We start from the raw sequence: 57,671 nt of genomic DNA on the forward strand, positions 1-57,671 counted from the left end.
GCCCCTCCCTGACAGGGAGGGGGATGAGATGGAGCTGAGAGGAAGGTTGTTCGCTTCATTTCCCGCCACCGCAACCCACCCATCCATCCTGCCGACCACCGCCGCCAGCCAATTGCAGAGGAGTTCCGACCGCAATGATCACCAATAACAGCACCTCCGCCGAGCAATCCGTTCCCGTTGTCGTCATCGGGGGTGGTCCCGGCGGCTCGACCGTTTCCACCTTGATTGCCCAGCAGGGATTTGCCGTGCAGCTTTTCGAGCGCGAGCACTTTCCTCGCTTTCACATCGGCGAATCGTTGATTCCCGAGACCTATTGGGTGCTCGAGCGGCTGAACATGCTCGAAAAGATGAAGGCCAGCCCGTTCGTCAACAAGTACAGCGTGCAATTCGTCAACGCCAATGGCAAATTGTCCGAGCCGTTTTACTTCGTTGATCACAAGCCGCACGATTGTTCGCGCACGTGGCAGGTGGTCCGCAGTGAGTTCGACAAGATGATGCTCGACAACGCCCGCGAACATGGCGTGCAGGTGCACGAGGGGACGCGCGTCTTGGAGGTGCTGTTCGAGGGCGAACGCGCCGTCGGCGTGCGCTTCGTGGACGACGCTGGGCAGGAGCGCATCGTACGTGCCCAGGTCGTTGTCGACGCCAGTGGCCAGAGCGCGATGCTGGCCAGCCGGCTCAAACTCCGCGAGATTGACCCGATCTTGAAAAAAGGGGCTCTGTGGACGTATTTCGAAGGCGCCTATCGCGACACCGGCCGCGACGAGGGGGCCACGATGGTCCTGCAGACCAAGGAAAAGAAGGGCTGGTTCTGGTATATCCCGCTGCACAACAACATCGTCAGCGTGGGCGTCGTCTCGGCGTTCGAAGAATTGTTTCGTGATCGCCGCGATTACGAAACGGTCTACAACGAGCAGCTCGATCTTTGCCCGGCCGCCAAGGAGCGCGTGTCGATCGGCCGCCGCGCGACCGGTTTTTTTGCCACTAAGGATTACTCGTACCGCTCGCGCGTCGCCGCCGGCGACGGCTGGGTCTTGGTGGGCGACGCGTACGGCTTTTTGGATCCGCTCTACTCGTCGGGCGTCTTATTGGCGTTGCGCTCGGGCATGGTCGCCGCGGACGCGATCGTCGAAGGGCTCACGAAAGGCGACACGTCCGCGGCACAACTCGGCAAGTGGGCGCCGGCCTTCAACCAGGGCATGGATCGCATGCGCCGCCTGGTGTGCGAATTCTACGACGGCTTCAGCTTTGGCCGCTTCGTCAAGAAATACCCGCACTTTAAAGGGCATTTGACCGACCTGTTGATCGGCGACCTGTTCAAGGATTCGGTCGACGAAGTGATCGAGCCGATGAACGTGATCCGCGCCGAGATGAAGCAGGCCGCCGAGACCGAGACGATTTTGCACCGGCCGCAATGACGGTGCGCCGATGTCGCGCGCTGCTTAGACGGCTGGTGCTGGGCCGTGTGCGAGAGCGCGCCGTGCGGTCCGCATGCCCGACCAGCATGCCGGTGGGAAGCACATGAGCATCACGAGCTTGAACCACATCGGGTAGGGGAGCATAGCCACGTTGGCGGCCAATGCCGCGTACAGGAATGCACCGACCGCGAGCCCTGCACGCCCATCGCCGATGCGCGCGGCGATCCAGGCGGCAACGAAGCCTATCGTGGTCCACGCGATGACGACCGCCGCCAGCACCCATTGCGGGTAGCGAGCCACGTGCTCGCACATCTCCTCTTTCGTGCCCGTGAAGTCTGGTGGCGTGGGATGAACGACGGCGCTCGCTGCTTCGACCGCCAGGATCAAGGTAAATGCCGACGCCAGTCCGGCCAGCACTCCTAGAATCACGCGAATTGCAGCCGACATTAATCCCTGGCTCCTGCCTTCAGAAATTGGCGCACTGGCTACGGCCGCACGGCCACCACGCGAAAGCCGATATGGTCGTAGCGCCGCTCGGGTTCGAAGCGCAGGCGACACGCGCTGCGGCACGGCCAACCATCGTCGGTCCAAGCACCGCCGCGGCGCGCGCGTGAGCGATCGCCGTTTCGGCTTCTGGTGGCGGTATCCTTGGCATCGTGCAGATCGGGGTCCTCTCCGCCCGGCAAGCGCTGGTGGTACCAATCGCGGCACCATTCGAATGTGTTACCGTGCATGTCGTGCAACCCCCAAGCGTTGGCCGGATAATTGCCGACCTTGGCCGCGTGCCCTAGTGACGGTCCTGGTTCACCGCCGTTATAGGGTTGCCCTTTGAAATTCGCTTGCTTGCTGCTGAGGCTATTGCCGAATGACGTTGCCGTGGTCGTTCCCGCGCGGCAGGCGTATTCCCACTGTGCTTCGGTCGGCAGGCGAAAGACCCACTCGCGCGATAGCTCGCCCGCGCGGTGGCCGATTTCGGTCAACTTGTCGCAAAAAGCTTCGGCCTCGGCAAAGTTGACGTTGCCGACTGGCAGTTCGTCTCCGGCGGGCAGCTCTTCGGTCACGGGGCCCGGCAGTGCGCCCATCACGCGCCGCCAGTCGGCTTGGGTCGTCTCGTACTTTGACGTCCAGAAGCCCTTGGTCAGCGTGACTTGCACCTGGTTCTCGCCGGGGCGGCGTTCGAGCTCGCTCGGCGGACTTCCCATCAAGAATCTTCCGGCGGGGCACCAGCAGAGTTTTATGCCAGCGACCGTGCGCTCCTCGCCGGCTTTCGCGCCAACAAACGAGCCGGCGTCGGCATTCCTGCCGGGCTCGGCAGAAAGAGCCGGCACATTGGCGGACACCGCGAACAACAAAAACAGCATCATGCACAGGCGCGTCGGACGAAACATGCGAATCCTGCCCGGCTCCGTGTGATGAGCGAGTCACAAGCGGCCATGTCACGCGCGGCGGGGGGCAGCTTCTTGCAGATCGTAACGCTGAATCTTGCGATCGAGGGTCGAGCGTTCGATCCCCAGCATGCTGGCGGTCTGGCTTTTGTTCCAATTCGTCGCCCGCAACGTGGCCAGGATATGCCGCCGCTCGACGTCGGCCAGCGAGCAGGGGACGAATTCGGCCGGCACGCTGGGCACGTCCGTCGTATCGCCGGTGGTGGGCAATTTCGACAGCATGAGATCCTGCTGGTCGATGTATTCGCCTTCGGCCAGCACGATAGCGCGCTCGATGACGTTTTTCATTTCGCGCACGTTGCCCGGCCAGCGATAGCGCTGCATCTGGTCCATGGCCCGCTGCGTGTAACCGCGCAGCTTGCGCCCGGTCTCGCCGATAAAGCGCTGAAAGAAGTAATCGGCCAGAAGCGGAATATCCTCGGGCCGCTTGCGCAGCGCCGGCACCACGATCTCGAGCACGTGCAGGCGGAAATAGAGATCGCGGCGGAAGCGTCCCTCGGTGACGTCCTTCTCCAGGTCGCGGTTCGTGGCGGCGATCACGCGCACGTCGACCTTCAACGACTCGCTGCCGCCGACGCGCTCGAACGGGTGCCCTTCCAGCACGCGCAGCAGCTTGGCCTGGATCGTGGGGCTCATCTCGCCGATTTCGTCGAGCATCAGCGTCCCTTTGTGCGACGCTTCGAACTTGCCGATCTTCTTCTCGACCGCGCCGGTAAAGGCGCCGCGCTCGTGGCCGAACAACTCGCTTTCCAAAATGCTCTCGGCCAAAGCCGCGCAGTTGACGCACACGAACGGGCCCTTGCGCCGCGGGCTGGAGAAGTGTACGGCCCGCGCCACCAGTTCCTTGCCCACGCCGCTTTCGCCGCGGATCAGCACCGTGGCGTTCGACGGGGCGGCGCGGGCGATCTCTTCGATAATGCGCGTGATCGCGGGGCTGGTGCCCACGATTTCGCTCTGGGCGCCCAGCCGCTCGCGCAGTTGCGTGTTCTCGTCGCGCGCCTGGTTCAGGTTTTCGGCTAGCTCCTGCCGGCGATGCAGATTTTGCAAGGCCACGGCCACGGTGTCGGCCACGGCCAGCGTGAACTCCAGATCGTCGGGATCGGGATTGCGCGACGGATTGGTCGAGTACAGATGAATCAGCCCGAAGATCGTCCGGCCGCGGCGGATCGGCGCGCAGATGACGCTGGTGGCGTGAATCTCGCCCTTGCTGTCGCGACTGCTCACGGAGCTGTCGCCCATGATGTTGCGCGCGAGCACCGCTTCGCCCTCGCGCAGTACAGTCGCGGCCAAGAACGACGACACGCGGTAGTAGGGCAACTCGGTGTCGGTGCGCGAGGCGATCACCTCGAGCGATTCGGCCGTCGGGCCGGCGCCGCGCTTCAAGAGCAAGAGTGCCCCGGCGTCGACTTGCGTTCCTTCGAACAGTCCGGCGATCGCCAGCTTGGCCATGGCTACGGCGTCGGGACTTTTTGCCAGTTCAAAGGCCAGTCGGCAGAGCTTGGCGGCCGCGCGGCCGACTTTCGAGACGCTGTTATCGTCTTCGTCGCGCGGCTCGAGGAATTTCGTCTGGCCGCGGCGATGGGTGATCGTAGTCGGCTCGTGCCCGTCGATGACGTTCACGTCTTGATGAGTTTCCAGCGCCGCATCCTCGGGCGCTATAGGCGTAGGTCGGGAGGCGCTGCCGCTATCGGGAAACGCCTTGGACAGGTCATCGACAAAGGCCAATTGCGAGCGGCCAATGTGGATGATGTCGCCCGGCGTCAGCGGATGGTCGCCGCGCACCAGCCCGTCGCCGACGATCGTGCCGTTGCGGCTGTCCAGGTCGCGGAGGGTCCAGCGTCCTTCAGACTGGAACAACTCGGCGTGGCAGCGGCTGCAGCGCTCGTCCTTGATGACGATCTGGTTCGTGGGGGCTCGTCCCACGGTCACTGTCTGCCCTGGGACGAGTCGAAAGACGTCCGTCCACTTCGAGCCTTCCCGAATCACCAGATATGCCAGCATTAACGCCTCGACGTGTCACACGAATGGTTGGCGTGGCGGCGGCCGGGTGCGACCGCGGTTTTTTGGGGGCAGATGATGTGTTTCCCCCGATGCCGGCTTGCCGGGCGTTTTTGGCCCTGGCGCGCCGGCGAAAATTGCGCCAAACATCTACCTACTACTACCTTATCGACCTGCGACGCTCCCCTGCAAGCGGTTTCCGGTGGTCCTCTGCCGGGCGGCGCGGTCGAGAATCATACGGTGTCCGTCGCCGGTCGGCAAAGAAAGTGACGAGGTGCGAGGAAAGTTGTGTATCCCCGCTGGCCCGCCGGTCTTGCCATGCGGGTGGCGTTAAGAATCGGCCAAGACTTCCAGAATTAATTGTCGCCCGAGGTGACAATCATTTGGATGTCGTCGAACGAGACCTCGCCCGTGCCACCGAGAAGGCCGAGGTTGACGATCGCTTCGCGGGCGGCCGGGGGGACCTTGAGCTTGCCAGTGACTTTCTGCCAACCGAAGCTGCCACTCCACGGCCCCAGCGTGACGGTTCCGGAGGGGGCGCGGTTTTCGTTGAGAAACATGATCGACAGCTGCGCGAGTTGATCGGGGGCAATGCCGACCGTCACGTCGCTGGCCTTCACCATGCACGAAACCTGCAACTGACGGATCTTGCGGCCATCGATGGCAAAGCCTTGCAGGGCTCGCGCGGGACGCCCCGGCTCCTTGTTGCTGAACGTGGCGATGTTCTTTCCTTCGGGAGCGTCGGACGCGGGCACGACCTCCATCTGCTTCAAGTAATACCAGCCGGTCGGCTCGCCGCTATCGGGAAGCATCTCCTCGAAGCTGGGGTTGGTCAGCGTCGGGTGCAGCGGATCGGCTTTGACCTCGCGCGTCGAAGCGGCTTTGCCGGTCATGGGCACGAACAGCGTCGGCCGCAGGGCCTCGCTCGTGATCTCGCCATTCTCTTTCTTGAGCAAGTGAAACACTTGCTGATACGGCTCGCCGGTGGGCACGATGATCCGGCCCCCTTCTTTCAACTGATCGATGATCGGCTGCGGCACCTTTTCGGGCGAGCAAGTGAAGATGATCTTGTCGAACGGCGCCTTTTCGGGCCAACCTTGAAAACCGTCGCCGATTTTCGTGAAGATGTTGTCGTACTTCAGCTTCTTCAGTGTTTTTTCCGCGCGCTTGCCGAGTTTGTCGACGATCTCGATCGTATAAACCTCTTTGACCAAGGGGCTGAGGACCGCGGCCTGGTAGCCGCTGCCGGTGCCAATTTCGAGCACGATGTCCTTGGGCTGCGGATCGAGTTGTTCCGTCATGTAGGCCACCAACAAGGGCGGCGTCAGCGTCTGATGCTCGCCCAGCGGCAGCGACATATCGAGATAGGCCTTGTCGAAGAGCTTCGCGGGGGCAAATTCGTGCCGCGGCGTATTGCGCATCGCCTGGAGGACGCGCGTGTTCGTGATGCCGCCGCCGATCAGGTCCTCGGTGACCATGCGCTGACGCGATAGCTCGATCCCTTCCGGCGAACGATCCACGGCGGTCGCGGGCGCCAAACCGCACACTGTCGTTACGGCGAGAGCAGCCAACAAGCAAAGGCAGGAAATCCGGACGTTCATGGATTTGATCCTGATTGCAGCAAAGGGTCGTTACGCTTTAGTAGCCGGGGCGCGCGATAAATTTCCTCTTGCGACCTCGTTCGGCTGCCAACTTCCAGGATAATTTGGGACGATCCTGGGGCGCGCGATAAATCGAGCCGGTGGCGTGAAAGTGAACGAAAGTTGACTTCGCAAGCCGTTAAAATCGGTACCGGGCCGCCATTCCAGGCAGGTCCGGGGTATCACCTTATTGGTCGACGCGTCGATAGGCGCCCCAGTTTTGCCGGGCGAGTGTCGCCAGGAACTGCTCGAAACCCCCGCCTTGTGGGCCGATGCCGATCGTGTAAATCGACATTCGTTTCAGACGGTTGCCGCGGGTGATCAGCGCCACGATGTCGGCCGGATTATTGATGTTGCCTCCTTGAGGCACACCGTCAGTCAAGAAAAAAATCGCCTCGGCGTCGAATTGCAGGCCGGCCTCCAGCGCATCGTACGAGGCCGTGTTGGTGCCCGTCTCGAGCGTGGCGACCCAGTGCGCGGCGGTTTCCTTGACGGCGGCATTGGCCGGCATCAACTGCTTCCGCCAGGCATAGACCTCGCCGTTAAAGGCCAGCACGCTGAACTGCGCGTCTTCGGTGAGTCCATCGATGGCTTGCAAAAGCTCTCGCTTGGCGGCGTTCAGACGTCCGCCCTGCACCATGCTCCCCGAGGTGTCGATGATGAAGACCATTTTTTGGGCATGGATCGACAGTCCGTAGAACTTCGACTCGCGCCCCAGTCGGCTCATCGAGACGCTGGTTCCGTCCTTGCGCGGGGCGCCGGCCATCTGGAATTCTTTCTTGTTGGCCTTCCACCACTCGCGCCACGCCGCGACCTCCAGGCCAAAATCCTCGCCCGTCACCGCGATCAGGTGCTTGACGATTTCGGCGCGAATTTCTCCCTGCACTCTTTCCATGAGGGTCACGAGCTCGCCGACCGCTTCGGGCGCGCCGATTTTCATGAGTGCCTCGGCGATCGCCCGACGCAGGCCGAATTCGGCGGCGAAAACCCGCAATTTCGTGAGCTTGGCGAGCGGGCTGACATCTTCGACCTGGCCATGTTCGCCGAGTTCGTCGGCGAACGTCTGCACGAAAAGCAGGCCCTCGTGCGAGCTGGTCTGCTTCTCCAGATAGGTGCCGACCTCGCGCTCGACGTCCGGTGACTTCGAAGCCAACAAGACGGCCAACAACTGAAACGTCGTCGGGTTCACGTCGGCGCGCCGCCCGTCCTTCTTCACCACCTGAAGCAGGTAGCGGGCAATATCGAGATCGTCGTTGAAGTCGAGAAGCTGATGATAGGCGGCATCGCGGACCGAGGGCTCGTCGTCCTGGAGTCCGACGGTGACCAGCAGCCTGGCCGCCTCGACGCCGCGATAAACGTTCAACTGGCGCACCGCCGCGATCCGCTCAGGAACTTGCTTGCTGCGCAGTCGGCCCTGGATTTCGCGCTTGGCGGCGCGGAATTCATCCTTCGCCGCGTCCTCGGCCGTTTTCGTAACCGCCTTGGCGACGGCGACCTTCTTGCCCGTTCGGGCCTGGTCGTCCGCGCGGACGAAGCCTGTCGTGTCGGCTGCCAGGGTCAGCAGCGTGAGTGCCACGAGAGCGGCTGGTATCCGCACAGACATCAAAGCCTTTCGCCGCGTCGAGATGCGCCACACTTTCGCGTTCGTCTCCCGCTAACCGCGAAGAGCCGAAATCTGCCGTCCATTCTCAGCACGGCTGGGTACGGGGTCAACGCTGCTGTTGGGGGTACGGGCGAAGGCATTCTCGCCGGCTGGCTAGCGGCGAATTACCACCTGGGGGAACGTTGCCAATGGCCTGTGGAGCGTAAAAAACCCCTTGCAGCCATCTGTAGTTTGTTACCCGAGATATGGCATTCCTCGGGGGTTGTAAGTACGCTCGGTATTAGGGATTTCGTGCCCGCCCCGGGAACATGCACGGCATGGCCGGCCGCGGTCTGTACCCGCCCCGGAATCCAGGCAGCGCAAAGGCCGCAGCGAACGTTCAGAGAAGACCCCAAGTTACGAGAGGAAAGTAATCATGCGCCGGACGTCAATGCCAGCTCTCGGAAATGTCGCGCGGGCTTGCGTGCCGATCGTCGTTTGTGCCGTTCTGTTCTGGGCCAGTGCGAGCCGCGCTCAGCAAGGTCTGGTCACCGGCTTCGGCGGTTTCGTCGGCGCGGTCGGCGGTGTATCGATCGATACCAATGGCGTCTTGGCCAATGCCCAGCGCGACAACCTTAACAAGCTGCGCGATCTGCGGGCCAAAGCCTTGGGCGAGGTGCCGGGCGACCTGGCCGTGCCAACCGAGATGCGAAAGATATCTCTGCGCGGCCTGATGGGCGTGATCGAAGAGTGCCGCGTGAATAATCGTCCGCTGCCGGATGAAGTGAACTTCCTGGCCGGTCTGCAGCGGCTGCATTACGTGTTTGTGTACCCCGAGCAGAATGACATTGTGCTGGTCGGCTTCGGCGAAGGGTGGAAGATCAGCGATTCGGGCGAAGTCGTTGGCGCGAACACAGGTCGCGCCGTGCTCCTGCTTGATGATCTTCTGGTGGCCCTGCGCTCGGCCATGCAGGCCGCGCAAGGAGGAATTAGCTGCTCGATCGATCCCACGGCCGAAGGGCTGCGCCGCTATCAAGAGGCGATGAAGTATCAGCAGACGATTGGCCCGGATCCGCAAGCCACGATCCGCGGCATCGAGCAAGAGCTGGGCCCACAGACGATCACGCTGACCGGGGTGCCGCCGACGAGCCATTTTGCCCGCGTGCTGGTGGCGGCCGATTACCGGATGAAGCGGCTGGCGATGAATTTCGATCCGCCGCCGATCTCGGGCTTGCCCAGCTATTTGCAGATGGTGCGGCCGGGCCAGAAGGGCTCGGCCATGCCGCGCTGGTGGCTGGCCACGAATTACGAGCCGCTGTTGACCGACGCCGACGGTCTGGCCTGGGAATTGCGCGGGCCGGGCGTGAAGGCCATGACCGAAGAAGACTTTTTGCTGGAAAACGGCAACATCGTACACTCCGGCAAGGCCAGCCCCACGGCACAGAAGTGGGCCAACAACATGACGGCCAAGTACGACGAGCTGTCGAAGCGCGATGCGATCTTCGGTCAGTTGCGCAACTGCATGGACATGGCGATCGTCGCGGCCCTGTTGTTCAAGGAGAACTTGCCCGGCAAGGCGAATTTGGACCTGGCGCCGCTTACCGGTGAAAACGGCCTCCCGGTCGCCGCGTTTGCCGCGCCGAAGCAAGTCGACACGCAAGCCAGCTTCATCAAGAAGGGGGATAACTGGATCATCAGCGCCTCGGGCGGCGTATTGATCCACTCCTGGGGCGAGGCCGATCGCAAGGAACAAAGCGCGAAACTCGACCCGATCCGCGCGAAGGCCGCGCGTGCTTCGTCGGGCAATGCGGCCGCCGGCGACAAGGCGACCACGGGCCAGCACGGCAGCTGGTGGTGGAACTAAAGAGAATGCAAAAGTAAGAATGCAAAATGATGAATGGGAGGAATTCGGGGCTCTGCCCACTCATCATTCATCATTTCATTCGGCATTTCTCTCTGCCGCGTGGTGCAATTTCTTCAAACCGTCATGGCGGCAGTGTCCGTCGGGCAAGCTGCTCGGCCGTTTTGGCCAGCCATGATTCACTCGGGGGCGCGTAAGGGCGGAATTTTTCCAGCCGGCCTTCGTCTTCGCGGTGCAACAGCGCCCGGTGCTTACCCAACAGGCTGGCGGCCGGCGTGTCCATGAGCAGGCTGGAATCGGTGGGGCTCATTTGCAAGAGCACCCGCGTATCGAATTCCTTCAGCCCTTGCCGATCGAGCATCCGCTGGAAGTTCGTCAGCGAGTCGCACCAGACGATCACGTGGACGCCCACGGCCGCCCCGTCGCGCAGAATGTCGGCGAACTGCTGATCCGGCCGGCGCGGCGTTTCTTCACTGCTCCGCGAGAAGCTGAATTCCTCCTCCTGCCGGCGCAGCTCGCGAAGCCGCGGCAGGTCGAAGACGAAGAGAAATCTCGGGCTCTCGTCGCCCGCCGAGGTGTGGCGGCGCTCGATCTCGGCTGCCAATTCCGCCATTACGCTGGCGGTATCGTTCGGCGAGGCCAGTCGCACCCGGCCCGGCAGCAATCGCGATAACTGGACCAGGCGCGGCATATAGTCGCGGTCCGCCAACCCGCCGTTGAGAATCGTGACCGTCGGCCCCGACTCACCATTGCCATTGGCAGGCAACTGGGCGGCAGTCACCTGGGCGGCAGGCACCTGGGCGGCCAGGCTGAGCACGGAGCTGATCAACATGCCGGCTGCTGCTTCGTCGTTCTGACCCAGCAAGAGTAGGTTCGAGCCACCACGGCGCGTGAACGTCGTGCTCGTCGCTTCTTGAATCGCCAAGGGCTCGCCGAGCCAGACACGCGGCGCGGATGTCGCACTGATGGGCAAGCCGTCGGGGACGCCCGCGGAAGCACTGGTGGGCAAGCCACCAGTGGCACCAGACACCTTCGGAGGGTGGGCGGCAGCAAAGAGCGCGGCCAGCGTGTCGCTTTGCTCGACGTCGGCCGGGCGGGTTCCCTCGAAAACGATCTGATGCCGCCGCGCGCTCGCGGGGCGCTGCGCGTTGAGCCGCGTGATCTCGTCGAGGAACACGTCGCGGCGCTCGTCCGGCAGCCAGACGACCTGAAACGGGTGATTTCCTTCCACCAGCCCGTTGGCGTCGTTGTAGATCGCTTCGCCGGGGCGCGAAAGGAGCCGGGCGGCCGAGTTTTCTTCGCTGAGGATCAAATGTGCGTCGGCTTCGCTGCACTGCAACGCAATCCGCACGGCCATTTGACCGAGCGTCGTACGGGCCAGCGAATAAGCCCCGCCCAGCGTTTGCGACCCCAGGTGTACGTGAATGCCAAAAGCACGGCCCTGCCGCACCAGGCGGTCCAAGAGCAGCGACGCCTCTTGCGCCACCTTGTCGTCTTCGACGAAGAACTCCTGGAATTCGTCGACGATGAACAGGATGCGCGGCAGGCTTTCGCCGGCGTCGCGGAAGCCTGCGATATCCTGCACGCCGGCCTGTCGAAACCGCTCGCCGCGTTGTTTCATTTCGGCGTCGAGCCTTTGCATCACGCTGAGGCCGAACTCCCGCTCGCTCTCGATAGCGATCACGCGGGCGTGCGGCAGCGCGTGCGTGACGTAGGTTTTGAACTCGACCCCTTTCTTGAAATCGATCAGATACAGCTCAATTTCGTCAGGGCTGTAACGCAGCGCGGCGTTCGTGATCAGGGCGTGCAACAGCGTCGACTTGCCCGAACCGGTTTTGCCGGCGATGAGCACGTGCTGCGAAGTCCCTTGCCCGAGCCGCAGATGTTGCAGGCGCGTGGCGCCGGCCCGGCCCAAGGGAACGTCGATGCCGCGGCGGCTGTCCGATTTCCAGTACGCATCGTCCGCCGGCGCGATGGCTTCGAACGGCACTTCCACGCGCTTGGCCGTGTGCGCGGCGGCGCCGACGGTGTTCAGCACGCGCTTGCATTCTTCGGTGGGCGGGTTTTCGACGGTCAGGGGTAAGTCCTTGAAAGCCGGCTCCTGCCACGACAGCTCGCCGCCCGAGATGTTGAACACGGTGGCGTGCTTTTGCAGGTCGGCCAGGCTGATGCCCGGCAGCGGCGGCTGCTTGGAATCGACACTGATCAAGACCTGCACGCCGCAGCGCGGGCCGCTGGAGGCGATGCTCAACAGGCGGCGGGCCGCGGCCTCGGTGAAGCCGGCCGGAAAGTTGGCCACGACCAGCACGCGAAACGCCTCGGCCACTTCGCCCGCGGCTTCGTTGTAGGCCTCGATCGTGGGAAATTCGTTGCGCAGATATTTCTGGATGACCGTCTCGATATGCTCGGTCAAGTCGGCCAGCCGCTGCTCGATCTGCACCGGCTCGGTCCAGATGCGATGGCTGACAAGCGCCTCGTCGTGATCGGCCAGGTGCATGAAGGAAGCAAAATTCTGGCCCAGCCCGACCGGGTCGACGATCGTCAATCGCACTTTGCCTGGCGGCACCGCGGTGAGCAATCGCAACAACACCAGTTGAAACAGCCCGATCGCGAGTTGGCGCCCCTCGCCGTGCGTCTTGATGAAAATCGACGAACCGCCGGGAAAATCCAATAGCGCCGGCAGCCGAAACCGCAAGTCGCGTCCGTCCGCATCCGGCGATTGCGCGCGCGAACGCAGATCCAGGTCGAGCTCGCCAAAACGGATCGCCTTCGGAACGTTATGCGGCGGATGCCACGCGCCGGAGGTGACGAAGCTCCAATCGGGACAGGTTTCGTCGATTTCCTGGTTGATCGCGGCCAACTCAGCCTGTACGGCCGCGTAGCCAGTCTGCCAGGCAAGCGCGGCGGCGGTGCGGGCCCGTTCGTACTCGGCCTGGTTCGCAGCTAGCTGCCGCTCCTTGGTGGCTTGTGCCGCGGTGAGCGCCTGTTCGTAGCGCTGACGGGCGTCGGCCTTGAGCTGCGCTTCGATCTCTTGCGATTTGGCAAGCGCTTCGTCGAGCTTGCGTTGCAGGACCACCAACTGTTGATCCGCGTCGGCCGTGAGCTTGGGCAGATCGCTTTCGCGCCGCTTGCGGCAGGCCACGAGCATCGGCGTGTGCTCTTCGGCGGCGCGGGCGTATTCCGCGTCGCGCTGGCGGCGAATCTCACTGCGTTTACGCTTGTAGGCCTTGGCCGACTTGTCGAGGTACCGCCGGGCTGACGTCTCGGCCTGCCGCACCGCCGCCAACAGTGGGCGGAAGCGCGCCGCGGCTTGCCGGCGAGCCAGCCCGCGCAGCCAGATCGTCAGTCCGACGCCCAAACCCGCCGCGAACAGCGCGGTGGCCGCCACGGTCGCTGTCAGATTTCCGCCCGTCAACCAGGCGACGAGTGGCGCCACGAGCGCGGCCGTCGCCAAAAAGACCCAGGCCGCATTCGCGCCGCGCACGGCGTCCGGCAGACGCAGCGCACGCAACGCCTGCAACTCGGTCTTGGCGATCTCGAGGGCCTGATTCAATCGCTCGCCATGATCACCGTTCTCGTCGTCGTCCGGCGGCGCAACTACGGTCTGATCGACGATCGCGCGATGGCCCCAGCGTTCCAATTCCGCGATGCAATCACTCTCGATCGCCCGAGCGGTGCGCAGCCGGCTGCGCAGCTGCTGCTGCAATTCGGCCATGTGCTCGGACATGCGCTTGCGCGCCGCCTCGAACACGGTGCGCGCCAGCCAGCGCGCTTCGTCGACCGCCTTGTGGGCCGTGCGCTCGGCGCGGTTGATCTCATTGACCAGGCGCTGCACGGCATCCTGGGTGGCGTCCTCGATCTGCCGCGATTGAGCCTTCCATTGGGCGACATGGCCTTCGCGTTTGGCGCGTTCGCCTCTTTCCGCCGAGCCGGCTTCGCTGTGGAATTGCGCCGTGATATCAGCCGCTGCCCGCTGAAAGTCGGAGCTGACGCGCGATTCTCCCTGGCGGAAAGCCTCGTCGGCGGCGCGCTGCGCTTCGAGGCGCTGGTCCACCAGCGCCACCAGCTGCTCCAGAACGTGCTTTTCACGCTCGACAACGCGCATCAGGCTGCAACGGGTGAAAGGAAACGTGTGGTGGTTGAGGAATTTTGGAAGGACACGCTCGAAATCGCCGCGACCTTGCCGCGGCCGGCTCGGCATCGCTCCTGGACGTCGCTTATTTGCACTCGTGGTCGACACGCGTCAGCAACTCGGCCAAACGCTCGATCGCGCGGACCGCGCTAACCAACTTAGGCTCAAAGGGCTCCAGATGCCGGCGCTCGAAGTCGCGCATCACCTGGTCGTTCCACTGCGTCTGCGTCTGTTCCCAACGCAGCCGCAGCGTGCGCGACGCGTGCAATAGCCGGGCTTTGTTGTCATCGAATATCAAGGGTGCTCTTCCCTCTCAATATTGCCTGATGCGTCGATGGATTCCGCCGCCGGAGCGGCGCGATTTTCGTTCGATTCTTCCGCAGGCGGTGACACGGACGATGTCGACGGCCCCGGTGAGCGCGATTCTGCCGGCGGACTCATTGGCTCCGGTGGCGCTTCGAGCACGCTGCCCGAAGGGGGCGCGATGCTCAGATACTCCTCGAGCCGTCGCACCGACGCGTCGAGAAAGCCCATCGCCACCGGAGTATCGCCCGACAGGGCACTGTCGAGCGGCTGGACTTTCATGCGGTATTCCACCACGGCCTGGCGGACGACGGGAATCCAGCGCCGCACGACGGCCAGCTTGTCCTCGGCCTCGCGCAAGCGCTTCTTGGCGGCATCGAGAACTTTCTTTTCTTGATAACAACTGGGGGTGCGGTGCGGGTCGATCGTGGCCGACAGGCAGCGGTGCAGGTCGGCCTTGGCATCGGCCACGTGTTGTTCGCGATTGCGAATCTCGGCCCGCCAGAACTTCATCATGTCGATCTCGAGCCATTCGACAAAATCCTGGATCTCGGCTTGAATCGACGCCAGCGCCTGTTCGGCCTCATTCTGAAACAGAGAAAGCGCCGCGCGAAACGCCGCCAGCGCCTCGATCGATTTGACGTGTGCGCCCGGGCGCATAAGCGACTCAACGTTGCCGCAGGTATTCTTCCGCGCGATCCGCCTTGCGCAACAAGAACGGCACGTGGGCGTCGGCCGCCTCGATGAACTTCGACAGGGCCAGCATGGTCTGCTCGAACTCCTCGTTGAACTTCTGCTGTTCCTTGTCGCGCCAGGTCTGGCCGAGATTCTTCAACTGCCCGTGCAGTGTCATCAACTGGTTCTGCAGGTCGCTGTTGAACCGTTTCAGATTGTGGGCAAAACGACGCAACTGCTCGGGATCGACGATGGCTTGCGACATGGCGCACGCTATGGTTAAGTGAGCACTGGCAAAACGGGCGGCACGCCGGGCTCGCCGCGGCCTCGGTGAGACCGGGGCGCTGGGAAACCGCGTCTGGCCGCTTGCCGAACTTGGAAGAGAAAGGAAATGCCCAACAGGCGCAAACGGGTAGCCACGAAAAGGCCCCCGGGTGGTGACCCTGTTCCCTGCCGACCACCTAACCTGAAGTTTAGGCCGTAGGCCTCGGCATGTAAATCGGAAGTGTACTTGCAGTCTCTTTATAAATCGGACAATTCTGCCGAGGGAGCGTAAGATGCGCATCGGAATCGCGTCGGATCATGGCGGCTTCGAGCTGAAACAATTGCTTGCCGACTCGCTGCGCAAAAGCGGATTTGACCTTGTTGATTTTGGCGCCGAGGTCTTGAACACCGCCGATGATTATCCCGATTACGTGATCCCGCTGGCCAAAGCGGTCGCTGCCGGCGACATCGAGCGCGGTATCGCCGTATGCGGTAGCGGTGTGGGCGCTTCGATCGCCGCCAACAAAGTACACGGCGCCCGCGCGGCTTTGGTTCACGACGGGTTCTCAGCCCACCAAGGGGTCGAAGACGACAACATGAACATCCTCTGCCTGGGCGGCCGGGTCATCGGGCCGCTTCTGGCGGAGGAATTCGTGCGCACGTTCCTGGCGGCGAAGTTTTCCGGCGCCGAAAGGCACCAGCGGCGCTTGGGTAAAGTGGCGGCGCTCGAGCGTGTCGACTGAGTTCTCGTTCGTCGCGCACGGCGTGCATGATTCGCGCCGCCTTGCGCCAGCGTTCTTCCGAAGCACCCGCCGAACGGATGGCGGATTACGAGCGGAGCCGAGATATGAGGCTTTCGACTTCTCGACTGCTATGGGCCAGCTTGCTCATCGTCGGCAGATTGACTTCCGTTCAAGGAGCCGATGACGGGATCGACCTGCGTAGCAACGTCATCTACAGCCAGAACAGACATTGCTCTTTCGACCTGGCCGTACCGCAATCGCCGAACGGTTTGCGCCCCGGCGTGGTCGTGATCCATGGTGGGGGCTGGGTCGAGGGAGACAAAGCCAGCTTCGCCACGGCCGAGCACGGCACACCGGGCAATATCGTCGAGTTCGCGGAACTGGGATTTGTCGCTGCCGCGATCAATTACCGGCTCTCGGGCGATGCCCCTTTTCCTGCCGCCTTGGACGATTGTCGCGATGCGATCCGTTTTTTACGCGCGCATGCGAGGGAATACCGCCTCGATCCGACACGAATTGGCGTGTACGGCAATTCGGCAGGCGGGCATTTGGCGCTCCTTTTGGCGCTCATGGATGACCCTGCCGAGGCCAAATCGAATGACAATCGAAAGCCGTCGAGCCGAGTGCAGGCCGCTGCCAGCGACAGTGGCCCCGTCGACCTCGTGCGTCAGTTCGAAGAGAACCGGCTGCGCGAGGTGGTCACTAAATTCATGGGCGGCTCGCCCGAAGGAGAACGGCTATCGTCGTACCGGCGCGCCTCTCCGATCAGCTACGTGGCGCACCGGAAGGAGCCGGCTCCGCCGCTACTGCTCATTTACGGCGAGACGGACGAGCAAGTCGACGTGCGAACGGCCGACCTCCTGGTAGGAGCGCTGGCCAAGGCGGGGCAAAAGGACATCACGTATATCCGACTGGCAAACGTCGGGCATTGCCCGCATTCGATGCTGCACGTTCCGTACACCAAAACGATCGTCAACGAGTTTTTCACGCGCACCCTGCGGCAACAGTAAGCGGCGCTTGGTAGCGATGGTTCAAGGAGGAAAGATCGTGAGAGTAAACAGGCTGGCGCTGGGTCATCCCTGGAAACTCGCCGGCCACATGCTCGTGCACGCGTCGCTCTTGATCCCGCTAGGATTGGCGACGTTGGGCGCGGGAATGGCCATCTATCACTGGGTCGAAGGCCTTGCCTGGTCCGACGCGTTTCTCAATGCGGCCATGCTCCTGGGCGGCATGGGGCCCGTCGACCCCTTACACACCCAGGCGGGCAAGTGGCTGGCCGGCCTGTACGCGATTTTTGCGGGCGTGGTGTTTCTCGTGTTGGCTGGTGTGATGCTCGCGCCCGTCTTGCATCACGTGCTGGCGCGCTTTCATCTTGACGAGACCGACGATTCTCCGAAGTGACCGGGGAGTTCGACGATCATTTCCGTGCCACCCCCTGCGGCTTCGGCAACGCGAATCGTGCCGCCGTGGCCGGTGACAATGCCATAAGCGAGGCTCAGCCCGAGGCCAGTACCGCCCTGCTCATGGCGCGTGGTGTAGAAGGGATCGAAGATGCGGCCGCGCTGTTCGAGCGGTATGCCGCGACCGTTGTCTTTTACAGTAACGCGCACGCCGGCACCGACGTGTTCGCTGCGAATGCGCACGTGGGGCGAATCTTCGGCGGCCTCCACACCGTTGCAGATCAAGTTCACGAACACCTGTTCCAGTTCGACGGGATTAAGCTTCACTTTCGGCAAGGACGGCGCCAACTCGACCTCGACGACGCCGCCACGACGGGCCACGTAGGTCTGCGTCAGCTCGATCGCGTGCTGCACGACCGAATTGATATCGTCGGGCCACCGCGCGGCCGCGTCCTGGCGGGCGAATCGCAGGATGTTCTTGACGATGCGGCCGCAGCGCTTCGTATTGTCGACAATATCTCGCAGCAAAGACCTCAGGGCGTCATTCCGGCTGTCCGGATCGGCCATCCGCAGCGCTTGTTCGGCCGATAACAGTATCATGCCGATGGGGTTGTTGATCTCGTGCGCGATGCCGGCCGCCAAGGTGCCCACCGAGGACAGTCGTTCGGCATGGCGCAGCTGTTCGCGCGAAGCATCGAGCTGACGCGTTCGGTCTTCGACAAGTCGTTCGAGATGGTCGCGGTGTTGCTCCAATTCGGCGGCAGCCGCCAGCCAGCGCGTTTGCAGTCGCTGCCGCGTAACCTGCACTGCGGCGCCGAGTGCCGTCGCCCACACGAGCGAGAAGCCGAAGTGCAACCATTCGTCGCCGGCGGGGTTCGTAAAAGCAATCGCCAACCACCCGGCCCAAGCGACGGCGACGATGACGGCGGACCAGGCAAGCGAGAGCGATATAAGGCCCGTCCCGGCGATCAGAATGGCCACGTTCATCGTGTCGCGCGGATTCTGCGCCACGTACAACTGCCCGAAACAGCGCACAAGCGCCAATGCGGCAATCACGAGCAGCATCGGATAAACCAGATGATCTGGCACACGATACCGGCCCACCAGCCAGCGCAGACCGAAGGCGATCGCGGCCGAAGCGGTTTCTAGCGCCAACAGCCAAGGCGCCCAGACGCCGAAGCCCAATGAAACCGAACACACAGCAAGAATGACGAAAACGATGCCCATGGCCGTCGTCAGCGGCCGCAAGCTGTCGCGGACCGACGCCGTCATCGCCGCCTGCAATTGCTCACGGCTCATCGAGGACGGTGGACGGAGAGCCATGAAGGCGCTTTCGGCGGAACGATTCTTGACACGAGGCGACGAGGCGCTCGCCATCGCCGGGGGCAAAAACTCGGCAACGTGCTTGGCAGGAAGGGGGCCTACGGTTGCCGACGGTTTTTTGACCCTGCGAGTGGATGATACGCAGAGCCGCCTGAAAACATACCGAACAGGTGGATTTTCCACCAGCATGTTACATCAGCACTTACGACGGGCCGGTGGTACGGTCATCGCGAGCTCCGACGCGCGGCGCCTTCGGCCGCGGCCAACATCGCCGCCAGAGGCTCGGGATCGGCCAGGCGATGATCCCGGCCAATTTCCACGAGCGCTTCAGCCGGCAGGTTGCTGCGGGCGATCAGCTCTTCGCTGTCGGCGAAAGGGATCACTTCGTCGGCGCGGCTGTGCAGAATCACCGTGCCAGGCTTTACGCTTCGTGCATCGCCCCAGCGCTTCCAGGCCGGGCACAATAGCACGAGCGGCACCGTGGCCGCACGCACGTTCATGGCCACGGCACCGCCGCGGCTCGACCCGACGATCACTTGCGGACGTTCTCGGTCGCACGCATCTTGCGCGATGCGCACCGCCTCGGCGAAATCCTCATCGGGTAGCACCGGGTTGATGATTTCGTGCCCGTGCTCCGCCAGGTACGAGGGCTTTAGCCCACCCGGCCTCGACTGCCAGCCATGAAGGAACAGGATTTTCATCGAAGCCGAGGTTTTTATCGCGTGAATGTCAGGCCCGGATCGTTCGGAGCCCCGCCGGCGAGCTTGAATTTTAGCTTGTCGCCTGGCGCCATGGCGACCTGGCCCACCAACGTGTTCTGGTCGCTGGCGGCGAGGATGAGGAAGTTGTTGGCCAGGGTGTAAGTGCCCTGCAGGGTCTGATCCTTGCCGTCCTGGTTGAACTTCCAGGTGAATTTGCTGTCCTTGGTCAGGTGCAGCTCAAAAGCCGAGCCATCATCGCGCGACGACTTCCAATCGCCGATGACCTGGCTCGCATCAACCGGCGCGGCCGGCGGCGCGCTGGTCGCCGGCGTGGCCAACGACGGACCGGGCGTGTCGTCTCCCGGAGTCTTTTTCAAACCCTTCAGCAATTGGGCGGCGAGTTGATCCTTGGGTTGCAATTCGATCACGGCTTCCAACTCGGTCGCGGCCTCGGCGTCGTGCCCTTCGAGCAGATAATGGTACGCCAGCAGGAAGCGGGCATGCGGCGCTTGCGGGTTGTCATTGCAATAGCCCTCCAGCGCGCGCAGCTGTTGTGTGTAGGCGTCGGCGTTGGGATAAAGCCCACTGACGGTGGTCCAATCCCAGCCTGGGCCGATCGACAGCACCGCGTAGACGGCGGCCGCGGCTTGTTGATAGTCCTTCGTGGCAAAGAGGCACAGAGCGCGGAACTCGTGCATCAGCGTGTCGTTGGGCACAAGCGCCACGGCGCGATTCGTTTCGGCGAGCGCCAACTGATAGTCGCCACGCGCGAACAGCGTGCGCGCCTTGTCGAACGAGGCCATGGCTTGTGTCTGCGCACTGGTCAAGGCGGGCACGGGCGCCGCGCTCGCCGGCGCTGTGCTGCCGGGCGGCCGCGCAGCGGGGGGCGCCGAGACGCCATCCGGCAAGGCCGGCGTCGGTGGATTGTCAGGATCGCCTTGAGCCGGATACGCGGCACCCGGCGCACCGTATGGCGCCCCTTGCACGGGATACGCACTGGCCGGAGGAGCGACGACGAGCGGCTGACCGTAGTTGATGTACGTGACGCTGTTGACCGGCGGGACCCAGTACGGATTGTAGTAGGGGTAATAACCCCAACCCCATGGCGAGCCGAAGCTCAGGCCGAGGGCCAGCCCACCGCCCAGTCCCAAGCCGAAACCCAGTCCCCAACCCCAACCCCATCCGCCACCCCAATACCAACCGGCGGGACGAAAACCCCACGGGTGCGCCCAATGACCGCCCCAGTCGCCGTGGTACCAACCGCCGTGATAGGCCGGGCGATGCCCGTACGCAAAGTTATGCGGCGCGCCATGCGGTCCGCCGTGTCCGGCGCTCACGGCGTGATAGCCGGGCGCGCTCGGGCCTCGACCGCCTCCGCTCGAAAATCCGCCGTTGCCACCGCTGCGGCCGCCGCCACCTCCACTGCCCGAAAAACCACCGCCTCCGGGTGCGCCGCCTCGTCCGCCCGAGAATCCACCGCCGCTCATGCCGCGGCCACCACCACCCCATCCTCCGCCGCCGCGACCACCGCCGCCACCGTGACCATGTTGGGCAAGTGCCGCGTGCGGGGCGAAAAGAATCGTCGCGATCACGACATGAGCGATAACGGTTTTCATAAGAGGCCTTCCTTGGCGGCACGGAGGGAAATCGTAGGTGGCTCGATCGAACATGTTGAATAGAGCGACTGAAGCATGCTTATCCGCCTGCGGCGGAAAAACATGGCACACCTCTATTCATTTCAGCGTTGCTAGTTCGATCGTGGCTATCGCGGTGCAGAAAAATCGGCAGGCAGCGGGGCGGATTGTAGCCGAGCTTGCGCGGGCGGGTCTACGCGACTCTCGCGCCAGCACTGCTGGCACGCAGCGCTCGGTTAAGCAGAGCCTTGGAGCATGCTCATCCGCCGCCGGCGGAAAAGCATGGCACACACGTTCCTTGTTTCAGACGAACGTCCCGCTCTCTTTCGCTTAGAAACTGAGGCCCGTTTTCAGGCCCACGGTCAAGAGTACCGACGACGGTTGCACCAGGTCGCGCTCTTCGCCCGATTGACGCCATGTGAAGACTTCGGCGTAGCCGGCCAGAAACAGCCAATCGCCGCGCAGGCCCAACTCAAGCTGCGCCGTCACGCCGGGCCCGGGAAACAGCGTCGCCTCGTGCAGTGTCAGATGCTCGTAGGTGACGGCAACCAGACCCACGCGACCGCGGCCGTAGAACTCGACATCGGCCGATTCATTATGTCGCGACTCGATGCCTAGATAGGGGTAAGTGGTCCACCACGTTTCCTGGTACCCCTGGATAAAGTTGCCGAAGTCGTCGGTGAAGTCGGGCAGATTGCGCACCCACGCCCGCGTGCCAATGCCGATGAAAAAGTTGATCGGCGGTGGCCAGTCAGGCTGAAACAGATAATCGTATTCGGCGCGCACGCCCAGGATGTCGGTTTGCGAGGCGATCGGCTCGGTCGTGCCGTCGTTGAACTGCAGCGACGAAGTGTAATGGACCTGGCTGCCGAATAACTCGGCCCGAAAGCGCTCGGCCCCCACGCGTCGCTGGTAGCCCAAGGTGAAGAGCGGGCCGTTCTCGGTGACGAAATTGGCGCCGCCGATCGTCTCGCTCCAGTGATACCAATCGACGCGCGTGTACCAGGTCGATTCCACCGTGCGCGGCGCAAGAACGAAGCTGGGTGCGATCACATTCGCCGTCGGCGGCGGTAGCGCAGGTGTCGCGGGCGGCGGCTGCCAACTGTTGGCCGTGTAGACGGCCTCGGCCGGCGTGACTGGTTGCCGCGGCAGTTTGGCAGCCGAAGGCTGCGGCGGCCATGCGGCGATATCCGCCGAGGGGGGTGGTGGCGAGAGGACTGGCCCGGCCAGCACAGAATCGCGCAATGACGATGTTGGTGCCGGTACTTGTGCAGGCGGTGGGGGGGGCGACGATGCCGTCGTACCATCGTCGGCGCGCACAATCGCACGTGCATAAAAGAAAGCCACAATCGCGATGGCGAGGCGGAGGCGATGCATGGCGAAATCGGCTGAGAGGTCCGCCTCCGCGCGAACAAGGCGGCGGCGTCGTTTCTGGCGCGAAAAACTACCGGCATAGCGCAACGGCCGCAACGTCAATCACCGCAGCGTGGAAGTTCGCGCAACTTAGGCAGCACGCCACGCTCGGGACGCGACAAGATGCTGGCGTCCGAATGACGATTCTGCAAGGTGCCGGGCCACCGCAATCAGCGAATCAACAGTGCCGCCGAGGCGGCCACGCAGCAAACGAATCGGCGCTCCACGCCCGCCGGTTAGTTACTTACCGTTCGAGGCGGGGGCGGCCAACAGCTTGTCGAAGAGAAAATCGTTGGCACTGGCGTACTTCTCCGACTTCGAAACGCCGTCGATCAGCAAATGGCACTCTTGCCCGGCGGCGTCGGCCTTTTCCTTCATCTTTATGCCATAGACCGGGTGATGGATGCCGTGGCCGGCGTCTTGCGAGGGAAGCGTCATGTTGTTGCCGTATGTCATCAACAGCGGCGGGTCGCGGCCGTCTAAGTGATTGATCGGCGAAAACTCGTGGTACGTCTCTTTATGTTTTTCGTAGTTCGCTAGCGCCGCGGCCATGTCGGGCTCGCCGACGGCCATCCAGATCATGCGGTGCTTGAGGACGTTCGGCCCGAGCCAGGCTTCGATGACGGGGGGATCGATCGACGTCTGGCCGGCGTTGACGGCCGCGGCCGCGACGCGCGTCGATTCGCGTTCGACCGGATCGGCCGATTGCGGTTTGGCCAGGTCGTCGTGCAGCAAGATCCACATCGACGTGCAGGCACCGGCGCTCGTGCCATTCAAAGCGATGCGCGGCTTGTCGATATTCCACTCCTTCGCTTGCGAGCGCAGGAATTGAATGGCCCGGGCCGCGTCGTGTACGGGGGCGGGCAGGGCATCGGTATCCGTCCGCCGATAGTTGATCGATGCGTAGGAAATTCCGCGGTCGAGAAACGTGCGCACCGCCGCCGCGGAAACTTTCTTGTCACCGGCAACCCAGCCGCCGCCGTGAATATGCACAAGCAACGGGCGCGTGCCCGTCCCCTCGGCAGCCCAGAAGTCGAGGACATTCCGCGCGTGGGGGCCATACGAGACATTGGCGTGCGTGGGCTGTAGCGGCTGCGCCTCGTCGTCGGCGCGCGCCGGGCAGGCGAGCATCAGCACGGCAGCGACCGAGAGCAGTTTTCGCATGGAAGTTACCTGAGAGGCGTGAAGCAGACGGGCCTGCGCGGGATGGCGGTCGGATTCTAGCAGCGCTCGTTTCCAGCGGCAAACTTGCCAGCCCTTGAATCATGGAACGGTATAATCCCGGGTCCGTATGTCTGGCGCCGGCACGCAAACCAATCATCGTGTTCGCAATGAGAAGATCCAGCAGGTTCCTGGCATCGCTACTTGTCGAGGTGGGTGTTCTGTGCGGCTTCGCGCACGAGTCGCGGGCACAAGCCCCGGCCGACGCACCTCAACAGGCTCAGCGCAGACTGGCCGCGCCCAATGTCGCGGACGACGCATCGATTCCGCAAACCGTGAACGCGGTCATCCGTCCATGGATGGCCAAGTACGAAGCGCCGGGGGTGATGGTCATCGTGCGTCGCGAGGGGAAGACGCGATTCTTTCCACTGGGCTTTGCCGATCTCGCACGGCGCAAGCCGGTGACGCCCGAGACGATTTTCGAACTGGCCTCGATCACGAAGGTCTTCGCCACGACGTCATTGGCGATGGAAGTCGAGGCGGGCCGCATGCGGCTTACCGATTCGGTGGCCGATTACATTCCTTATTTGCGCGAGCACGGTGCGGATATTCGCAACGTCACGCTCCAGCAGTTGGCGACCCATACGTCGAGCCTGCCGCGCACGCCCGGCGTCAAGGCACCACCGCAGGGTTGGAACCGACAGCACGTCGTCCAATGGCTGGCGACGTGGCGCGCCCCCTATCCGCCGGGAACGAAGAGTTTGTATTCGAACGTGGCTGTCGGCGTATTGGGGTTTGCCATTGCTGATCGCGAAGAGCGGCCGCTCTTTCAGGTTTGGCGCGAGCAATTCCTGGAACCGCTGGGAATGCACAACACGTTCTTCGAAATCCCGCCGCAAGCACGACCACTGGTTGCGCAGGGATATAGCCCGCAGGGGAAGCCCGTGCCGCACGATCCGCCAGGTGGCTGGCCGGCGGGCGGGCGATTGAGCTCGTCGGGGCACGACATGGCCCAGTTCCTCGTCGCCAACATGAACGAAATGCCGAACCGTCCCGCGATCACGCGCGCCATGCAGTTCGCGCAGCAACCCTTTTTCGAAGTTTCGCCGAAGATGACGCAAGGGCTTGCCTGGCAGCGCGCGCGTGTACAAGACGAACTAGTGATCGACAAGAATGGCGGTCTCGACGGCACCTCGACCTACATCGGCATGCTACCGGAGCATCATACGGGCGTCGTGGTGATGGCGAATCGTGGCAAATGCCAGGCCACGGCCGTAGGGCGAAAACTCCTCATGGCCTTCATCGCTCGCGAGCATGACGAGGATACTCCCGACGAGGAATAATCCTCGCCGTCTTCAATTTGCCGAGCGATCGTGCGTTTGCTGTCACGGTCCATATGCCGCTTGGCATATTCGTGGGGCGTCGATCGGACAGGTAAACTCTTGGTGAGGGGAAAGCCGGATCCACGGCGATCATCGGGGGCGCCTGGGCGAGCGACACGGCTCGGGTGTTGCGCGAGCGTTTGGAACCGCCGCGCTTTCGCCGGTTGGCAGGGAACGCTTTTTTTGGGGGGAGGCAGGGCAATGATGGTTCGCGGGCGGTTTGTCGTTTTATTGTTAGCGTCGCTCGTGGGAGTTGTGCTGTATCGGCACACGCTCTGGGAGATCACGAGCGGTTGCGGACTGGTGTTTGGCGGCGTCTCGAGTGCCCGAGCCACGACCGATTCGATGGTCGCCGATCAATTGCGCCAATTGGAAGACAGCGCCATGCTGGCTCGCGCGCTGGTCTATCTCGACGCCCATCCGGTGAAGCCGGACATGGTCGACCCGCAGCGCGCGGACGAGCACCGCCAGTGGCTCGCCGATCTGGAGCGCCAATTAGCGCAGTGGCGTTCCGCGCACGCGCGGTAAAGTTTCGGGATTCCCTTGCCCAAGCGGAACGCGACGGCGACGTGCGTTACCATTGACCGCCGAGTGCGCGCGCGTTTGACATCGCGTGCGCGCAAAAAGGTGACGCACGCGCAAAAAGAGGGCCGCCGAGTGCGTGGTTCTCGGCGGCCGAAGGGCGTCGGGCCGATCGCGGGGCGGCGACCAAGGCGCGACGCTCGACACAGTTTGATTAGAAATGGTTGATTAGAAACGGCCTGATTCAGAACCTGTCAGATCCTGGAAGCCGCCCGCACGTTGGCATTCGACCGGCGAACAACCTGTCGGCGGCAATGCAAGCGGCTACGTGCAACTCTATCGAGAATCGACCGTGCGCGGCAATATGCCAATCGGCGGTCCGCTTCTTGCACTTTCGCAAGTGACGAGCACTACGCCGTGCGGCAGTGCGAACGTGCGCAGTTTGTGTCGCGCGACAATTTGTCGCACGCGACGAATCGGCACGAACTCCGAGACGGCGCGAAAAGCCGAATCGATTACGGCTCGTCGACGGTGGGGACGCTGGTGAAGCGACCGCCGCTGATGTACCAGCCTTCGCCGCACGACTGGCACCAGAAAATGCGCGTCTGTACTTGCAGGCCGTAGCCGCGCGCCGACGAGATGTGGATATCCACCAGGCCCGGCGGCAACTCGACGTTGTGCAACAGCCCGATGCCGCTGGCCGAGATGTCGCGGCTGAAGGCGTCGTAGTGTTCGCCGTTGGGTCCGGTGATCGAGACGGCGCGGAAGAACGGATAACGAATGCCCCAGCGGTCGTCGCGCTGATCATTGGCGCGGGCTTCGACCAACAGCGGATGCAAGGCATTACCGAAGGAACGCAGTTCGTGAAGTTCGAAGGGCATACGCGGCTTCCGGATCGATGGCCGAACGATTGGTCGCGGTCGTTGCAGAAAATCTAGCTCACTAAGAGAAGCGTCGCGCTCCGGGCGATGTCATCCCCGAGGAGAGATTCCGGCGGGCTCAAAAGGGCGGGAAAAACCGTTCCGGACATAGGGTGTGTGCCGGCAAAAGCCGGTCGAAACGTCAAGTTCGCGACTGGGGGTTTGGCCACGATCGACCGCAGTACGAGCAGCGGCGCGACGAACAGGCGACGATCGTCTACAATCCGGGAGCGCCCCGGCGTGGCGGGCACCGGACGAGCGCTACGGTGTAGGGTCGCGATTTCGAGAGAGAGCTTGATGATGTCGTACCTCCGCGGCGTGCTGACGGCCGTGTTATTCGTGCTTCTGTCGGCGATCGCCATTGCCGCTGCCGTGCGAACGGCGCGGACAGCGTTACCTGCGGATATGGCCTCGACGGCGACGGCGCTGTTGCAGGCGCTTGTGTCGCAGGACGTGTCGCGCACCTCCGAATCGGACCGGGTGAAACTCGGCGATCGGGTGCAGCGCGAGTTCTCGGAAGACGTCGACTGGCGCAGCGAGATCGGGGCCCTCACGCCCGAGCAGCGTGACCGGCTGGTGCAGAACGTGACCGAGTTGGCGATCGCCTCGTTCGATTCGAAAGTCGATCGATTCTTTCGCCAGCCGGAAAAACGCCGTTCACAATTCATCGATCGGCAGATCGACGAAATCATTCATTGGGCCATCGTGCTCGATCGCGTCACCCGCACCGAAGGAGAGGCCCTGGTCGGCCCCGCCGCGCTGGCGGGGCTGATGGGACGCATCGGTCAATGGTACAGCGGCGCCAGTCCCGAGAAACTGGCGCGGCTGCAAACCTTTCAAAAGGCGGTTGCTGAGCAGATGCCCAAACGCCTCATGCGCCGGCTACGGCCGAACGAGAACTAATCGGCCGTTGCCCTGGCATGTGGGCGAGACGTCGCGGACGCGGCGCCGTTCTGTCCGTGGCGAACGATGGCGGCCAGCTCGCGCACCCGGTCGAACGACAATCGTCCGGCACGATCAGCATCGCACGCGGCACCGCGCACGGCGAGATAATCGGGCGCGATGGGCAACAAGCGCCGCAGCCCGTCGACCGTCAGCGAGCCGCCGATCACGGCCATGAGCCGTGCTTCATGTACCTGGGCTACGAAACTCGCGCACCGCTCGACCGTCCATAAGTCCAACAGGCCGCCGGCGCCTTTTTGCCATGTGTCGACGAGCACCGCTCGACAGCCGAGGCGCCGGGCGACATCGAGAACCTGGTCCGGCGCGGGCGCATCGGCGCGGCCGCCATCCGCATAAGCCACGGCGACGGCCTGCACTCCTTCCGGCAAGCGCCCGATGGCGTCGGCAAGTCTGTCGGGCCAATTGGTCTGCGCGGAGCAACCGGCCAGGCCCAGCTTGGCCAGTTGAATGCCCGGCGGCACGTCGGCCAGCGGCGGATTGTCGAGCAATTCCCCCAGTGCCGCGCTGACGGGTGCGCGGCCGGCAACCGCGGCAACGACTTCGCGCATGACGTGCGGTTCGACGGCGCCCAGCGAGCCACGGCGCGGCTCTTTAAGGTCGATCAGATCGGTGCCGGCGGCCAACGCGTCGACCGCTTCGCTCGCATCGCGGACGCTGACGAGCAATTTGGTTTTCATGGCGCGGCTGCTTGCTTCTTGAGCGCCGCCTGGGCTTCGGCCAACCGGGCGTTCAGGCGGTTGACCAGCGCCAAGGACAAGGGCTCGCACCAGGTGCCACGGATCGTGACGTAGTGATTGCACCACGAGCCGAGTGCGGGCTTCACGTCGCGCTGGGCAAATTCGGTGGCGCGATCGGCCAGACGAATGACCACCGTCGAGACTTGCGACGCGCCCGGCTCACCGGGACGCAGAAAGCTGGCCCCCTGGCCCATCAAGAAGCCTTCGACATATTCCAGGGGGACGCGGAAGGGCGAACCAGAGCGCAGGTAGAACAACATCTCGCCGCCGCGGCTGGCGATGCGCGGCTGGCGCAATTGCAGGGCCAGCGCCGCAGCAAAAAATGCCGAGATCACGGCGATCGCCAGCCCCAGCCAGCCTACCCACGCCGCCAGCGAGCGCGACAGGGCGCAGATGACGATGCCGATCGCGAGGCCCACGATGGGAAACGCCAGCGCAAAAGCGATGGCGCGGCGGTTGGAATGGAGCCAGACGTCGGGCATTGCAGATCGAGGGAACGGGGTTCGAGGTCGGGAGCCGGCAGGCCGGAGTCGCTGATCGTAGCAAATCAGCCACTGCTTCGCCCAGCGGTCGTCCTGGTATGATGGGGCGATGGTGCGATTAGGTTTCGTTACCCGCGGAGCGGTCATTGGCGGAGCGATCGCGCAACCCGCGGTCCATTCGGGGCCTGAAGAACCAAGCTTGGTTCCCGCCATTCTCGGCACAATCATTGGTGCGTATCTTGGGATTGCGATATATAGCGCCTTCCGCGGCGGCTCGATCGCGTAGATTTCTCCATACGTAGTCGCTGCTGCGTGGCTCCCGGCTCACTGCGGCTGGTCTTTTTTGCGGCACGGAGTATCGTGATGAGCCAACCTGAACGACGCTGGCACCGGCACGGTCCTTGAATGGGCATAACCGACGACTCCTCGACCAGCCCGAGTTCCTCGCGCGGCGTCGTAATCACAACCACGGTGATCCTGGTCGGTTATCTCGTGGCCGCAGCGCTCGGGCTGCCGCAGCGCGGCACCGAACTGACGCTAGGAGAACCCGACTACCCGGTGGGCGACCCTAGCGTCGTTACATTGGATACGGTCAATGCTCCAGAACAGCCGGGCATCGCCAACGACTCACCGCCCGCCGACCTGGCACAAAGGCCGCACGTTCCGGCCGAGCCGCCGAGTTTCTTGATGGTGCTACCCTTTGCCCTGTTGCTCGCGGCGATCGCCGTGTTGCCGCTCAGCCACTGGACCGAGCATTGGTGGGACAATAACCTGCACCGCTTTTACGTAGCGGCGGGTCTGGGCCTCTTTACGCTCGGCTATTACGCGCTTGTACACGCCCACCCGGTGGATCGGCACTTTCTGGGGCATGCGGTGATCGCGCCCTCGAGCGGTGGCGTGTCGCTGGGTGTGCCCTGGGCCGTCTTTCAGAACGCCATCTTCAACGAGTTCGTGCCGTTCGTCATCCTGCTGTTTGCCCTGTACACGATCAGCGGCGGCATTCGCATCGAGGGGGACCTGCCGGCCCATCCGCTCACGAATTCGCTGTTCATCGGCGTGGGCGCGGTGCTGGCGAACCTGATCGGCACGACCGGCGCGGCCATGCTGCTGGTGCGACCGCTTTTGGAGACCAATAGCGAACGTCGGCACGTCAAGCACACGGTCGTCTTTTTCATCTTCGCCGTGTGCAATTGCGGCGGTTGCCTGCTGCCGATCGGCGACCCGCCGTTGTTCCTGGGTTATTTGCAGGGGGTCGATTTCCTGTGGACGCTCGCCCTTTGGCCGCCTTGGCTGTTGGTCAACGGCGCGCTGGTGGTGATCTATTACGCGTGGGATTATTTCTGGTGCTATCCGCACGAAGCCAAAGCGGACCTGGTCAAGGACGAAGCGCGCGTGCGCCGCTTGCAGTTCAGCGGCGTGTGGCCCAACGCTCTTTTGCTTCTCGCCGTGGTCGTGGCGGTGGCGATTCTGGATCCGAGCAAGCCCTTTCCTGGCAGCGACTGGCATCCCTGGTTGTTCCTGCGCGAGGCGGTGCTTCTGGCGCTTGTCGGGTTGTCGCTGGTGCTCGGTCGCGCCGACGTGCGCCGCGCCAATCAGTTCAATTACGGCGCCATCATCGAAGTGGCAGCCTTGTTCTTCGGCATCTTTTTGTGCATGCAACCGGCGCTGCAGATTCTGGAAGTGAAGGGAAACGAGCTGGGCATCGACGTCCCCTGGAAATTCTTCTGGAGCACCGGCGCGCTCTCGAGCGTGCTCGACAACGCACCCACCTACCTGGTGTTTTTCAAGGCCGCGCAGTCGCTGCACAGCACGGGCGAAACGATGGCGGGCGTCAACGTCGACATTCTCGCGGCCATCAGCCTGGGCGCCGTCTTCATGGGCGCCATGACCTATATCGGCAATGGGCCGAACTTCATGGTCAAGTCGATCGCGGAAAAGGCGGGCGTGAAGATGCCCAGCTTCTTCGGCTACATGCTGTACAGCCTGGGCGTGCTGTTCCCGCTGTTCGTGATCGTGACGCTCGTGTTCTTCCGCTGAGGAAGCCGTCTTGCCGCTCCGGGGTGCGCCCGCGGCGCGGCGCTTGGCCGAACGCGCAAGGGACATTAAGATAACCCCGCCATTTCCCCGCGGACGCCGGCGGCAGGGATGACCGTCGTCAACGAGCACCGGGCGGCTCCAACGCAGGTTCGGCGCAGGCGAGCGCCCGACGAACGCTCCCCCTTTTTGCAGGATGCACGTGAAGCACGAGCTGATCACGACCGATCGAGAGCTGGAAGAGTTGTGCCGCGCGCTCGCCGGCGCAGAGCGCATCGCCTTCGATACGGAATTCGTCTCCGAGGACACCTATCGACCGCAACTCTGCCTGGTGCAGGTCGCCGCGGCGGGCCGGCTGGCCGTGATCGACCCGCTCAAGGTGCAAAACCTCCAGCCGTTTTGGGCGGTGCTGGCCGAGGGAGGGCACGAGACGATCGTACACGCGGGCCGGCAGGAAATCGAATTCAGCCTGGCCGCCATCGGGCGGCTGCCCAATCGACTGTTCGACGTGCAGATCGCGGCCGGCATGGTGGGGCTTGAGTATCCGGCCAGCTACGGTTCGCTTGTCTCGAAGCTGTTGGGCCTCACGCCACAAAAGGGAGAAACCCGCACCGACTGGCGGCGGCGCCCTCTTTCCGAAAGACAGATCGAATATGCGCTGGCCGACGTCGACCACCTGGGCGAGATGCGCGACAAGCTGGGGCAGCGTTTGGCCCGCCTCAAGCGCACCGCCTGGTTCGAAAGCGAGATGGCCGATTGGCTCACGAGCGTTCAAGAAGCGCAAAATCGCGAGCGCTGGCGCAAGGTGGCCGGCAGCTCGGGCCTGCCGCCGCGCGGTCTGGCGCTGGTGCGCGAAATCTGGACGTGGCGCGAGTCCGAGGCTTCGCGGCGCAATTGTCCGGTCAAACGCGTGCTGCGCGACGATTTGATTGTCGAGCTGGCCCGGCGCCGCTCGACCGATCCGAAGCAGATCCGCGCCATCCGCGGCATGGAACGGGGGGACCTGGCGCGGTCGATTCCGGAACTTTCGGCGGCGATCGATCGCGCTCTGAAGATTTCCGATGCCGATTGCCCACGCGTGGTGCGCACCGACAACAATTCCCAATTGAATTTGCTGGGACAGTTCCTTTCGTCGGCGCTCGGGAGCATCTGCCGCGCGGCCGAGGTGGCGCCCAGCATCGTGGGCACGGCTTCGGACGTGCGCGAGCTGGTCGCCTTTACACTGGCCGGCAAGCGCGGCGAGCCACCGCTGTTGGCCCATGGCTGGCGGGCGGACGTCGTGGGGCAGGTCTTCGAAGACCTGCTCGAAGGCAAGCTGTCGATCCGCATTCGCGATCCCAAATCGGACCAGCCGCTGGAATTCGAGCGGGCGGAGGTGGAATGAGGAACGCCTCATCTGCGTCTGTCTGGCGAGGCGTCGGCATTCGGCAGCTCGGGGCAAGGTACAATACGGTGTCGCTAGCTTCCCTTGCTTGCCAGTGGTGTGTTGATGAAGAATCGCATGCGGAAATCGGCCGATTGGACGTGCGGTCTGCGTGTGTGGCTCGAAAACGACGGGCACGTGGTGCTGGGACGCGGACGCGTGGCGCTGCTGGCCGCGATCGAAGAGCAGCGCAGCATCCGCCAGGCCGCCATGAGCCTGGAAATGTCGTACCGCCGCGCTTGGCTCTTGGTGCGCAGCATGAACGAAGCGGCCGGTCGGCCACTGGTCGAGGCGAGCAAAGGAGGGAACGCGCGCGGCGGCGCCATCGTCACTCCTTTCGGCAAGGAGGCGATCCGCCGCTTCAACAAGCTCGATCGCGCGCTGCAAGCCACCGCGGCGCGCGTCGTGCGTCATTTCTGAGAAGCACCGCTCGCCGCGGCCGTGCCCGCCGGCAACAGGCGGTACACGCCTTGGCCCTCGGGTGAGTAGGTGGTGAAGTACAGCTCACCTTGCTCGTCTTCGCCGAACGACATCACAGGGATGCTCTTGGGCAGCGGAATCTCGCGATTGGCGGTCACCTTCTTCGCGTCGGCGTCGTACCACAACGCCCACAACTTGCCCGAGACGTAATCGGCATACAAATAGGCGCCATCAAGCTCGGGCAGTTTCTTGCCGCGATAGACGGCGCCGCCAGTGATCGACTTGCCGATGTCGTGGTGATACTCCCAGATGGGATCGACCAGGTCGGCGCGTTTTTCATCTTTTTCGGGCGGCTTGGCCCCTTTCTTGACGAAGGGGTGGAGCCCCTCGCGAATGTTCCAGCCGTAATTGCCCCCTTTTTCGATCAGATCGATCTCTTCCCACGTGTCCTGGCCGACGTCGCCGGCCCACAGAACTTTGGTCTTGGGGTCGAAGGCCAGCCGCCACACGTTGCGCAGGCCATAGGCCCAAATCTCGCCGCGGGCATCCGCTTTGCCGACAAACGGGTTGTCTTTGGGAATCGCATAGGGCAGATCGCCGTCGGTGTGATCAACGTCGATGCGCAAGATCTTGCCCAGCAGCGTGGAAAGCTTTTGTCCATTGCCAAACGGATCGGCCGCCAGCCCACCGTCGCCGATGGCGATATAGAGATAGCCGTCGGGGCCGAAGGCCAGCGTGCCGCCGTCGTGATTCCAGAAGGGCTTGTCCAACACGAGCAGAATCTTTTCCGATGCCGGATCGGCCTTCTTCGGATCGTCCTTGCTCACGCGGTAACGGGCGACGATGTTTTGGCGCTTCTTCTCCTTGTTCGTGTAATAGACGAAAAACTCGCCGTTCTCGCGAAACTTGGGATGAAAGGCGAGGCCGAGAAAACCTTCTTCGTTCGTCTTATCGTCGTACTGCACCTTCGCCAAGATATCGAGGAACACTTCGGCGCTGGTCGCCTGTTGATCGTTCGGCAGCACGTAGATCACGCCCTGCTGCGTAGGGATAAAGACGCGATTCGAACCGTCGCCGGCGCTGGTCACCAAGATGGGGCGTAGCGCGTTAAGGACGCCCGTTTCTTCCGAGCTGGCCCAACCAGGCCACTTGACGTTGGGAAAGGCGATTTGCACTTCCAAGGGCAGCGGTCGAGTGTCGATTTCCGCGGCCGAAAGCCCCACGGTGAAAAGTGCAAGTGCGCAGAAAGCGATTGCACGACGAAAGACCAGGTCGTAGCGCGCCCAATGAATCATGGTTGATGTCCCTGAAGTGCTCTGGCTGACGTTGTTGTTAAAAGCCCTGCAAGGCGCGGATGAAACCGTGAGCTGCAGCCAACGGTATGATCGCGCGGCCCCTGCAGGGCCAAGGGTGTCTCGATCGTTAGCTTGGTCAGTTGTCTGGCGTCACGGCGGTCAGCGTGCCTGCCTTCATGTCCGGCACCAGGAGCTTGCCGGTCTTGGCATCGAAGGCGACGTCGGCGGCGGCCTGAAATCCGTCGACAAAAAGTTGCGCCTGATTGTCGCCCGCGGCGAGCACGAAGACGCGTCCTCCCTTCCAATCGCTGACATAGACGCGCCCTTGGCCGTCGCGGGCCAGGCCATCGGCGCCGCCGAAGCCGGAGGCCAGGGCGGTCAGCTTTCCATCGGTTAGATCGGCGCGATAGAGCTTGCCGGCCGTAAAGTCCGCAACCAGCAGGTTGTCTTTACCATCGATCAACAGGCCGTTGGGGGCCTTGAGCTCGGGCGCGGTCTTCTGGCTGACGACGACCGTGATCTCCTTCGTTGGCTTGATGCGGAACACCGCACCGTCCGAAACGAACGTGCCGCAATCTGAAACAAAGATGTCGCCATCAACGTCTGCTTCGATGTCGTTGAGGAACTTGGGCTTAACCGGGAAGTCTTCGGCCGCGGCGTAGACGGTCGCATTGCCGGTGTTGTCGATCTTCCAGACGCGGGTCTTGTCGGCCACGAACAGATTCTCGCCGTGCGCGACCAGCCCCTTCGGGTCGTCCAGGCCGCGGGCGAATGTCTTGGCCTTGCCATCCTCGAGCACGGCGACCGTGCCATCGCCGTCGGTGCCCGACTTGCCGATCACCGTGACGTACAGCCGGCCATCGTGGCCGCGCGCCACCGATTCGGGATTCTCAAGACCCGAGGCCAGCATCTCTTTGTCGGCGCCACGGACCGCGTCGGTGGTGCATGCGGCGAGCGCAGCGATGACAAGTGAAGCGGCCCGGTAGCGGCACAACCGCAGCGATCGCTGGAAACGCATGACCTGATTTCTCAATGCAGGGGAGTCGTGATATAAGCGACAAATATTCCGCGCGAGGGCTGCGCGCCCCCTTGACGAGTCCCCGTTATATCCGCTCAGATACAATGGTGCCAGCAAGTGCCATGATGGTGTCAGTCTTCGGCGGCCGCCACAATGCGTCGGCCTGTACCTGCCCCGTTTTAGTGCCTTATTCCCGGGAGACCGATCATGACGACCGCCACCGCCCGCAGTGCCAAGAAGTCTCCGGCTATCGAGCAAACCAAGCTGTTGATCGATAACAAATGGGTCGATCCGGTCGAGCGGGGCACGTTCGAAACGCTCAACCCGGCCACTGGCGAAGTGATCGCCGAAGTGGCCGCGGGCACGGCCGCCGATATCGACCGCGCCGTGCAGGCCGCACGCCGCGCCTTGGAAGAAGGCCCCTGGCATACGATGGATGCCGCTGACCGCGGACGGCTGCTGTCGAAGTTGGCCGACCTGGTTGACGCCAACGCTCAGGACCTGGCAGCGCTCGAATCGCTGAATTCCGGCAAGACCATCAACGACTCGGCCGGCGACATGGTGGGGGTGGCCAACACGCTGCGTTATTACGCCGGCTGGGCCGATAAGATCGAAGGTCGCACCGTGCCGGTACGCGGCAGCTTCCTGTCGTATACGTTGCGGCAGCCGGTGGGCGTGGTTGGTCAGATCATCCCCTGGAACTTTCCGTTGCTGATGCTGGCCTGGAAGTGGGGCCCGGCGTTGGCCTGCGGCAACACGATCGTGATGAAGCCGGCCGAGCAGACGCCGCTCACGGCGCTGCGGATCGGCGAGTTGGCGATCGAAGCCGGCTTCCCGCCCGGCGTGGTCAACCTGATCAACGGTTTTGGCGAAACGGCGGGCGCGGCGCTGGTTACGCATCCTGACGTCGACAAGATTGCTTTTACCGGCCATGTCGACACGGCAAAGATCATTCAGAAGGCTGCGGCCGATTCACTGAAACGCGTCACGTTTGAATTGGGCGGCAAGAGCCCGAACGTGATTTTTGCCGATGCCGATCTCGACGAAGCCGTGGCCGGCGCGTTCCATGCCATTTATTTCCACGGCGGCCAATGCTGCACGGCCGGCAGCCGGTTGTTCGTCGAAGACAAGATCCGCAAGGAGTTCGTCGAGCGCCTGGCGGAAAAGGCGAAGCAACGCCGCGTCGGCAATCCCCTCGAAGCGACGACCGAGCAAGGCCCACAGGTTTCGCAGGAGCAGATGGACAAGATCCTGGGCTACGTCGAGATTGGCAAAAAGCAAGGCGCCAAGCTGGTGACGGGCGGCAAGCGCAGCGGCGAGCAGGGCTTCTTTGTCGAGCCCACGATCTTCGACAATGTGGGGGACGAGATGGCCATCGCGCGGGACGAAATTTTTGGTCCGGTTGTGAGCGTGCTGCCGTTCCGCAGCTTCGGCGAAGTAACCGAGCGCGCCAACAAGACGAACTATGGATTGGCCGCGGCCGTGTGGACCAAGGATCTCGACAAGGCTCACTTGTACGCCAAACGCGTCAAGGCGGGTACCGTGTGGGTGAATTGCTACCACGTGGTCGACAGCACCACTCCGTTCGGCGGGTTCAAGCAATCGGGCCAGGGACGCGAAAACGGCGAAGCCGCCCTGGAACATTACACCGAGTTGAAGACGGTGACCGTCAAGCTCAACGGTTGAAACTGCAGGTCCGCACGTGCGAATCATCTTCGAGTTCGTGGGAGGACCACGCGACGGAGAGCGGCTGCTCGGCAATGCCGACGAAGAGACGTTCACCGAAGCAGGTGGCTACTATCGGCACACCAGCGGCGCGACCGTCGGGGGACGCTTCTGGTGTACGTGCGAGTACACCGTCGCGGCCTTGCAATCGATACCACTTGCGGACATCGAGCAGCTGGAACTGGCGGGATATCGGTTTCGCGGCCACGTGTACGAGATCGTGGCGCGGCGAAACTACCGTGGCATGCTCGTGGCGCGGGCCCAACATCGACATGCGGCCGAGTGAGCAGGTCGTTGGCAGCTCTGCCTTACTTCTTTAGCGTGCCGAAGAGTCCCTGACTGTCGCCCAGCGCATTGAACAATCCGGTCGTGGCAACCGGCGCCGGCTGATCGAGTACGACGCTCGGTGGCGGCGGTGGGGCTGGCGCGACCGGAGGCGGAGCCGCCGGAGGTGTGGCCGGTTTGGCGCCGGCCGACGCATTTGGCGGCGGCGTGATTGCAAGCGGAGCATTGGCTGCCGGCTTGTCGTCTTTGATGTCCGGCTTACTTGCCACTTGCTCCGCGGGTTCGTCAAAGACCGCTTCAGCTGTAACGGGGATGGCCGACTTGGCGCTGGCCGCGATGCTTTCACCGCGGAAGCTCAGCAGGCCGCGCTCGTTCGTGCCGCGCGCGTCGCCGTAGATCGAGCCGCGCTGATAGGGACCGGCGCCAAAGAACCAGGTGTTCTTGGCGTCGGCAACGACCGGGAAGGTGCCCGACTGCCATATCGGCTTACCCGTTTGCTGGTTGTAGGCAAACAGCGCAATCTTGGCGATGCCCGCCTGGTTAGTCGTCTTGGCGAAAGGAATTTCCGGAATGGCCGACGGCACGCCCGGCGTGCCCAGATTCGGCAGATTCGTGGCGGGGATGCCGATCATCACGCTACTGCTATTGGTCCCCAACACGCCGGCGCGGGCCTCGACAATGTATTTCGCCGAGGCGCGGTCGGGCTTCAATTGCACGCCGTTGGAGAGCATCGCCTGTCGCAGCGTGCCGATCAGGTAGTGCTGATCGGCAAAGCCGGTGAGCCGATCGGTATCGAGATAGATTTCCTTGCCGGCAAGCGGTTGCAGATTGATCTCGTTGACGGCGCGGTCGATGGCCGAGGACATCAACATCTGTTCGGTCGCCGTGCGGGCCGAATCCGAGCTGCGCGTGGCGCCGCAGCCGACCAGGAGCGCCAGGCCGAGGGCCACCGCCGGGCAAAGGCTCGCGCGAGCGAATGCGCATGACGCCGGACGCGCGCAGCGCACGGCGTTACGCGCAGAGCATTTCGCACGCTCGGATTGGATCGGATCCGATGGCATCACGGCCTCAAGGGGTTGCTCGAACCGATCAACGCGCTCAGATCGGTCACGAGTGGGCCGCGGATTCTAGCCGATGCCTTGCACGGTCAGAAACCCGAGTTCGCGCCGCCGGCGCGCGAATGGGAAAGATATTCAAAGGTGGCAATCGAGAGTTGCCGGCCACCCTGGGGGTTGGCGGCAAAACGGCGCCTGAACCGTCGTTTGCTGAAGTCGGCAACGCCAGCGCGCCAGCAATGCTATGCCGGCGTTACTCCGCGTCGGCTGCCGGATCGTCGTAGAAGTGCGTGGTCTCTTCTTCGGTCAGCTTCGTATCGAGCGAAGGGCAATTGAGCTCGGCGCGGAAGCGGTGCGTGCCGGGCGTTTCGGCGCGGGCCTTGATCTTGTAGATCATCTCGCGCCCCATCTCCAGAACCGGAATCGTCTTGATTACCACGATGCCGGGCTTCAGCTCATGCGCTCCGCCTTCGACCGCAACCGGTTCGATGCCGTTGGAAAAATAGGCCGTGACGTCGATCGCATCGGCGCTCTTCGAGCCGCGATTGCGCACGTGAACCTCGTACACCATGTCCACGCCGGTGGGGACCGGCCCCGAAGGATCGACCACTTCCAGCGTCAGGTCGGCCACGGCCTCGACCATGGTCTTGGCGATGGCCGCTTGCTGCACTTCACGATCGGCCACGCACTGCACTTCGAGCTGGTTCGAGCCCGAGGCTCGCAAGATGCACTTCAAGGTCAGCGTGGCTTCGCCGTTGGCTTCCAGCGAACCGACGTTCCAGTTGACGGTCTTGGTTTCTTCCGCCAGATGGCCCGATGAATTGCAGGAAACGAACTCGGCCCCCTGCGGCAGGCGGGCGCTGACTTTGAGATTCTGCGCCGCCGCGTTGCCCGTGTTCTTCACGTGTACGTCGAACGACGTAGGCGTGCCGGCGAATTGCATCTTCGGTCCCTTGGCGGTGACGGTGAGCGCTGCGCGGCGCACCGTGACTTCTTCTTCCAAGGTGGCCGAGATGTCGCCCGTGGCCTTGGCCTCGGCATGGATCGACACCTGTCCGGCCTGGCGAGCGATGAGCTCGATTTCGATCGTCTTGCTTTCGCCGGCGCGCAACACGCCCAGTGGATGGCTGGCCGGCGCGCCGTCACCCGGATTCAGCGGCATGAGCGTGATCAACACGTTTTCGGCGTCGCCGGTGCCGGGATTCGACAAATGCAGTTTGTAGGTCGTGCGTTCGCCGAAGGCGACTTCACGCGCGCCATCCAGGCTCAGGGCCAGCTTCGGTTCCTGCACTTCGACCATCGTCTGGCTGGCGACCGGAGCTTGCGTCCAGCGCACCGCCAACTCGAACGGCTGGCTCTTGCGCGGAATGATATTGATCGATAGCTCTTCCTTGCTCTGCGCGGCCAGCGTTCCCAGCTTCCAGCACATGCCGTCCTGGCTCGCGGCGGGCTCGGTCGAGCCGCTCGTGCCTTTCGCGTCCACGACTTCGGCGAAATCGGGCACGACGATCGTCACGACCACGTCCTGCGCCGACATGGCGCCCGTGTTCTTCAACACCAGCTTGTACGTGGATTGCTTGCCGACGGAAATCTTGCGCGGGCCGACGGTTTCGACGCTGATGCTCGGACTGCTCGCGCCGTGGACCACCGTGGCGTCCGCCGCGGCGGCGGTCGGGGCCGGAGTCGTGGGCGAAATGTCTTCGTCCTCAGCCGTGATCGCGCGGGCCACGCGCGGCACGCCGTCACTCGCCGAGGCATCCTCATCGGCCGCGGTGGGCTGCTGCGGTTTGCGGGTCGCCGCGCCCAGCGGCGGGGCATGCGCGGTTGCCGCCTCATCGACCACGCGGCGCTTGCTGGGCTGCACGTCGCGCGGTGCCCCGCCACGCTGCGTCATTTGCGAATTGCTCGGGCGCGGAGCCACGCCATCATCATAGTAGGCGCCCGTGCGCTGCTGCGGACGGCGCTGCTGTGCTTGTTGCTGAGGACTGCGCGTCGGACGCTGATTCGTCGGGCGGCCGTCGCCGCGGTAGCCGCCGACCAGCGAACGACCGAACTGCTGAAAGCGCTGCTGGATGCTCGAGCCGTCATCATCACCATCGCCGTTTTGTGCCTGCGCGGTGACGGGCGGCAGCATCAATCCTGCGACGCACAAAATGGCCGATACGCGGAATCTGGAGAACATGATTGCTTCCTGCTTTTGCGCCCGGTTCAGGCAGTTCGTCGAATGTATCGGCCAGGTGAACTTGGCGAGTTTAATCGGTTTCTCTCAACGAACTGAGGAAGCCGACGGTAGCGAGGCGCGATAGCAGGCGGGCTGCAAGCATCCATGCGCGCATTGCATCGCATCGCATCGTTAAAGAGGAACGCCGCAGAGGCGAGCTAACAGATCGGTAAAACGTCCTTCAGTCGCGCGAGCAGGCGCCCGGTCTCAGACGGATTTGGCCACACTGTGCCGTTCTTGCGCGGCGGCCTCGCGAAACGAGCGCGTGGCGACCATGACGAAGCTGCCGCCGACGAAACCGAGAAAGCCGCCCAGCACCGCGGCCGAGAAACTGCCCAGGACGATGCCCGCCAGGTTGGCCGGCACGACGAGCACTAGCGCCGCGCTACCAAGCAGCAGTCCGGCCAGGGCGGCACTTGCGGTAATGATGACCAACCTTCGGCCAAAGCCACGCTGATCGCGCAATGGCGTTGCTGGCGCGTAACGGATCATGGGATCGCTGCCTGGCGACTCGCGCGGCGGGCGCGGCGCCTGCGCCGTCTGGCGCGTGCCGAACGCGTTTCCCGCCACGTGTGCTGCGGCGAGAATGAGAAACCAGACGAGCGACACCCCGGCCGTGGCGCCAAAGCGCTGAAAAACCAGTGCGATCAAAGCACAGCCAGCGGTGCCGATCAACACAGAGCGGGTGCCAAATTGCAGCGATTTGTGCAACCGCCGATCGCTGTCTCGTTGATCGCTGTCTCGTTGATCGCCGTCTCGTTGGTCACTCATGCAGAAGCCTGTCTCGGTGCTCGTGCATCTGTATGGTATCACGCCACCGGGAAACTTACAGCACAATGTGTGCCGATTGGTGCTCCCGGTATCTGCGCGGCCAAGCGACACACATCACAAGAGCCTGGTGCTTTGCGGCGCGCCCGTGCCGCGGGAGGCCACGCGGCGTCGACGAAGTTGGTCGAGCCACAAGAATTACCTTTACATCCGCGCACCATTCCGTTAATGTCGGCGGGCGTGTGGGGACCATGGAAGGGTGACGTATTCTCAGTTTGGGGAGACCCCTTGGTCATGAAGACCGAACTTCGAGAGGCGATGACTTCCGGCGTATACGTCGAATTTCGGGACGCCTCGGGCAACACTGTCGGTCAAGCCCTGTACACGGATTGGCGAGGGCAGCCGGTGCCGGCCGTGGGCGACATGATCGCCAGCGACGTGCAAGCGCCCGGAAGCAACACGACCGAAAAATTATGCGGTCGCGTGGTTTCGCGCCAATTCGAGTTGCAGTGCGAGCTCGATGGCACTCCCTGCGTGTGGGTGCAGTTGATCGTGGCTGCCAATTATCCGGTGCGCGAAGGACGCCGCGGCAACGCGAGCCGGCACGATGCGCGGTTTTCGCGCAATTAGCCGCGCGCCGGCGCGGTCGAGAAGGGAACTGTGATGTGCACTGGTGGACGAGTCACCCGTGGCACGCGCGCGTAAAGAAAAACGACGGTCAGCCGCACCTTATTTCGCGCGGTAGGCGGCTTCTTCGCCACGGGTGATCTCGAAGCCCATTTCTTCGATCATCCGATAGTCGGCCTCGGGCGCTTGCCCTTTGGTCGTGAGATAGTCCCCCACGAACAGGCTGTTGGCGATGTACAGCCCTAACGGCTGCAGACTGCCCAGGTGCATTTCGCGGCCGCCGGCGATGCGCAGCTCGCGCGATGGATTGACGAAGCGGAACATCGCCAGCACCTTCAGGCAGTAGCGCGGATTGAGGTCTTGCCGGCCGGCCAGCGGCGTGCCGTCGATCGGGTTGAGGAAATTCACGGGAATCGATTCCACGCCCAGCTCGCGCAGGTGCATGGCCATTTGCACGATATCGCGGTCGCGCTCGCCCATGCCGATGATGCCGCCCGAGCACAGTTCCATGCCGGCGTTGCGCACGGCCCGCAGCGTGGCCACGCGATCGGCGTAGGTGTGCGTGGTGCAAATGTCGGCGTAATGCTCTTCGCCGGTGTTGAGGTTGTGGTTCACCTTGTCGACGCCGCAGTCCTTTAACTGCTGAGCCTGGTCAGGCGTGAGCAGGCCCAGGCAGGCGCAAATCTGCAGGCCGTACTTTTCCTTGATCTCGGGCACGATCTTGGTCACGGCGGCCATTTCGCGTTCGTTCGGGCCGCGTGCCGAGATGACGATGCAGTACGTCTTGGCCCCGCGCTCGGCGGCGATCCGCGCACCGTCCAGCATCTTGTCGCGCGACAGCAGGTTGTAACGCGGAATCTCGGCTTCGGAAACTTTCGACTGCGAACAGTAGGAACAGTCCTCGGGGCACAGCCCGCTTTTCGCGTTCATCAGGAAGTAAAGCTGCACGGTCTTGCCGAACCAGCGGCGTCGGAGGCGGTAGGCGGCCGAGATGATGTCCAAGATCTCGTCATCGCCGGCGTGAATGATTCCCAAGGCCTCGTCGAAGGTGACCTCGTGGCCCGCGAGCACGCGTTCGGCCAGTTGCTGCCAGCGGCTCGCATTGTCCGTGGTGGTATGCGGGGCAAGATCGAGCATTCGTCGAACTCCTGAGATCCGGTGGCGGCCGGCCGAACGGCCGATTGGCCTAAGTATCGCCGAGAAAGCGGATTTCACAAGCCGTGCTGGTGCGGCACGCACCACGTGGTCGATATCCAAGGAGCGGGCCCGCGGCCGGCTTCGGCTTGGCACCAGGCCTGTTTCGACCCACAATAGAAATAGAGCGGCACTGAGAGATAAGAGATACGGAGCTGGCCATGCACTCATCGCCGAGGGCCGCTCGGAAATCGCCGAGGAATTCGCATGTCGCGATTGCATCTAGTGCGCGTGGGAACCATGGGCGTGGTCGGTCGCTTCGACGCGGCCGAGGCGGGCCGGTACGCGCGCCATACGCGGGTCGTGGTGCGAACCGCGCGAGGCATGGAAATCGGTGAGGTGCTCAGTCCGCCCGACGAGTTGGGTTCGACCCACGACCACGAGGGAACCATCCTCCGCGCGATGACGATCGAGGACCGGCTGTTGGAAAGTCGGCTTGCGAAAAATTCGCATGCTGCCTTCGCCGCCTGTCAGCAGCGTTTGAACGAACGTGGGTTGTCCGCGTGCCTGATGGACGTCGAGCATTTGTTCGACGGGCGGACGCTCGTATTTTATTTCCTGGGGGACGTGCCGGCCGAAGTCGAGCACGTCACCGGCGAACTGGCCGAGGTCTACGAGGCAAAAGCGCAGTTTCGCAACTTTGCCGACACGCTCACCAACGGTTGCGGTCCCGACTGCGGCACCGAATCGGCCGCGGGACATGGCTGCACCAGTTGCGCGACGGGCTGCGCCGTGGCAAGCGCCTGCTCGACGCGGCGAAATTAATTCGGGCCGGTCGGCGAATGGGCTACTTACTAGCCCGACGCGCCAGCGAGGGATGTTCGTCGGTCAACTTCCTGATCATCCCTCGCTGGCGCTTCGGGCTGGTGTGACACGCCTGCCGAACTGCTGGACGCATACTTATTCGGCTGCGCCGAAAAAGCATGGCACCCTTACGGCGCGCAAGCGGCGGAATTACACGCGTCGCGCTGCGGCGTATTCGCGGGCGTTGTGTACGTAGTGTTCGGCCGACAGATGATTGCCAGCGATCTCGGCCTCGGTCAGCTCGCGCTTGATCTTGCCGGGCAGGCCCATCACGAGCGAGCCGGGCGGAATCTCCACGCCCTCGGTAACGACGGCGCCGACGCCGATGATGGAATTGGCCCCGACTTTAGCGCCGTTCATCACGACCGAGTGCATGCCGACGACGACGTTGTCGCCGATCTCGGCTCCGTGGACGATGGCGGTGTGACCGATCGTGGCGCCGTCGCCGATTGTGCACGGAAAGCCGGGATCGGCGTGGATCACGGCGTTGTCCTGGATGTTCGTCCGCCGGCCGATGCGGATCGGGGCACAATCGCCGCGGATCACGGCGTTGAACCACAGGCTCGAATCCTCGCCGATCGTGACATCGCCGGCGATGCGCACTCCTTCGGCCAGGTAGACGCTTGGATGGATCTGTTCGCTGCGAAATCGGGCGGAGTCTGAATGCTCGGACATGAGGGGCCTGCTCTGCGCTTCTTGTAATCTGGTCGCAAGCAAGCGTAACGGCGTTCAACGACCAGGGCTAGATACCGCACGCAACTTTACCCTGACTTCGCCGCCTCGCTGGGGCGACCCGGCGCCTGATCACGCAAGCGACTTGATACGACCAGGCTGACCATCTCGGCAACGACGGCTAGCCCGCCGAGCGCGCCGCCACACATGATGCCGCCAAACGCGCCAAGCACAATGGCCGCCCGCTGAGGCTCGACATCGTGCAGCATCATATCTTGAAAAATGCCCGGCGATATCTTTCCGGCGGCCGCACCGAATGCTCCCCCCAGCACCATCCCAAACAAGGCCACGATCGTAACCGTGACGACGACCGACACGGCTGTGAGTCGAGTTCTTGCGGACGGATGAGGCATGGCATGATCCTCGCGGAGAAACGGTCAACAAGCCCATATCGGCCGCGCAGCGCAGCTTGCCCGGCCATAAACGGCATTTTACACTAGGAACTTGATATGGCCCGCCGCGGCGCCGGTCTTTGAATCCCCGCCCCCGTTCCGGCGTTTTGAATTCTGCCGGGCTCCCTCACGCTGTTGGAACTCCTCATGCCGCGCTCTTACTGTGCTGTTTGGTTGGCGGGGTGCATCGTGGCGTTGGTCGCGTCGACGACGGCGGCCGCCGATAAGCTTTCGGACTCGCCGCAACTGGTCGCGCCGACCGAGGCGATTTCTGCCGCCGAGCAGCAGAAGAAATTCCGCTTGCCGCCGGGCTTTTCGATCCAGCTCGTGGCGGCCGAGCCCGAGATTCGCAAGCCGATGAATCTCAATTTCGACGTGCATGGCCGGCTGTACGCCACGCAGTCGGAGGAATATCCGTTTCCGGCCAAGGAGGGGGAGCCGCGGCGCGATGTGATCAAACGCTTTGACAACATCGGCGCCGACGGTAGGCCAGCGAACGTTGTTACCGTGGTGCAGGGTTTGAACATCCCGATCGGCCTGCTGCCGCGCGAAGATGCGCTGATCTACTACAACATTCCCGAAATCTATCGCGCCGCCGACCCGCAGCACGACGGCCACTACCAGCCGGGGCAGCCGATCTACAGCAGCTTCGGTTTTCGCGATACGCACGGCATGGCCAGCAGCTTTACCCGCTGGCTCGATGGCTGGGTTTACGCCTGTCACGGTTTCTCGAACGATTCGAATGTAAAAGGGGCCGACGGCAAAGCCGTGAAGATGAACTCCGGCAACACGTATCGGTTTCGGCCCGACGGCTCGCACATCGAGCAGTTCACGCACGGCCAGGTGAACCCGTTCGGCCTGGCGATGGATCCGCTGGGGAACCTGTACTCCTCCGATTGCCATACAAAGCCGATCTACATGCTATTGCGCGGCGCGTGGTATCCCAGCTTTGGCAAGCCGCACGACGGGCTGGGCTACGGTCCGGAAATGATCGAGCATTTTCACGGCTCGACCGGTATCGCCGGGGTCGTCTATTACACGGCCGACCATTTTCCCGCCGAATATCGCGACACGGTGTTCATCGGCAACCCAGTGACGGGCAAGATCAATCACGACCGTTTCGAGCAGCACGGTTCGAGCTACAAGGCGATCGAGCAGCCTGACTTCATCGCCTGCGACGATCCTTGGTTTCGGCCCGTCGATATCAAGCTCGGCCCCGACGGCGCACTGTACATCGCCGATTTCTACAACTGTATCATCGGGCATTACGAGGTGCCGCTTACGCATCCACGCCGCGACCGCAGCCTGGGGCGCATTTGGCGCGTGGTGTACACGGGAACTGAGAAGACGCCGGCAGCGCCGCCTCGCTCCATGCCTGACCTGACCGGATTGCGGGCGGAACAGCTGATGGATCTGCTCGGCGATCCGAACCTGACGGTGCGCGTGTTGGCCAGCGAGCGCTTGACGACACTGCTCGGCACCGGCGAGAGCGTGGCGACGAGCCATCGCGATTTGCTAAAGGCAGCGATCGGCTCGACGGCGACCGACGACGCCATCGCCGCGCGCAGGGCGCACGCCTTGTGGCTCGCGGAACGAGCTTTGGCCGACGGCTTGCCGCGTGACGCTGTCGAACGGTTGGCGAACGATCCGTCGCGCCTGGTGCGCGTGCACCTGGTAAAAGCCCTGGCCGAGCGCGACGATTGGAGTCGCTCAGGCGATTGGTTCGCGCTGGTGCGCGAGAAGCTCAAAGATACCGATCCGTTCGTGCGCCGCGCGGCCGCTGATGCCCTGGGCCGACATCCGGCAGCTGAGAACGTCGAGCCGCTTTTGGCCCTGTGGGCTGAAACGCCTGGGGACGACACGCACTTGATCCACACCGTGCGGATGGCGCTGCGCGATCAACTGCTGCTGCCGGGTAGCTATGGTTCCCTGGCGGCTCTTGTTGCGGCAAAGCCTGAATATGCGGCGCGGCTGGCGGACGTGAGCCTGGGCGTGCGTAACGGCGAATCGGCGGCTTACCTGCTTTCGTTTGCTGAAACACACGCGCTTGACGATGGGCCGCTGGCCGAGTACTTGCACGACGCGGTGCGCTATACGACCGACGAGCAATTTGCCGACGCCATGCGTCGCGCTCAGGCCGTCGCGGCCGGTTCGTATTCCCGGCAGCAAAGTTCGCTCTTGTCGCTGGCTCGGGCCGCGCAAGAACGCGCCAAGCCGGTGCCGGCATTTACGAGCGATTGGGCGGCGCGTGTGGCGACGGTTCTGCTCGCGCAGTCCGATCGACCGAGTGTCGACCGTGGCATCGAGCTTGCGCGGCAGTTGCACGTGGCGCCGGCGTTCGATGCGCTGGCGGTGCTGGCCGGGCGCGAATCGAAACTGCCCGAGGCGCGCGGCGCGGCGCTTGATGGCTGTGTGGCCATTGATGGTGGCCGCGCTTTGCCGATTGCCCGCACGATCCTGACCGACGCGGCGGAAGGGATGCCGATGCGGCAGAAGGCGGCGACGGTGCTGGCGGCCATGAACCTGCCGGATGGCCGCGCGGCGCTTGCCGAACAATTGAAGGCCGCGCCCGATCGCCTGGCCATTGAAATCGCCCGCGGCCTGGCCGGCACGGCCGACGGGGGCGAGGCGCTTCTGGCCGAAGTGGCCGCGGGACGTTGCTCGCCGCGACTGCTCAAGGACGCGGCCGTGGAACAAAAACTCGCCGCGGCGAAGCTGCCCGAGCTTAATGATCGGCTGGCGAAACTGACGGCCGATCTGCCCCCGGCCGATGCGCGCCTCGCGGAACTGGTCGACGCGCGTCGCGCAGGCTTTGGCAAAGCACAGGTCGATGCCGTTGCTGGTCGGCAGGTGTTCACGAAAATCTGCGCCGCCTGCCATCAATTAGGCGGCCAGGGAGCTAAGATCGGGCCGGGGCTCGACGGCGTCGGCCTGCGGGGGCTCGATCGCTTGCTCGAAGACACGCTCGACCCGAGCCGCAACGTCGATCAGGCATTCCGCACCACGCTCATCAATACCACCGGCGGCAATGTGATCTCGGGATTGCTCTTGCGCGAGGAAGGCGAAGTGCTGGTGCTGGCCGACGCCCAAGGCAAGGAAATCCGCCTGCCGCGGGGCGAAGTCGAAGAACGCTCGTTGAGCAAGCTTTCGCCCATGCCGGCTAACGTGGTCGACTTGATCCCTGAGGCCGATTACTACAATCTGCTGGGATTCTTGCTCGAGCAGAAACAAAAGACGGAAACGGCGAGCAGTAATTAGTCGGCAGAGGGCAGCAGGCAGCGGGCGGCAGACAGAACGTATTCGGAGATACCGAGGATGATCCCTTATTTCGTTGATAAGTCGCAGTGCTCGAACCACCAGATCTTTCCTGGTGTGCAGATCTTTACCACGCACGGCGATCACTTGATGCTGTCGCTGGTCGAGTTCGAGCCGCATTCCGTGGTCGAAGCGCACAGCCATCCGCACGAGCAGATGGGGCTGATGCTCGAAGGCGAAGCCGAATTCATCGTCGGCGGCGAATCGAAAATCGTGCGGGCCGGCGAGATGTGGCGCATCCCCGGCGGCGTGGTCCACAAGGTGATCGCCGGCGATAAGCCCGTGAAGGCGCTCGATGTGTTTTATCCGATCCGCGACGATTACAAATGAAGCGCGGAGTGATGAGTGCTGAGTGATGAACTAAAAGACAGGCATGTTCTAATCTCTTTCGTTCATCACTCATCACTCCTCGCTCATCACTTACAAGAGCGGGCTCAAGAGCCGCGCCGCGTTGTCGACGAAGCGGACGGCGAACGACCGTTTCTCCCAGCGCTTGCGGTCCATGGCCGCGGACTTGTCGACGTACGAATTCTGCAGCGCCCGCAGCCGGCCTGTGAAATCGGGGTCGTAGAGCGCCATCGTGATCTCGAAATTCAGCTGCAGGCTGCGCGGATCGAGATTCAAGCTGCCAAAAAGCGACAGCCGGTCGTCGACCGTCACCGATTTGGTGTGCAATAGCCCGCCCTTGAAGAGCATGATGCGCACGCCGGCGGCCAGCAATTCTCCTTTGTGCGCCTGGCTGGCCATCCGCACCAATCGAGAGTCAACGCGCTCGGGCAGGATAATCGTCACCTGCACGCCGCGCCCCGCCGCCGACAATAGCGCGGTCAGCAAAAGCTCGTCGGGCACGAAATAGGGCGTCGTCAGCACCAACTCGCGCCGCGCGCTGTAGATCGCCGACAGCAGGACGGCTTGGATCGCCTGCACGGGCAGCACAGGCCCTGATGGAATCACCTGCACCGCCGAGGCGCCGGCATCGGCCACTTCGTGAACGTCGCCCGTCTGTTGAAGCTGTTCGATTCCCTCGCCTGTTTCGAGTTCCCAATCTTCGAGAAACGTGACGCCGAGCGCCTCAACCGCAGGGCCGCGCATGCGGACCATGGCGTCGACCCACTGACCGACGCCGGCGTTTTGCTTGAAGAAACGCGGATCAACCAGGTTCTGGCTGCCGGTATAGGCAATTTCGCCGTCGATCACGACGATCTTGCGATGCATGCGCAGGTCGAGGCGATAGAAGAGCATCCGCAGCAGATTGGCCGGCAGCGCCGCGTGCAGCGCAACGCCGCCGTCCTTCAAACGTCGGCACGGCTCGCTTGCGAGGAATTCCTTGCTGCCGACGGCGTCGACCAGCACCCGGCAGATCACGCCGCGCGCCGCGGCGCGGAGCAAAGCTTCGACGACCAGGTCCGCGTCGCCACCCGCGGCCCAGATGTAGAACTCGAGGTGTACGGTGCGCCGTGCGGCATCGATATCGGCCACCAGCGAGCGGAAGGTCGCCCCGGCGTCGGTGATCAGCTGCACGTCGTTGGCCGGCATGGCGGGAATGCCGACAGCGCGATCGCAAAGCGTCGACAACGATTGACAGGCCGCGCCCAGGGGTTCCCAATCGACCTCTCGGCGCTGGTTGAGATCGGCCAGCCATTGGCGGTATGGCCCGTGAATGCGCGCGGCCCATTCCGCGCGGCGGCGCCCCAGGCGCAGCTCGCCGAACATCAGGTAGAGAACGGCGCCGCCGATCGGAAAGATCAAAACCACGGTCAGCCAGGCGAGCGTGAAGCCAACCGGCCGGCCGCGCATGATGACGCGCAAAGAGAGCCCCAGCCGGATGAGCCAATCGGCGATGAACAGCGTCGTCGACCAGTCGATCGATTCGAAGAAGTCGAACATCAATCTCGATCCGCCGAACTCAGGATGTCAGTTGCGTGTCTGGACTATAGAATTCGCGGCCGTGACCGCCAAGCAAGAGTAGCTCGCGGGGTGAATCGCCGTGGCCTGGCGGTCGGCCCCGCGTACAATGGGGCAGCGAAGCGAGATTCCGATCGCGAAACAAGGCAAGGACGACACATGTCTCAAGAACGCGGCTGGATGACGGGACGGGCGATCGGCATCGTAGCCGAAGACAAAATCCTGGCCGCGCAGGCCGCCGGACACTTCGATCACATGCCCGGCTTCGGGAAACCGCACCCGATTTTTGATGAGGAATACGACCCTCACTGGTGGATTCGGCGCAAGCTCGCGCACGAGGGGCTCACCGGACCGGAACAGGTCCGCGCCCTGCGGCCCGATGGCAGCTAAGCCGCTGACGCGAAGGCTGGCATGCCTGGCAATGGTTCCGAAACAATGGTCGGCACGCGCTGATGCTGACGCGCAATCATCGGAAATGACGGCAACCGCCAATCTCTCGCGTATTCGAGCAACCAGCCAGCGAAAACCATAATGCCCAGCGGGTGCAGGGCCGCGGCCAGTGGAAACATCGGCTGCAGGGCGCGCTCGACCTGTCCCAGCCCGCCGAGCACGGTGAGGCCGAAGGCCAGGAGCATCAACGACCGGCCGCGCTCGATCGAAAAAGCGGTGATGAGTCCCCAGGCCGTGAGCGGGGCAATCAGTCCGAAGGTGGCGCGTTCGGTGCCTGGGCCAAACGACAATTGCCACGCCGCCCAGATACCGAGTAAGAACGTCGACATCTGCTTGGTCGAAGCGCCTCGCTGTTTCTGCCACAGGCACGAGGCGAGCACGAGAATGCCAAAGGAAACTTGCCAGATGGCGTAGGCGGTCGTATCGGGGCGTTGAAATACTTCGAGCAGCGTCCACATATCGTGGTAATCGTGGCGAATTTGCATCTTTCCCGTCAGTGCTCGATGCCAATCAGCGTAGCGGGCCCACACGAGCCAAGGCCACTTGATAGCCAGCGGCAGCGCCGCCACAGCCACGAGCGCTGCTACGAAGCGCGCCGTCAATGCTCGCGGCCAGCAGGCAATGATCAATAGCGCCGCCGCGGCTGGCCAGACCTTGATGTGCACCGGCACAGCCAAAAACAGTGCTGCCACCGCCCAGCGACGCTGCGCCACGGCCAATAGGGCCGCGACCAGGCACGTGAGAATTAGCATGTTCGTTTGCGCGGTCCAAAAGCCGCGATAGGTCGCTAATAGCACCAAGATCAGGAAGGCTCCTTCCTGGTTGGGACTCCACCGGCCGGGCAAAATGTCGCGCACCAGCGCGCGCAGCGCCCATGCGAATGCCGCCAGGTTGAACCACATCCAGAGAAGCGAGCCCAACCACATCGGCAAAAGCGTCAAGGGCGTAAAAAGGAAGGCGAACGTTGGTCCGTAACGAAACTCGTAGAATGAGCCCTGGTACATATTGAGATCGGCCAGCCACAACTCGGCACCCGTTTCGAAACTTGAGTAACTGTTGTGCTTCACGGGCGACACGACGGCCTTTCCCCCACACACGACGAAGAACACGATCCACAGCGATACCGCCAACTGAAACAATCGTGTCGGCTTTTCGCCGCGGACCGGCAGAATTTCCCACCAGTTCGTCGCGTCGGACAATCGATAAACGATCGTCGACACCTCTGACGTCCGACCCGCAGACCGCTGCGGTGCGGCACCGTCTGGCTGAAGGGGCGGCGCATTGATCGGAAGAACGAGCCGATGGCGAAGACCCTCACGGGGATCCTTTAGCAGGTTCGTGTTCGGCATGGTTCCGCCCGCTCTTCTATTGGTTGTCTGCTATTTCACGCCGCGGCGCGACGAATCTGTCGATGAAGATCGGCCAAGCGCCCTAAGGTGACTCGACGGGATTTCAAGCGTTCGGCCAGTCGCGGCGATTCGAGAAGCGCGAGCTCTTCCGGTCGCCGCGCGCTCAAGGGGTCGTGCCAACCGTCGCTGATTTCGTTGGGACGGACCCGTTCGTCAGCCAGGCCTGGATGCATGCCGATTTCCACGGTTTGGTCGCTTCCTGCGCGCGAAAGAAACAGATCGATCGTGCGCAGATTCAAACGTCCGGCGTGCGCCGTGCCAAAGAAACATTGCGGCGCGGCGGCTATCGCCGTGGCGGGACTGGCCGCGAACTGCCGCGCGTAGTAGTGTTTCACGCGCGCCAGCATCCATTCGCGCAATCGAAAACCGTGGGCGAGGGTCGTTCTGGCCAGCGCTGGTTCAAGCGCCACGCGCACCGTGGGTATCGCGAACCGCGAGAGCAACTCGGGCAACAGGCCGGAGACGACCGGCAACAACTCTACATATTGATGGCCGTTGAGATGTGTTGGCTGCACACCGTGATCGACGGTCCAGGCGATCTGCGCGGCTAGCTCGTCGCGAACCTGTGGAGCGTAGCGCTGGCCTTGACTGCGCCGCAGAGTCGCGTAGAGCGCGAAAATCCCAGGGAATCGACCTTCACGGTCTAAAAGCGCTGCGGGGTATTTTTCGCCCGTCAGCGGCCGCCCTTGCGTGAGATTCAGATGCACGCCCATGTCGGCGGGGCGTCGCGCGTCGTCCAGCTCGCGGCGCAATGTGAGTGACGGCCAGTTGTCGGAGCCGCGTCGGGCGAGCTGCTGCCAGGCGGCCAGCGCCGGCGCAGCATAAGGCGCATTGGCGAGCACCGACGTACTGGTCAATAAGCCGTGCGTGAATCCGCGCAGGATTCCATCCGTCACCGCCTGGTTCAGGCCGAAATCATCGGCGTGTAGCACAACGGTCAGGGCCACGCTTCGTCCCCGAACAATGGTCCTCGCTGGGCGCGAGGTCGACGAAAGATCACGGACGCCGCAACGACCACGGCGACCCTGAGAACGTGGTGGATATAGTCGATTGACGCCGTTGTGACTACGTCAGATTGACGTTCGGCGAATTGGGTTCGGCGCGATGCGTTTGCCGTCGGCGCGCGACTTGATCAGGTCCGGGGTTAAAAGCATTAGCCCGGCGACGCCCAATGATTTAACCGCTTACGCCGCGCGGCGGGCCGGCGGCGCCGACAAACGCCCCCAATCGGCCGGTAGTTCCGGCGACAGTTGCAACTGATCAAGGCGGGCACGCATTTTCACGACGTCCAACAGCATCGGCAACGCGTGTCGCGCGAGCGATACCGTCGAGGCCATTTCATTCACCAGCGTCACCGGCAGGCAACGATGCGCGAGTTTCAGACGACGCGCTAGCAATACCACTTCGGTGTCGAACGCAAAGCCATCGACGGTCATTCGTGAGAATATCTCCACGGCCGCGCGCCGGCTGAACAGCTTCAGCCCGCATTGGGTGTCCGTGACATCGGTCGACACCAGGCATTTCACGACTCCGTGAAAAGCACGCGAAGCAATGCGACGCATCAAGTTCCGCCTGGCGACATTAGCCGACTGTGCCATGTGCCGGCTGCCGAAAGCGATCTCGCATTGGCCCTGGGCGATCAGATCGTAGCCCTGCCGCAGTGCGGTCAAGCGAAACGGCAAATCCGCGTCGGTAAAGGCGACGACCTGGCCCGTGGCCGCTAGCATTGCGGTGCGGATTGCGCGGCCTTTGCCGCCATTCTGCTCTAATCGCACCGTCGAGAATCGCGAACCGAAGCCATCGGCCAGCTCGGGCGTGCGGTCGCGGCTACCGTCGTCGGCGACGATCACGCGGTAATCGAGCCGCGTGGCATCGAGGAATTGCCCCAGCTCTTCGAGCGATTTAGGCAAGCGTCGCTCTTCGTTGTACGCCGGGAGGATGACGGTGAACTCGTGATCGGTCGCCGGCAGCGAATCCGCCAGATTCCCGGCGCGCAATCGCGGACGCGCCATGCTTCCTTGCAGAGAAGCTGCCGAACGTATTGCACGACTTTCGTCGGCGACTGGCATCGTTCCGACCACGCGAAAGAGGGTTGACTGCAGGTGGCTTGCATGCGTCAAAGGACTTGCCTGCCTTTCCCGAACTGGACGCCATGCCGGCGGAACTATACTCCAAAGGGCGTATGCGCGGATACTACAATTGCGCGCGGACCTTGGGCTCTGTTCCGTGCGAAGCGTTCTTGGCGTGGGTGGTGGCGCGCGCCGTTGTGCTAAGGCCGCCGCGGTGATCGACGCGCGGGAGGGATCTTGTCGCGTTTTCGCGCTGGCTGGTGGATGTTGTGGCGACAAAACGCCGCCAGCATTGCTGGTATCGGCAGTTCCAGGCGCGCCGCTCGACGAACGAATGCCTGACGAATTCGAGAGGGTCGTGCTAGCATGCCGTGCTGGTTCACGAGATGCGATCAGCGCGTTGTGCGCAGCTCACGCTTGCCAGAGACTCACAACCAGCGTCGCAAGAGATACGCGCAGCGATCCAGAAACCGCTGCCACGGACCGTGCCGGTCGAGATCGGCCAGTGTCACGCCATGACTTTCTGCGATTTCGGCCTCGCAAATGGCCGCGACCGCCTGTGCCATCGCCGCCGAACGAATGACGGCGACGAATTCGAGATTGATCTCGAGGCTGCGTGGGTCGAGATTGCACGAGCCGACTACCGTGTAGCGATCGTCGACGACCATGGCCTTGCTGTGCAGCATCGAGCGCTGGCGCTCGTAGATCTCGACGCCCCGCTCGAGCAGGCGAGAATAGAGAAAACGTGTTGCCCGTTGCACGAGCGGTACGTCGCTTGCCCCTGGTACGATCAGAGTCAAGCGCGCACCGCGATGCCCTACGCGGTTCAATGTCCGCAGCACCCTTCCGGTGGGCAAGAAATACGCCATGGACATGACCACGCTCCGGCGTGCCAGGCCGATGATGCGCGTGAATACGCGCTCGGCGCGCGAAAAGTTCAAGCCTGGGCCGCTGTCGTAAAAGCGGATGAAATCGCGCTCACCGCGCGGGAGACGCACGCGGCGATAAGACCGCGGCCGGCGATCGATCGGCTGATGATGGGCCCGTAGCCAGGAACGCTCGAAGCTTTCCGCCACGTCGGCCACCTGTGCCCCCGTCATGCGCACGTGTACGTCGCGCCAGCCGCCGGCCTCGGCCAGGTCGCGTCGCTGCTCGCGGCGCGTGGGCGGCGGCCTGGTATCCACGACGTTCATTCCACCGAAGTACGCCACGCGATCGTCGACCACCAGCAGCTTGCGGTGATTGCGGCGGTTGAGGATCTCGAAGAACGACAGGTTGCGCAGCGCGTACAAGAACGAATGAAAGGCGTGAACTTTCACGCCCGCCGCGTGCATCATTTTCAATAGTGCCGTTGACGTTCCCTGGCTGCCGATGGCGTCGTAGAGTAGGCGCACGTCGACGCCGGCCTTCGCGCGCTGGATCAAAGCTTCGGCGATCAGGCGGCCCGCCGTATCGCTGGCGAAGGTGTACGATTCGAGCCACACGCGCGTCTGGGCGCTACGAATGTCTTCGGCCATGCGCGCAAGCATCGGCGCCGACTCGACGAACAGAGTCAGCTCGTGGCCGGCGACGGAAATCACGGGCGGCTCGTCAATGTCAGCGGCCGGGGCGACCGCCTGATGCGTGGACACATGGCTCATGCCTCTATCGTAGACAGAAGGCGGCCGATACCGAGCGCGGGAGGATGCCGGATGCCTGAAACAAGTGCGTATCAGGCGGCGCAGCCCGCATATTCTGTATGCGCGACACGGCGTGCGATGAGAATCGGGGCGGCCGGTTCCGGCCACGGCCGGCTCACTGCGAAGCCACGGAGCCATGAAGCCGCGGAGGCACGGACAAAATGCGGACCGATAGCAACGGAACGTCGTAGTCCTGTCCTTGCTGGTTTGGGATGGAGCGCGAGCTATGAGAGGCGTTACCATTCGAGCAGTCAGCCCGTCGTTCCGATCGAGGCAAGGAGGCCTGCAATGCCGCGCCGAAAGAAATTGGCCGCTGCGACGATTCTTATCGCCTGTCCTTTGACTTGGATCGGCTACCAAGTGAATTGGGTGCGCGAGCGCAGGGCCGTGCTCAATGCGCCCGAGAAATACAATGTCTTCGAGGGAATCCAAACGGCCATTTCGCGCTCGGGAGAAGAATTCATCGTCGAGCCCTCTACGGACGACGCACCGTGGCCGCTCGGTTGGCTGGGCGAAAAGGGGCAGTTCGTGCTGGGGATGAATGCGAGCAAGCCGGCCGCACAGATTTCTCGCATCAGGAAGCTATTCCCCGAGGCCAAGATCGAGCTAGTGCCCGAGGAAGACATCGATTTTGAATCCCTGGCGCAAGCGGCATCTGCCCGTCGATGACACCTTGATGCCGCGCAACATAAAGAACGATAAACCCGAGCTTGACTTTCGACATGCGCCGTGTGAAAGAGTTCAGTCACAGAGATCGCAGAGGGCACGGAGAAAGAAGTATTGAGCTATTTTGCATCTCTGTGTTCTCGGTGATCTCTGTGGCTACGAATTCTTGTTCTATGTGGTGAGTCCTCGTGTTGCGCGTTGTAAAACTTGGCGGCAGCTTGCTCGACATGCCGGATCTCGCCGCGCGGCTGCGGGCGTGGCTGGCAGCGCAAACGTCGGGCAGGGCGATCCTGGTCATCGGGGGCGGGGCGCATGTCGATGCGATCCGCCGTGCCCAAGGAATTCACCACTTCAGCGATAGCGCGGCTCACTGGCTAGCGATTCGCGCGATGGCCCTGCAGGCCGAAATGATGCGCTCAATTCTGCCCGAGGCGGAGTTTTTGGTCGACGTGTCGATGCCTCAACCGCGGGGGCCTGCCGCCGGCACGCAGCTTGGGATTCTCGAGCCGTGGCGCTTCATGCGCGAAGTGGACGCCCACCGCAAAGCGCCGCTACCTGAATCTTGGGACGTGACGAGCGATTCGATCGCGGCCCGGGTTGCCGAGCTATCCGCGGCCGATGAGCTTATCCTGCTGAAAAGCGCGCTTGCGCCCTCGGCGTCGCTCGAAGATTTGGCCGCGGCCGGCTACGTCGACCGGTTCTTTCCGCAAGCCGCGAAAAAGCTGCAAGTCGTTCGCCTGGTGGACCTGCGGGCGAATCCGGCGCGCGAGTGCGTGTTCCGTCTTGCCGAGAGTGGTTCTAGATCGCCGGTCAGATGAACACTAGCGATCGAGCGCGGCCAGCGATTCCTTTGCACCGCGAATGATAAGGCCCGTATCCGAGGCCACGCCCAAGAGGCGAAATCCTTGATCGCGCCTTTGTCGCGCGTTGTCGACGCTCTTGGCCATGACACCACATGCCAGGCCGCGCGCCGCGGCGCGATCCTTGATAGCCAGCACCATTTCGGCGACGCCCGGCCCTTCCCATTGTCCCAGGTGCCCGGCCGAGGCCGACAGATCGGCCGGCCCGATGAAGAGGGCGTCGACGCCTGGCACGCTCATGATTTGATCCAGCGACTGATAGGCTTCGACGGTTTCGATGAGCGGGATGACCAACGTGCGATCGTTCGCGCCGGCGGTCGCCTCGGCCAGGTGCATCGACCAGCCGGTGGCCCGCTCGCCTCCCACGCCGCGAATGCCTTGCGGCGGATACTTGGCGAACCGCACGGCCCGGGCGACTTCCTCCGCGCCCGTGACTTGCGGCACGATGATGCCTGCGGCGCCGATATCGAGAACGCGTTTGATCAAGCCTTGCTGAATTTCGGCAATCCGCACCAGCGGCGTCGTCTCGCTGCCGCGCGTGGCGCGAATGTGCTCCAGAAGGGCTTTGAAGTCGAGATGGCCATGTTCGGCGTCGATCACGACCCAATCGAAACCCAATTCGACGG

Annotated in this window: 51 protein-coding genes (1 of these 51 running past the window's edge); 20 read left to right on the forward strand and 31 right to left on the reverse strand. The window is 63.2% G+C overall.

Annotated elements, in window-relative coordinates:
* Positions 1-134 precede the first annotated feature (134 nt).
* A complete protein-coding gene (locus VHD36_16455) occupies positions 135-1,418 on the forward strand; it encodes an NAD(P)/FAD-dependent oxidoreductase (protein ID HVU88917.1) in 1,284 nt (427 codons plus the stop codon).
* 24 nt (positions 1,419-1,442) lie between these two features.
* On the opposite strand, the gene VHD36_16460 is transcribed toward VHD36_16455, so the two are convergent.
* The 5 genes from VHD36_16460 to VHD36_16480 form a co-directional block, all read right to left on the reverse strand.
* The gene (locus tag VHD36_16460) at positions 1,443-1,865 is read right to left on the reverse strand and encodes a hypothetical protein (protein HVU88918.1); all 423 of its coding nucleotides are present in this window, start codon (positions 1,863-1,865) and stop codon (positions 1,443-1,445) included.
* Positions 1,866-1,903: 38 nt separating this feature from the next.
* Complete coding sequence (locus VHD36_16465; protein ID HVU88919.1) at positions 1,904-2,806, reverse strand: formylglycine-generating enzyme family protein; 903 nt, start codon at positions 2,804-2,806, stop codon at positions 1,904-1,906.
* A gap of 48 nt (positions 2,807-2,854) precedes the next feature.
* Positions 2,855-4,864 carry a sigma 54-interacting transcriptional regulator gene (locus tag VHD36_16470; protein HVU88920.1) on the reverse strand — a complete coding sequence of 670 codons (2,010 nt, stop codon included), beginning with the start codon at positions 4,862-4,864 and terminating at the stop codon, positions 2,855-2,857.
* Positions 4,865-5,217: 353 nt separating this feature from the next.
* Entirely contained in the window at positions 5,218-6,462 is a 1,245-nt protein-coding gene (locus VHD36_16475; GenBank protein ID HVU88921.1) for a protein-L-isoaspartate(D-aspartate) O-methyltransferase, read from the reverse strand.
* A 226-nt stretch (positions 6,463-6,688) separates the two neighbouring features.
* Positions 6,689-8,104 (reverse strand): VWA domain-containing protein, encoded by a 1,416-nt coding sequence (locus tag VHD36_16480; protein HVU88922.1) that lies wholly within the window; start codon positions 8,102-8,104, stop codon positions 6,689-6,691.
* Positions 8,105-8,519: 415 nt separating this feature from the next.
* On the opposite strand from VHD36_16480, the gene VHD36_16485 reads away from it, so the two are divergent.
* Positions 8,520-9,947: a DUF1598 domain-containing protein gene (locus VHD36_16485; GenBank protein ID HVU88923.1), complete on the forward strand. Its 1,428-nt coding sequence runs from the start codon at positions 8,520-8,522 to the stop codon at positions 9,945-9,947.
* 121 nt (positions 9,948-10,068) lie between these two features.
* Here the strand turns inward: VHD36_16485 and VHD36_16490 are convergent, their stop codons facing one another.
* Genes VHD36_16490 through VHD36_16505 form a run of 4 tightly spaced genes read right to left on the reverse strand, consistent with a single transcriptional unit; the run spans position 10,069 to position 15,319 of the window.
* Positions 10,069-14,145, reverse strand: coding sequence for an FtsK/SpoIIIE domain-containing protein (locus tag VHD36_16490; GenBank protein ID HVU88924.1), 4,077 nt, complete (start codon positions 14,143-14,145; stop codon positions 10,069-10,071).
* 16 nt (positions 14,146-14,161) lie between these two features.
* Positions 14,162-14,374 (reverse strand): hypothetical protein, encoded by a 213-nt coding sequence (locus tag VHD36_16495; protein ID HVU88925.1) that lies wholly within the window; start codon positions 14,372-14,374, stop codon positions 14,162-14,164.
* Entirely contained in the window at positions 14,371-15,039 is a 669-nt protein-coding gene (locus VHD36_16500; protein HVU88926.1) for a hypothetical protein, read from the reverse strand. Before VHD36_16500 ends, VHD36_16495 begins: the two co-directional genes overlap by 4 nt.
* A 7-nt stretch (positions 15,040-15,046) precedes the next feature.
* The gene (locus VHD36_16505; GenBank protein ID HVU88927.1) at positions 15,047-15,319 is read right to left on the reverse strand and encodes a WXG100 family type VII secretion target; all 273 of its coding nucleotides are present in this window, start codon (positions 15,317-15,319) and stop codon (positions 15,047-15,049) included.
* Positions 15,320-15,611: 292 nt separating this feature from the next.
* Between VHD36_16505 and VHD36_16510 the strand changes: the two genes are divergently transcribed.
* The 3 genes from VHD36_16510 (at position 15,612) to VHD36_16520 (ending at position 17,462) form a co-directional block, all read left to right on the forward strand.
* Positions 15,612-16,061, forward strand: coding sequence for an RpiB/LacA/LacB family sugar-phosphate isomerase (locus VHD36_16510; GenBank protein ID HVU88928.1), 450 nt, complete (start codon positions 15,612-15,614; stop codon positions 16,059-16,061).
* Between the two features lie 104 nt (positions 16,062-16,165).
* The gene (locus VHD36_16515; GenBank protein HVU88929.1) at positions 16,166-17,071 is read left to right on the forward strand and encodes an alpha/beta hydrolase; all 906 of its coding nucleotides are present in this window, start codon (positions 16,166-16,168) and stop codon (positions 17,069-17,071) included.
* 37 nt (positions 17,072-17,108) lie between these two features.
* Positions 17,109-17,462: a hypothetical protein gene (locus VHD36_16520; GenBank protein HVU88930.1), complete on the forward strand. Its 354-nt coding sequence runs from the start codon at positions 17,109-17,111 to the stop codon at positions 17,460-17,462.
* Here VHD36_16520 and VHD36_16525 read toward each other — a convergent pair.
* The 5 genes from VHD36_16525 to VHD36_16545 all read right to left on the reverse strand — a co-directional run bounded on the left by VHD36_16525 (position 17,429) and on the right by VHD36_16545 (position 23,696).
* Entirely contained in the window at positions 17,429-18,784 is a 1,356-nt protein-coding gene (locus VHD36_16525) for a HAMP domain-containing sensor histidine kinase (protein HVU88931.1), read from the reverse strand. The genes VHD36_16520 and VHD36_16525 overlap by 34 nt on opposite strands.
* 224 nt (positions 18,785-19,008) lie before the next feature.
* The gene (locus VHD36_16530) at positions 19,009-19,485 is read right to left on the reverse strand and encodes an alpha/beta hydrolase (GenBank protein HVU88932.1); all 477 of its coding nucleotides are present in this window, start codon (positions 19,483-19,485) and stop codon (positions 19,009-19,011) included.
* A gap of 14 nt (positions 19,486-19,499) precedes the next feature.
* A complete protein-coding gene (locus tag VHD36_16535) occupies positions 19,500-21,101 on the reverse strand; it encodes a tetratricopeptide repeat protein (GenBank protein HVU88933.1) in 1,602 nt (533 codons plus the stop codon).
* Positions 21,102-21,449: 348 nt separating this feature from the next.
* Positions 21,450-22,364, reverse strand: coding sequence for a hypothetical protein (locus VHD36_16540; GenBank protein HVU88934.1), 915 nt, complete (start codon positions 22,362-22,364; stop codon positions 21,450-21,452).
* A 408-nt stretch (positions 22,365-22,772) separates the two neighbouring features.
* Positions 22,773-23,696: an alpha/beta hydrolase gene (locus VHD36_16545; GenBank protein HVU88935.1), complete on the reverse strand. Its 924-nt coding sequence runs from the start codon at positions 23,694-23,696 to the stop codon at positions 22,773-22,775.
* Between the two features lie 167 nt (positions 23,697-23,863).
* Here VHD36_16545 and VHD36_16550 point away from each other — a divergent pair, with 167 nt between their 5' ends.
* Together VHD36_16550 and VHD36_16555 are read left to right on the forward strand one after the other, a co-directional pair.
* Positions 23,864-25,036, forward strand: a complete 1,173-nt coding sequence (locus VHD36_16550) for a serine hydrolase (GenBank protein HVU88936.1) — start codon at positions 23,864-23,866, stop codon at positions 25,034-25,036.
* 240 nt (positions 25,037-25,276) lie between these two features.
* On the forward strand, positions 25,277-25,603 hold the full coding sequence (locus VHD36_16555; protein ID HVU88937.1) for a hypothetical protein: 327 nt from the start codon (positions 25,277-25,279) through the stop codon (positions 25,601-25,603).
* A gap of 509 nt (positions 25,604-26,112) precedes the next feature.
* On the opposite strand, the gene VHD36_16560 is transcribed toward VHD36_16555, so the two are convergent.
* On the reverse strand, positions 26,113-26,478 hold the full coding sequence (locus VHD36_16560; GenBank protein HVU88938.1) for a PilZ domain-containing protein: 366 nt from the start codon (positions 26,476-26,478) through the stop codon (positions 26,113-26,115).
* A gap of 336 nt (positions 26,479-26,814) precedes the next feature.
* On the opposite strand from VHD36_16560, the gene VHD36_16565 reads away from it, so the two are divergent.
* Complete coding sequence (locus VHD36_16565) at positions 26,815-27,420, forward strand: hypothetical protein (protein HVU88939.1); 606 nt, start codon at positions 26,815-26,817, stop codon at positions 27,418-27,420.
* Here the strand turns inward: VHD36_16565 and VHD36_16570 are convergent.
* The gene (locus tag VHD36_16570) at positions 27,417-28,157 is read right to left on the reverse strand and encodes a (5-formylfuran-3-yl)methyl phosphate synthase (GenBank protein HVU88940.1); all 741 of its coding nucleotides are present in this window, start codon (positions 28,155-28,157) and stop codon (positions 27,417-27,419) included. The two genes, VHD36_16565 and VHD36_16570, sit on opposite strands and share 4 nt — an antisense overlap.
* Complete coding sequence (locus VHD36_16575; protein ID HVU88941.1) at positions 28,154-28,699, reverse strand: hypothetical protein; 546 nt, start codon at positions 28,697-28,699, stop codon at positions 28,154-28,156. Before VHD36_16575 ends, VHD36_16570 begins: the two co-directional genes overlap by 4 nt.
* 405 nt (positions 28,700-29,104) lie before the next feature.
* Between VHD36_16575 and VHD36_16580 the strand changes: the two genes are divergently transcribed.
* The 3 genes from VHD36_16580 to VHD36_16590 all read left to right on the forward strand — a co-directional run bounded on the left by VHD36_16580 (position 29,105) and on the right by VHD36_16590 (position 32,576).
* Entirely contained in the window at positions 29,105-30,736 is a 1,632-nt protein-coding gene (locus VHD36_16580; protein HVU88942.1) for a sodium:proton antiporter, read from the forward strand.
* Between the two features lie 199 nt (positions 30,737-30,935).
* Entirely contained in the window at positions 30,936-32,117 is a 1,182-nt protein-coding gene (locus VHD36_16585; GenBank protein HVU88943.1) for a ribonuclease D, read from the forward strand.
* Between the two features lie 117 nt (positions 32,118-32,234).
* Complete coding sequence (locus VHD36_16590; GenBank protein HVU88944.1) at positions 32,235-32,576, forward strand: LysR family transcriptional regulator; 342 nt, start codon at positions 32,235-32,237, stop codon at positions 32,574-32,576.
* On the opposite strand, the gene VHD36_16595 is transcribed toward VHD36_16590, so the two are convergent.
* On the reverse strand, positions 32,567-33,871 hold the full coding sequence (locus tag VHD36_16595) for a PQQ-dependent sugar dehydrogenase (GenBank protein ID HVU88945.1): 1,305 nt from the start codon (positions 33,869-33,871) through the stop codon (positions 32,567-32,569). The two genes, VHD36_16590 and VHD36_16595, sit on opposite strands and share 10 nt — an antisense overlap.
* A 136-nt stretch (positions 33,872-34,007) precedes the next feature.
* On the reverse strand, positions 34,008-34,889 hold the full coding sequence (locus tag VHD36_16600; GenBank protein ID HVU88946.1) for an SMP-30/gluconolactonase/LRE family protein: 882 nt from the start codon (positions 34,887-34,889) through the stop codon (positions 34,008-34,010).
* A gap of 207 nt (positions 34,890-35,096) precedes the next feature.
* Between VHD36_16600 and VHD36_16605 the strand changes: the two genes are divergently transcribed.
* Together VHD36_16605 and VHD36_16610 are read left to right on the forward strand one after the other, a co-directional pair.
* Positions 35,097-36,575 carry an aldehyde dehydrogenase family protein gene (locus tag VHD36_16605; protein HVU88947.1) on the forward strand — a complete coding sequence of 493 codons (1,479 nt, stop codon included), beginning with the start codon at positions 35,097-35,099 and terminating at the stop codon, positions 36,573-36,575.
* A gap of 16 nt (positions 36,576-36,591) precedes the next feature.
* Positions 36,592-36,900, forward strand: a complete 309-nt coding sequence (locus tag VHD36_16610) for a hypothetical protein (GenBank protein HVU88948.1) — start codon at positions 36,592-36,594, stop codon at positions 36,898-36,900.
* Positions 36,901-36,922: 22 nt separating this feature from the next.
* Here the strand turns inward: VHD36_16610 and VHD36_16615 are convergent, their stop codons facing one another.
* The 3 genes from VHD36_16615 to VHD36_16625 all read right to left on the reverse strand — a co-directional run bounded on the left by VHD36_16615 (position 36,923) and on the right by VHD36_16625 (position 40,946).
* Entirely contained in the window at positions 36,923-37,849 is a 927-nt protein-coding gene (locus tag VHD36_16615; GenBank protein ID HVU88949.1) for a DUF6655 family protein, read from the reverse strand.
* Positions 37,850-38,207: 358 nt separating this feature from the next.
* A complete protein-coding gene (locus VHD36_16620) occupies positions 38,208-40,136 on the reverse strand; it encodes a hypothetical protein (GenBank protein ID HVU88950.1) in 1,929 nt (642 codons plus the stop codon).
* A gap of 246 nt (positions 40,137-40,382) precedes the next feature.
* The gene (locus tag VHD36_16625; protein HVU88951.1) at positions 40,383-40,946 is read right to left on the reverse strand and encodes a hypothetical protein; all 564 of its coding nucleotides are present in this window, start codon (positions 40,944-40,946) and stop codon (positions 40,383-40,385) included.
* A gap of 291 nt (positions 40,947-41,237) precedes the next feature.
* Between VHD36_16625 and VHD36_16630 the strand changes: the two genes are divergently transcribed.
* On the forward strand, positions 41,238-41,573 hold the full coding sequence (locus VHD36_16630; GenBank protein HVU88952.1) for a hypothetical protein: 336 nt from the start codon (positions 41,238-41,240) through the stop codon (positions 41,571-41,573).
* Positions 41,574-41,672: 99 nt separating this feature from the next.
* Here the strand turns inward: VHD36_16630 and bioB are convergent, their stop codons facing one another.
* The gene (gene bioB / locus VHD36_16635; GenBank protein HVU88953.1) at positions 41,673-42,707 is read right to left on the reverse strand and encodes a biotin synthase BioB; all 1,035 of its coding nucleotides are present in this window, start codon (positions 42,705-42,707) and stop codon (positions 41,673-41,675) included.
* Positions 42,708-42,971: 264 nt separating this feature from the next.
* On the opposite strand from bioB, the gene VHD36_16640 reads away from it, so the two are divergent.
* Entirely contained in the window at positions 42,972-43,529 is a 558-nt protein-coding gene (locus VHD36_16640) for a PSP1 C-terminal domain-containing protein (GenBank protein HVU88954.1), read from the forward strand.
* A gap of 189 nt (positions 43,530-43,718) precedes the next feature.
* Here the strand turns inward: VHD36_16640 and VHD36_16645 are convergent, their stop codons facing one another.
* Entirely contained in the window at positions 43,719-44,243 is a 525-nt protein-coding gene (locus VHD36_16645; GenBank protein ID HVU88955.1) for a gamma carbonic anhydrase family protein, read from the reverse strand.
* Positions 44,244-44,329: 86 nt separating this feature from the next.
* Positions 44,330-44,653, reverse strand: coding sequence for a hypothetical protein (locus VHD36_16650; protein ID HVU88956.1), 324 nt, complete (start codon positions 44,651-44,653; stop codon positions 44,330-44,332).
* 186 nt (positions 44,654-44,839) lie between these two features.
* Between VHD36_16650 and VHD36_16655 the strand changes: the two genes are divergently transcribed.
* The gene (locus tag VHD36_16655; GenBank protein HVU88957.1) at positions 44,840-47,950 is read left to right on the forward strand and encodes a HEAT repeat domain-containing protein; all 3,111 of its coding nucleotides are present in this window, start codon (positions 44,840-44,842) and stop codon (positions 47,948-47,950) included.
* Positions 47,951-48,007: 57 nt separating this feature from the next.
* A complete protein-coding gene (locus VHD36_16660; protein HVU88958.1) occupies positions 48,008-48,337 on the forward strand; it encodes a cupin domain-containing protein in 330 nt (109 codons plus the stop codon).
* A 90-nt stretch (positions 48,338-48,427) separates the two neighbouring features.
* Here the strand turns inward: VHD36_16660 and cls are convergent, their stop codons facing one another.
* A complete protein-coding gene (gene cls / locus VHD36_16665; protein ID HVU88959.1) occupies positions 48,428-49,894 on the reverse strand; it encodes a cardiolipin synthase in 1,467 nt (488 codons plus the stop codon).
* A gap of 177 nt (positions 49,895-50,071) precedes the next feature.
* Between cls and VHD36_16670 the strand changes: the two genes are divergently transcribed.
* Positions 50,072-50,302 (forward strand): DUF1992 domain-containing protein, encoded by a 231-nt coding sequence (locus VHD36_16670; protein HVU88960.1) that lies wholly within the window; start codon positions 50,072-50,074, stop codon positions 50,300-50,302.
* Here the strand turns inward: VHD36_16670 and VHD36_16675 are convergent.
* The 4 genes from VHD36_16675 to VHD36_16690 all read right to left on the reverse strand — a co-directional run bounded on the left by VHD36_16675 (position 50,299) and on the right by VHD36_16690 (position 55,480).
* Complete coding sequence (locus VHD36_16675) at positions 50,299-51,582, reverse strand: glycosyltransferase family 87 protein (GenBank protein ID HVU88961.1); 1,284 nt, start codon at positions 51,580-51,582, stop codon at positions 50,299-50,301. The two genes, VHD36_16670 and VHD36_16675, sit on opposite strands and share 4 nt — an antisense overlap.
* Positions 51,583-51,746: 164 nt before the next feature.
* Positions 51,747-52,718, reverse strand: coding sequence for a ChbG/HpnK family deacetylase (locus tag VHD36_16680; protein ID HVU88962.1), 972 nt, complete (start codon positions 52,716-52,718; stop codon positions 51,747-51,749).
* A 237-nt stretch (positions 52,719-52,955) separates the two neighbouring features.
* Entirely contained in the window at positions 52,956-53,783 is an 828-nt protein-coding gene (locus VHD36_16685; GenBank protein HVU88963.1) for a dolichyl-phosphate beta-glucosyltransferase, read from the reverse strand.
* Between the two features lie 485 nt (positions 53,784-54,268).
* Complete coding sequence (locus tag VHD36_16690) at positions 54,269-55,480, reverse strand: phospholipase D-like domain-containing protein (GenBank protein ID HVU88964.1); 1,212 nt, start codon at positions 55,478-55,480, stop codon at positions 54,269-54,271.
* A 327-nt stretch (positions 55,481-55,807) separates the two neighbouring features.
* Here VHD36_16690 and VHD36_16695 point away from each other — a divergent pair, with 327 nt between their 5' ends.
* On the forward strand, positions 55,808-56,188 hold the full coding sequence (locus VHD36_16695; GenBank protein HVU88965.1) for a hypothetical protein: 381 nt from the start codon (positions 55,808-55,810) through the stop codon (positions 56,186-56,188).
* Between the two features lie 185 nt (positions 56,189-56,373).
* Positions 56,374-57,003 (forward strand): hypothetical protein, encoded by a 630-nt coding sequence (locus VHD36_16700; GenBank protein ID HVU88966.1) that lies wholly within the window; start codon positions 56,374-56,376, stop codon positions 57,001-57,003.
* 3 nt (positions 57,004-57,006) lie between these two features.
* On the opposite strand, the gene VHD36_16705 is transcribed toward VHD36_16700, so the two are convergent.
* Positions 57,007-57,671, reverse strand: partial view of an aldolase/citrate lyase family protein gene (locus tag VHD36_16705; GenBank protein ID HVU88967.1) — the 3' portion only. Its footprint extends 100 nt past the window's final position; the window shows 665 of its 765 coding nt (coding positions 101-765); its start codon lies off the right edge, out of view; the stop codon is at positions 57,007-57,009.

The organism is Pirellulales bacterium (genome assembly GCA_035546535.1).
GTDB lineage: Bacteria > Planctomycetota > Planctomycetia > Pirellulales > JACPPG01 > JACPPG01.

Bases quoted from the DNA above. Each gene is read 5' to 3' on its own strand.
- VHD36_16670 (HVU88960.1), top strand. From the start codon at position 50,072: ATGTCTCAAGAACGCGGCTGGATGACGGGACGGGCGATCGGCATCGTA.
- VHD36_16625 (HVU88951.1), bottom strand. From the start codon at position 40,946: ATGAGTGACCAACGAGACGGCGATCAACGAGACAGCGATCAACGAGAC.
- VHD36_16565 (HVU88939.1), top strand. From the start codon at position 26,815: ATGATGTCGTACCTCCGCGGCGTGCTGACGGCCGTGTTATTCGTGCTT.
- VHD36_16500 (HVU88926.1), bottom strand. From the start codon at position 15,039: ATGCGCCCGGGCGCACACGTCAAATCGATCGAGGCGCTGGCGGCGTTT.
- VHD36_16600 (HVU88946.1), bottom strand. From the start codon at position 34,889: ATGCGTTTCCAGCGATCGCTGCGGTTGTGCCGCTACCGGGCCGCTTCA.
- VHD36_16475 (HVU88921.1), bottom strand. From the start codon at position 6,462: ATGAACGTCCGGATTTCCTGCCTTTGCTTGTTGGCTGCTCTCGCCGTA.
- VHD36_16465 (HVU88919.1), bottom strand. From the start codon at position 2,806: ATGTTTCGTCCGACGCGCCTGTGCATGATGCTGTTTTTGTTGTTCGCG.
- VHD36_16515 (HVU88929.1), top strand. From the start codon at position 16,166: ATGAGGCTTTCGACTTCTCGACTGCTATGGGCCAGCTTGCTCATCGTC.
- VHD36_16545 (HVU88935.1), bottom strand. From the start codon at position 23,696: ATGCGAAAACTGCTCTCGGTCGCTGCCGTGCTGATGCTCGCCTGCCCG.
- VHD36_16580 (HVU88942.1), top strand. From the start codon at position 29,105: ATGGGCATAACCGACGACTCCTCGACCAGCCCGAGTTCCTCGCGCGGC.
- VHD36_16550 (HVU88936.1), top strand. From the start codon at position 23,864: ATGAGAAGATCCAGCAGGTTCCTGGCATCGCTACTTGTCGAGGTGGGT.
- VHD36_16455 (HVU88917.1), top strand. From the start codon at position 135: ATGATCACCAATAACAGCACCTCCGCCGAGCAATCCGTTCCCGTTGTC.
- VHD36_16650 (HVU88956.1), bottom strand. From the start codon at position 44,653: ATGCCTCATCCGTCCGCAAGAACTCGACTCACAGCCGTGTCGGTCGTC.
- VHD36_16575 (HVU88941.1), bottom strand. From the start codon at position 28,699: ATGCCCGACGTCTGGCTCCATTCCAACCGCCGCGCCATCGCTTTTGCG.
- VHD36_16560 (HVU88938.1), bottom strand. From the start codon at position 26,478: ATGCCCTTCGAACTTCACGAACTGCGTTCCTTCGGTAATGCCTTGCAT.
- VHD36_16685 (HVU88963.1), bottom strand. From the start codon at position 53,783: ATGGCGCGTCCGCGATTGCGCGCCGGGAATCTGGCGGATTCGCTGCCG.
- VHD36_16640 (HVU88954.1), top strand. From the start codon at position 42,972: ATGTCGCGATTGCATCTAGTGCGCGTGGGAACCATGGGCGTGGTCGGT.
- VHD36_16480 (HVU88922.1), bottom strand. From the start codon at position 8,104: ATGTCTGTGCGGATACCAGCCGCTCTCGTGGCACTCACGCTGCTGACC.
- VHD36_16470 (HVU88920.1), bottom strand. From the start codon at position 4,864: ATGCTGGCATATCTGGTGATTCGGGAAGGCTCGAAGTGGACGGACGTC.
- VHD36_16530 (HVU88932.1), bottom strand. From the start codon at position 19,485: ATGAAAATCCTGTTCCTTCATGGCTGGCAGTCGAGGCCGGGTGGGCTA.
- VHD36_16535 (HVU88933.1), bottom strand. From the start codon at position 21,101: ATGAAAACCGTTATCGCTCATGTCGTGATCGCGACGATTCTTTTCGCC.
- VHD36_16595 (HVU88945.1), bottom strand. From the start codon at position 33,871: ATGATTCATTGGGCGCGCTACGACCTGGTCTTTCGTCGTGCAATCGCT.
- bioB (HVU88953.1), bottom strand. From the start codon at position 42,707: ATGCTCGATCTTGCCCCGCATACCACCACGGACAATGCGAGCCGCTGG.
- VHD36_16485 (HVU88923.1), top strand. From the start codon at position 8,520: ATGCGCCGGACGTCAATGCCAGCTCTCGGAAATGTCGCGCGGGCTTGC.
- cls (HVU88959.1), bottom strand. From the start codon at position 49,894: ATGTTCGACTTCTTCGAATCGATCGACTGGTCGACGACGCTGTTCATC.
- VHD36_16660 (HVU88958.1), top strand. From the start codon at position 48,008: ATGATCCCTTATTTCGTTGATAAGTCGCAGTGCTCGAACCACCAGATC.
- VHD36_16690 (HVU88964.1), bottom strand. From the start codon at position 55,480: ATGAGCCATGTGTCCACGCATCAGGCGGTCGCCCCGGCCGCTGACATT.
- VHD36_16555 (HVU88937.1), top strand. From the start codon at position 25,277: ATGATGGTTCGCGGGCGGTTTGTCGTTTTATTGTTAGCGTCGCTCGTG.
- VHD36_16510 (HVU88928.1), top strand. From the start codon at position 15,612: ATGCGCATCGGAATCGCGTCGGATCATGGCGGCTTCGAGCTGAAACAA.
- VHD36_16695 (HVU88965.1), top strand. From the start codon at position 55,808: ATGCCGCGCCGAAAGAAATTGGCCGCTGCGACGATTCTTATCGCCTGT.
- VHD36_16605 (HVU88947.1), top strand. From the start codon at position 35,097: ATGACGACCGCCACCGCCCGCAGTGCCAAGAAGTCTCCGGCTATCGAG.
- VHD36_16655 (HVU88957.1), top strand. From the start codon at position 44,840: ATGCCGCGCTCTTACTGTGCTGTTTGGTTGGCGGGGTGCATCGTGGCG.
- VHD36_16630 (HVU88952.1), top strand. From the start codon at position 41,238: ATGAAGACCGAACTTCGAGAGGCGATGACTTCCGGCGTATACGTCGAA.
- VHD36_16490 (HVU88924.1), bottom strand. From the start codon at position 14,145: ATGCCGAGCCGGCCGCGGCAAGGTCGCGGCGATTTCGAGCGTGTCCTT.
- VHD36_16525 (HVU88931.1), bottom strand. From the start codon at position 18,784: ATGGCTCTCCGTCCACCGTCCTCGATGAGCCGTGAGCAATTGCAGGCG.
- VHD36_16645 (HVU88955.1), bottom strand. From the start codon at position 44,243: ATGTCCGAGCATTCAGACTCCGCCCGATTTCGCAGCGAACAGATCCAT.
- VHD36_16620 (HVU88950.1), bottom strand. From the start codon at position 40,136: ATGTTCTCCAGATTCCGCGTATCGGCCATTTTGTGCGTCGCAGGATTG.
- VHD36_16590 (HVU88944.1), top strand. From the start codon at position 32,235: ATGCGGAAATCGGCCGATTGGACGTGCGGTCTGCGTGTGTGGCTCGAA.
- VHD36_16460 (HVU88918.1), bottom strand. From the start codon at position 1,865: ATGTCGGCTGCAATTCGCGTGATTCTAGGAGTGCTGGCCGGACTGGCG.
- VHD36_16505 (HVU88927.1), bottom strand. From the start codon at position 15,319: ATGTCGCAAGCCATCGTCGATCCCGAGCAGTTGCGTCGTTTTGCCCAC.
- VHD36_16570 (HVU88940.1), bottom strand. From the start codon at position 28,157: ATGAAAACCAAATTGCTCGTCAGCGTCCGCGATGCGAGCGAAGCGGTC.